Consider the following 56,796-nt stretch of genomic DNA (forward strand, 5'->3'; position numbering starts at 1 on the left):
GTTTCGCTTTCCAGGTTCTTCGCTTTCGCGCTTCTCCCTTTCCGGCGAGTCCGACTCTATCAGATCCTTTCGGGCCTGATTCCCAGTCAGCGGGGTTTGTCCTCCCGGCCGTTGGGCCGTTCCGACGAGTGAGACTTTAGCGGAGTCCTGGGCCCCGACGCTAATCGGGGGCGCTCTCTCGAACGCGGATTCCTCATTTCGCGCAGGCGCACGAAAAGGCATGCGACGTGATGTCGCGTGTCTTCTCGTGGTTACTGCGGAATGGCTGTCCGGGGACCGACCGGGGTCGGCGCTCACGTCGGACAACTCGGAGCACACTACGTACCCGCCGGAGGCGTGTCAACCCCCGGCGGGAGCGAGGGGTCAGCCGTTGCCGGTGGCCAGTTCGCGGCTGCGGTCGCGGGCCGCCTCCAGGGCGGCGATGAGGGCCGCCCGCACCCCGTGGTTCTCCAGCTCGCGGATCGCGCTGATCGTGGTGCCGGCCGGGCTGGTGACGGCCTCGCGGAGCTTGACCGGGTGTTCGCCGCTGTCCCGGAGCATGACGGCGGCGCCGATGGCGGCCTGGACGATGAGGTCGTGGGCCTGGGCTCGGGGCAGGCCGAGCAGGATGCCCGCGTCGGTCATGGCCTCGACCAGGAAGTAGAAGTAGGCGGGGCCGGAGCCGGAGAGGGCGGTGGCGGCGTCCTGCTGGGACTCCGGGACGCGCAGCGTCTTGCCGACGCCGCCGAAGATCTCCTCGGCGGTGGCGAGGTGCGCGCCGGTGGCGTGGCTGCCGGCCGAGATGACGGACATCCCCTCGTCGACGAGGACCGGGGTGTTGGGCATGACCCGGACGACCGGGGTGTCCGCGACGAGCCGGTCCTCGATGAACGTGGTGGTGATGCCGGCCGCCGCGCTGATGACCAGGCGGTCGGCGGTGACGTGCGGGGCGAGTTCGTCCAGGAGCTTGCCCATGTCCTGCGGCTTGACCGCGAGGATGAGGATGTCGGCGTTCTTGGCCGCCTCCGCGTTGGTGACGGACTCGACCCCGTACCGCGTGTGCAGTTCCTGGGCCCGGTCGCCGCGGCGGGTGGTCACCAGGATGTCGGCCGGTCGCCAGCCCGCCCGGATCATCCCGCTGAGCAGGGCCTCGCCGATCTTGCCGGTGCCGAGGACTGCGACTGTCTGGGTCATGTGTTCACCCTCCGGGCGGTGCTGGGCCGTACTGCGCTGTGGGCCGGGCTGTTGCTGCTGCCCGTCATCCTCGCATCGGGCTGTTCACGGCGTACGGCGGCGGAGGGTGATCGCGCCGAGGCAGAGGACCAGCAGGGCGCTTCCCGCGACCACGGCGATGTCGCGGACGAAGTCGCCGGTGATGTCGGGGTGCTGGAGGACCTGGTTCATGCCGTCGACGGCGTACGACATGGGCAGGACGTTCGAGATCGCCTCCAGGACGGGGTGCATCGCCTCGCGCGGGGTGAACAGGCCGCACAGCAGGAGCTGGGGGAAGATCACCGCCGGCATGAACTGGACCGCCTGGAACTCGGACGCGGCGAACGCGGAGACGAACAGGCCGAGCGCGGTGCCGAGCAGGGCGTCGAGCAGCGCGACCAGGAGCAGCAGCCAGGGGGAGCCGACGACGTCCAGGCCCAGCAGCCAGACGGAGACGGCCGTGGCGAGCGCCGACTGGACGACCGCGACCGCGCCGAACGCGAGGGCGTAGCCGCCGATCAGGCCGCCCTTGCCGAGCGGGAGGGAGAGGAGGCGTTCGAGGGTGCCCGTGGTGCGTTCGCGCAGGGTGGCGATCGAGGTCACCAGGAACATCGTGATGAGCGGGAAGATGCCGAGGAGGGAGGCTCCGGTCGCGTCGAAGGTGCCGGGTGCGCCGTCGAAGACGTAGCGGAGCAGGGTGATCAGCAGGACCGGGACGATCACCAGGAGCGCGATCGTGCGGGGGTCGTGGGTCAGCTGGCGCAGGACGCGGCCGGCGGTGGCGGTCATCGGGGGGCCTCCTCGGTGGTGAGGGGTGCGGCGGTCTCGTCGGCCGGATGCTCGTCGGTCGCGTGGTCCCCGGTCCGGTCCGCGTCGGCCCGGTCCGCGTCGACCAGGTGGAGGAACGCCTCCTCGACGGTGGCCGTGCCGGTGCGGTGGCGCAGGGCGTCGGGGGTGTCCTCGGCGAGGATCCGGCCGTCGCGCATCAGGAGCAGGCGGTGGCAGCGTTCGGCCTCGTCCATGACGTGGGACGAGACGAGGAGCGCGGTGCCGCGGTCGGCCAGGCGGTGGAAGAGGTTCCAGAGGTCCCGGCGGAGTACGGGATCGAGCCCGACGGTCGGTTCGTCCAGGACCAGCAGGTCCGGGGTGCCGAGGAGGGCGACTGCCAGCGAGACGCGGCTGCGCTGGCCGCCGGAGAGCGCACCGGCGAGGGCGTCGGCGCGGGTGGTCAGGTCGACGTCGTCGATGGCGCGGGCGACGGCTTCGCGGCGGGCGGCCCGGTGGGCGCGGCCCGGGTGCAGGACCGCGGCGAAGTAGTCGAGGTTCTGCCGGACGGTGAGGTCGGTGTAGACGGAGGGCGCCTGGGTGACGTAGCCGATGCGGGGGCGCAGGGCCGGGTCTCCGGCGGGGTGGCCCAGGACGTCGAGGACGCCGGTGACCTTGGCCTGGGTGCCGACCACCGCGCGCATGAGGGTGGTCTTGCCGCAGCCGGAGGGGCCGAGGAGGCCGGTGATGGAGCCGGAGGGGACGGTGAAGTCGAGGGCGCGCAGGACGGTGCGGGTGCCTCGTACGACGGTGAGGCCGCGGGCCGCGATCGCCGAGGTCGGTGGTGGGGGTGGGGGTGTGTCCGGGGCGCCGGGCTCATAATTCATCATGTGATGAATTCTTCGCCCGACGGTGCCGTCCGTCAAGAGGGGGAGGGCAGCGGAAACGCATCGGCCCGCCGACATGGTGTCGGCGGGCCGATGCGTGGGTGCGGTGTGCGGGGCTTCGGGAGCCTCAGCCGCGCTTCGGGCGCTTGCGGCCGGACGTCTTGCGGGCCGCCGGGTTGCCGGTGCGCGTCGAGCGGCGCTTCTCGAACTGGGCGCGGGCCTTCTCGTACTCGGCGCGGCGCAGCTTCTCGCCCGGGGCCTCGGTGAGCGAGCGGACGAAGTAGGCGAGGAGCGAGCCGATGAAGCCGATGGACTTCAGGCCGCGCAGGGCGTCCTCGCGGGACGGGTCCTTGGGGCGGGCGCCGAAGCCCTCCCAGGTCTTGCGGAACGCGATGGCGCTGCAGATCGAGAACATCGCGATGACCAGCACCCCGACGAAACCGCCGACCTCCGCGATCTCCAGCCCCTCGTAGGCGAAGCGCAGGACGAAGCAGGCGGCCACGGCGGCGGCCAGGGAGCCGACGGCGACGCCGGCGCGGCGGAGCCCGTAACCGCCGTCGTGGTCGACCCACGTCGTGCCGAAGAAGCGGATCGGCTCGGGCTGCGGCCCCGGGGCCGTGCCGGGCGGGGTGCCGGGGGCTGCGCTGTTCTCGCTCACGGGGCCGATTATCCCCCGCCGCCCCCGGTACCCCGGGTGGTGCCGTCAGTCGCAGCGCGGTGCGATGTAGCCGTCACGCCCCGTGTAGACGTAGGCGTCGGAGACGAACTGGCCGTTGGCGATGTTGTCCCAGAGGTTCGACGTGCCGTACGGGCCGGTGACCCGCTCCCCCGGCTTCTGGCAGTAGATCGGGATCTTCTGCCCGTACGGCAGGGTCCTGACGATGCGGTAGTCGGTGCCCGGTCCGGTGCGGACGTTGACCCGGTAGCCCGGGGCGATCGGGTAGCGGGTGCCGGACGCGGTCGTCTCGATCTCCCCCGCCGCCGACGCGTTCTCCGCGGCGGCCACTCCCTCGGCCGCCGCCCGGTCCTGCGTGTGCTCTTCAACGCCCATGCGGGCCTCCCCCGTTGAGATGTCCCGTACGCGCCTGTGCGTACGACGCGCAGGCTAGCAAGCACCGTGCCTCTCGCACGCACCATCGACTAGGCTCCGTGCGTCGCATGCGCACGAACACACGGGGGTGGGCGATGCCGCCGCTGCGAGAGCCCGGAGCGCATCCGGAAGCGGAGTTTCCGCAGTACGCCGGCGCCTACCGGCTCGAAGCCTGTCTCGGCTCGGGCGGCATGGGGGTCGTGCATCTGGCGCGCTCGGCCTCGGGGATGCAGCTCGCGGTGAAGGTCGTGCACGCGCCGTATGCGGCGGATCCCGAGTTCAGGGCGCGGTTCCGGCAGGAGGTGGCGGCCGCGCGGCGGGTGAGCGGGGCGTTCACCGCGCCCGTGGTCGACGCCGATCCGGAGGCCGACCGGCCCTGGATGGCGACCCTCTACGTGCCCGGGCCCACGCTCGCCGAGCAGGTGAAGCGGAACGGCCCGATGTCCCCCGCCGCGCTGCGCAGGCTGACCGCAGGTCTGGCCGAGGCGCTGCGGGACATCCACCGGGCGGGCGTGATCCACCGCGACCTCAAGCCGAGCAACGTGCTGCTGACCGACGGGGGCCCGAAGGTCATCGACTTCGGGATCTCGCGGCCGTACGACAGTGATCTGCGCACCGAGACCGGCAAGCTGATCGGGTCGCCGCCCTACATGGCTCCCGAGCAGTTCCAGCGGCCGCGCGAGGTGGGGCCGCCGGTCGACGTGTTCGCGCTGGGCGCCGTGATCGTCCACGCGGCGACGGGCCGGGGCCCGTTCGACTCGGACAGCCCGTACATCGTGGCGTACCAGGTGGTGCACGACCAGCCGGATCTGGGCGGGGTGCCCGAGGAGCTGGCTCCGCTGGTCGCCCGGTGCCTGGCGAAGGACCCGGCGGACCGGCCGACGCCGGACGAGGTGATGGCCGCGTTGGGGCCCCCGTCGTACGAGGCCGAGGCGTTCGTGCCGGCGCAGCGGCGGCGGGCGGTGGTCGCGGCGGCGGTGCCGGCCGTGCCGGACGGGGAGCGGGACGGTTCGGAGGAGGACACGCATGTGCGGGCCGCGCCGCCGGTCCGCCGCCGGTGGCTGCCCCGGGCCCGGCTGGTCGTGGCGGCGGCGGTGCTTCTGCTGGTGGCGGGGGCGGGGGCCGGGGCGTATGCGGTGTGGGGAGGCGGGGGTACGGGCGGTACGGAGGCGGGCCCTCCCGGGCCGGAAGCGGAGGCGGAGGCGGGCGGGCCGGAGGACCGGGGTGCCGTCGCTCCCTGGCGTACCGAGCTGCGGACCGCCGGGAACGCCACGCCCGTCTGTGCCGGGGCCGGGGCCGGGGGCGCGCTGTACTGCTCGGTGGCCGGGACCGGCACGGTCAGGATCGATCCGGCGAACGGGCGCGTGGTCTGGTCGGCCCGGTCCTCATCGGACGGGGGCGCCCATGCCCCGATCGTCTCGGGTGCGGTCGTGCTGGCCGGCGGCCCGGACGGGAAGCTGCGGGCGTTCGACCCGGTGAAGGGGAGCGCCGTCCGGGACACCTCGCTCTCCGCGGCCCCCGGGGCGGTGTTCCCGGCGGGCGACACCCTGCTGGCCGTCGCGGACGACGGGACGGTGACGGCGCTGGACGGGGCGAGCGGGGCGTCCCTGTGGAAGAAGCCGCTGGCGGGGCACGTACGGCCGGACTTCGCGCTGTACGACGGTGGGTCCGGGCTCGCCTACGCCTTCGAGCACGCGCCCTCGGGAGCGTCGACCCTCGTCACGGCGGTGGACGCGGGGAGCGGCCGGGCGTCCTGGCAGCGGCGGCTGGACGGGGTGCTGACCCCGGTCTCCACGGCCGGAGCCGGGGAGCTGGTGCTGACGGCGATGGACGAGAACTCGGACACCGCCGAGCTGGTCCGGTACGCGCCCGCGTCCGGTGTCGCCGCCCGGATCGCGCTGCCCTTCACCCTGGACGGGCCGCAGGTGGTCATGGCCGGGGATGTCGCGTACCTGCTGGGGCGGGGCGGATCGCTGCTGGCCGTCGACACTGCGGTGGCGGGCGGTGCGGAGGCGGAGCTGTGGCGGCTGGAGACCGGGGTGGGACGGGCGTCCGCTCCGGTGCTCGGGGAGGGCGGGCGTCTGTACTTCTCCGCGGCCGACGGGCGGCTGCTGGCCGTCGACACGGAGCGGGGGGCGTTGGTGGGGCAGACCCGGGCGCGGCTGAGCGGGGGGAAGCTGACGTACGCGTCGGATCTGCCTGCGCCGGTGGTGGCGGGGCGGGTGGTGGTCGGGGCGGCGCCGGACGGGTCGGTGTTCGCGGTGGACGGGGCGGCGCCGGGGGTCTGGTGAGGCCGCACCGGGGTTTCCGGGGCTCTGCCCCGGGCCCCGCTCCTCAATCGCCGGAGGGGCTTGAGTTGGTTGCCCGGAGACGCGGAAAGCGTCGGCCCCTCCGCCGGAAGTGCCGGTGGAGGGGCCGGAATGTGTCACCCGGGGGCGCCGACAAGCGGCAGGATCGTCAGCCGAGTTTCGAGATGTCCCGGACCGCGCCCCGGTCCGCGCTCGTCGCCATCGCCGCGTAGGCGCGCAGCGCGGCCGAGACCTTGCGGTCGCGGTTCTTCGGGGCGTACACCCCGTTCAGCGCCTCGCGGCGGGTGGCCAGTTCGGCGTCGTCGACGAGCAGCTCGATCGAGCGGTTCGGGATGTCGATGCGGATCCGGTCGCCGTCCTCGACCAGCGCGATCGTGCCGCCGGAGGCCGCCTCGGGCGAGGCGTGGCCGATGGAGAGGCCCGACGTACCGCCGGAGAAGCGGCCGTCGGTGACCAGCGCGCAGACCTTGCCCAGGCCCCGGCCCTTGAGGAAGGACGTGGGGTAGAGCATCTCCTGCATGCCGGGGCCGCCGCGCGGGCCCTCGTAGCGGATGACGACGACGTCGCCCGGCTGGATCTCCTTGCGGAGGATCTTGTCGACGGCCTCGTCCTGCGATTCGCAGACGACGGCGGGGCCCTCGAAGGTCCAGATCGACTCGTCGACTCCGGCGGTCTTCACGACGCAGCCGTCCACGGCGAGGTTGCCCTTGAGGACGGCGAGGCCGCCGTCCTTGGAGTAGGCGTGCTCGACGTCGCGGATGCAGCCGCCCGCCGCGTCCAGGTCGAGGGTGTCCCACCGCTCGGACTGCGAGAAGGCGGTCGCGGAGCGGACGCAGCCGGGGGCCGCGTGCCACAGCTCGACGGCCTCGGGGGACGGGGAGCCACCGCGGACGTCCCAGTCCTTCAGCCACTCGGCGAGGGTGTCGGAGTGCACCGAGTGCACGTCCTCGTTGAGCAGGCCGCCGCGGTGCAGTTCGCCGAGGAGGGCGGGGATGCCACCGGCGCGGTGGACGTCCTCCATGTAGTACGTGCCGCCGGGGGCGACGTTGGGGGCGACCTTGGCGAGGCACGGGACACGGCGCGAGACCGCGTCGATGTCGGCCAGGTCGTAGGCCAGCTCGGCCTCCTGGGCGGCGGCCAGCAGGTGCAGGATCGTGTTGGTCGAGCCGCCCATGGCGATGTCCAGCGCCATCGCGTTGTCGAACGCGGCGCGGGTGCCGATGGAGCGCGGCAGGACGGTGGCGTCGTCCTGCTCGTAGTAGCGCTTGGTGATCTCGACGATCGTGCGGCCGGCCTCCTCGTACAGCGCCTTGCGGGCGGTGTGGGTGGCCAGGACCGAGCCGTTGCCGGGGAGGGAGAGGCCGAGGGCCTCGGTCAGGCAGTTCATCGAGTTGGCGGTGAACATGCCGGAACAGCTGCCGCAGGTGGGGCAGGCGTTCTCCTCGATACGGAGGATGTCCTCGTCCGAGATGGACTCGTCGACCGCGTCGCTGATCGCGTTGACCAGGTCGAGTTTCCGCACGGTCCCGTCGACGAGGGTGGCCTTGCCGGCCTCCATCGGGCCGCCGGAGACGAAGACGGTCGGGATGTTGAGGCGCATCGCGGCGTTCAGCATGCCCGGGGTGATCTTGTCGCAGTTGGAGATGCAGATCAGGGCGTCCGCGCAGTGCGCCTCGACCATGTACTCCACGGAGTCGGCGATCAGGTCGCGGGAGGGCAGGCTGTAGAGCATGCCGCCGTGGCCCATCGCGATGCCGTCGTCCACGGCGATGGTGTTGAACTCGCGCGGGACCGCGCCCGCGGCCTGGATCGCCTCGGAGACGATCCGGCCGACCGGGGCGAGGTGGGTGTGGCCGGGGACGAACTCGGTGAACGAGTTGGCGACGGCGATGATCGGCTTGCCGATGTCCGCGCTCGCTACGCCCGACGCGCGCATAAGGGCGCGCGCGCCCGCCATGTTGCGTCCGTGGGTGACCGTGCGGGACCTCAGCTGGGGCATCGTCGCTCGCTCCTTCGGCAGGGGGTCTGCCTCCGACAGTTAAAGAAAAGGCTGTCTTCGAGCGTACGCCTCGGATCCAAGATCTGGACAGGCTGTCCGGAATACGGGATGTGACGGTCGGTGGGTGGTCGGTCTCCCCGATCCCCTCCTCAGCCCTCGCCCAAGTATCTCTGGAGCGTGGGCGCCACCATCGCGACGATCTCCTCCGGGTCCGCGGAGGCGAGCGGCTCGGCGCGGACCACGTACCGCAGCATCGCGATGCCGAGCATGTGCGAGGCGGCCAGTTCGGCGCGGAAGGTGGGGTCCGGTACGTCCAGCTCGGCCGCGATCCGCTCCAGCAGCCGGCGCAGCACGAAGTCGCGCAGGACGTTCGCGGCCGCCTCGTGGGTGACCGCCGAGCGCAGGATCGCCAGCAGGGGCGTACGGGTGCCGGGGTCCTCCCACACGGAGAGGAAGAAGCGCGCCAGCCGCTCCCCCAGGCCCTCCGGCGGGCCGCCGAGGACGGTGGGGATCACCAGGGCGGGCTCGAAGGTGACCTCGATGGCGGCGGCGAAGACCTCGTCCTTCGTACCGAAGTAGTGGTGGACGAGCGCCGCGTCGACCCCGGCGGCCTTGGCGATGCCCCGGATCGACGTCTTGTCGTAGCCGCGCTCGGCGAACTCCGTACGGGCCGCCTCCAGGATGCGCGTCCGGGCGTCGGGGCCTTCGGAGGCGGCCTTGCGGGAGGGGCGGCCCCGGCGGCGCGGGGCGGCGGGAGCGTCGTCGGTCGTGGAAGACGGTTCGGTCGTGGAAGACGGTTCGGGATGCTCGGTCACGGGCGGAGGTCCGGCTCCTCGGTCACGGGCGGTGGATCTTCGGGGACGGGCCGGGGGCGTCGGCGGAGGTGGCCAGGTGGAGACGGGTGAAGGCCAGCGCCTCCGCGAGATCGGCCTCGCGTTCGGCGGAGGACATCGCACGCCGGGTGTTGACCTCGATGACGACATGGCCGTCGAAGCCCGTACGGGCCAGGCGCTCCAGCAGCTCCGCGCACGGCTGGTCGCCCCGGCCGGGCACCAGGTGCTCGTCCTTGGCCGAGCCCTTGCCGTCGGCGAGGTGGACGTGGGCGAGCCGGTCGCCCATCCGGTCCACCATGGCGAGCGCCTCGGTGCGGGCGGTCGCGGTGTGCGAGAGGTCGACCGTGAAGTGCCGGTAGTCGTCGTTGGTGACGTCCCAGTCGGGGGCGTACGCGAGCATCTCGCGGTCCCGGTAGCGCCAGGGGTACATGTTCTCGACGGCGAACCGGACGTCGGTCTCGCCGGCCATCCGCCAGATCCCGGTCACGAAGTCGCGGGCGTAGTTGCGCTGCCACCGGAACGGCGGGTGCACCACGACGGTGGAGGCGCCGAGCTTCTCGGCGGCGGCCTTCGCCCGCTGGAGCTTGACCCAGGGGTCGGTGGACCAGACGCGCTGGGTGATCAGGAGGCAGGGGGCGTGCACCGCGAGGATCGGCACCCGGTGGTAGTCGGAGAGCCGGCGCAGGGCCTCGATGTCCTGGCTGACAGGGTCGGTCCAGACCATGACCTCGACGCCGTCGTACCCCAGGCGCGCGGCGATCTCGAAGGCCGTCGCCGTGGACTCGGGGTAGACCGAGGCCGTCGACAGGGCGACCTTCGCATCGGGGATGCGCACCACTGGTTCTGCCACCTGGACAGCGTACGGGCAGTGATGCGCCACTCCGAGTGGTGGTGGCCGAAAGTGATCAGGGCCATGAGCACGTGACCGTACGTCACCGAAGCAGCGCGTCCCGTCCCGTTCTGCCGTACGTCAGCCGGGCAGGGCGGCCCGTTCCACCGGGAGGTGGTCCAGGCGGCGCAGGATGACGCCCTCGCGCAGGGCCCAGGGGCAGATCTCCAGCTCCTCGACGCCGAAGAGGTCCATGGCTCCCTCGGCCACCAGCGCCCCGGCGAGCAGCTGGGCGGCCCGGCCCTCGGAGACTCCGGGGAGCCGGCCGCGCTCCTCGACGGTCATCGCCGCCAGCTTGGGCACCCAGTCCTCCAGGGCCTTGCGGCTCAGCGAGCGCTGGACGTACAGGCCCTCGGTGGAGCGGGCGGCTCCGGCGATCCGGGCGAGCTGCTTGAAGGTCTTGGAGGTGGCGACGACGTGGTCGGGGCGGCCGGCCCGGGCGAACTCGCCGACCGTCCGCGCGATGCTGGCCCGGACGTGCCGGCGCAGCGCCCTGACCTGCTCGGGGTCGGCCGGGTCGTCCGGCAGCCAGGCGCCGGTCAGGCGGCCCGCGCCGAGCGGCAGGGAGACGGCGGTGTCGGGCTCCTCGTCGATACCGAAGGCGATCTCCAGCGAGCCGCCGCCGATGTCCAGGACCAGCAGCTTCCCCGCGGACCAGCCGAACCAGCGGCGGGCGGCCAGGAAGGTCAGCCGGGCCTCCTCCTCGCCGCTGAGGACGGCGAGGTCGACGCCGGTCTCGACCCGTACCCGCTCCAGCACCAGGTCCGCGTTGGTGGCCTCGCGCACCGCGGAGGTGGCGAACGGCAGCACGTCCTCGCACCCCTTGTCCTCGGCGGCCTGGACGGCGCCGGCGATCGTCGACACGAGCCGGTCGATACCGAGGGGGCCGATCGCGCCGGTCTCGTCGAGGAGTTCGGCGAGCCGGAGCTCGGCCTTGTGCGAGTGCGCGGGCAGCGGGCGGGCGCCGGGATGGGCGTCGACCAACAGCAGATGAACCGTGTTCGATCCCACGTCGAGGACTCCGAGTCTCATACGGGAACGCTACTGCGCCATGGGACAAGTCCGACCGGCGCATGGGGGGTGGAAGAAGGAGCGGGGCTGGGTGCGTGCAGCTGCAAGGCGGAGGATTGAGTCAACGCGGAGCGTTGGTGATTGACGACAACGCCGCAGATGCGCGTGCCCAGCCCCGCGACGCCGCCCCCCATGCGCCGGTCGGACTTACTCTGGGCGCGTGCCAAAGACGAAAAAGGCTAAGCAGGACAAAGCCACGAAGAAGCCGAAGTCGAACAAGCAGGAAGCACGGCCGGAGGCGAACGGACCGGACCCGTCCGACGAGAAGGGCCTCGACTTCGCGCGGGCCTGGGTGGAGTTCCCCGACCCGGCCGACGACGAACAGGTCTTCCGCTGCGATCTGACCTGGCTGACGTCCCGGTGGACCTGCATCTTCGGCAGCGGCTGCCAGGGCATCCAGGCGGGCCGCGCCGACGACGGCTGCTGCACGCTGGGCGCGCACTTCTCCGACGAGGACGACGAGAAGCGGGTCGCCGAGAACGTGGCGCGGCTCACGCCGGAGCTGTGGCAGTTCCACGACGTCGGCACGGAGACCGGCTGGGTCGGCGTCGACGAGGACAGCGAGCGCCAGACGCGCCGCTGGGAGGGCTCCTGCATCTTCCAGAACCGGCCGGGCTTCCCCGCCGGGGCGGGCTGCTCGCTCCACATCCTGGCGCTGCGGGAGGGCAAGGAGCCCCTGGAGACCAAGCCGGACGTGTGCTGGCAGCTGCCGGTGCGGCGGACGTACGACTGGGTCGACCGGCCCGACGACACCCGGGTGCTCCAGGTGACGATCGGGGAGTACGACCGCCGGGGCTGGGGTCCGGGCGGCCACGATCTGCACTGGTGGTGCACGTCGGCCACCTCGGCGCACGGGGCCGGTGACCCGGTGTACGTGTCCTACCGCCCGGAGCTGATCGAGCTGATGGGCAAGGAGGGCTACGACCGGCTGGTCGAGCTCTGCGAGGAGCGGCTGTCCTCACTGCTGCCGATGGCCCCGCATCCGGCGGATCCGCCGCTGCCCACCGCGAAGAAGAAGCACTGAAGGAGCGCTGAGGTTCGGGGCCCGGGGACGCTGTGTTCCCGGGCCCCGTCGCCTGTCCTCAGCCGTCTTCCGTCAGCCCGTCGGGGCCGGGTCGGTCGGGTCCGGGTCCGTGGGGCTCGGGTCGGTCGGGTCCGGCGTCGGTTCGGGCGGGTCCGTGGGGTCGGGCGGATCGGTCGGGTCCGGCGGGTCCGTGGGGTCGGTCGGGCCCGGGCCGGGGTCGGTGGGACCGGGGTCGGTCGGGCCCGGATCGGTCGGCCCGGGATCGGTCGGGCCCGGATCGGTCGGCCCGGGGTCCGTGGGGCCCGGGTCCGTGGGGCGGGGCGATTCCGTTCCGGGGCGGGTGGGGCGCGGGCCGCCCGTGGTCGGGGCGGTGACGCCGTGACCGTCGATGAGTACGGCGGAGCCCGAGGGAGCCAGGGAGATCCGGGCCCGCCACGGCCCGGCCGGCTGCGCGTCCCGGATCACCGAGACCGCGATCGTGGTGGACTGCCCGGCCGCGAGCGTGCCCGACGTACGGCTGAGGCGCAGCCACGGGGCGTCCGTCGACGCGGACCAGCCGACCGGCCCCCGGCCGGACGCGGTCAGCGTGATCGTCGTGACGGCCCCGGATGTCCGGGCCGTCACGGCCAGCCGGGCGTCGCCGTGCTGCGCGCCGCCGGTGCTGACGACCTCGGCGGTGACGTCCGGGACGCGGGCGCCGAAACGGTCGCCGGGGCGGCCGTGGCCGGTGTTCTCGGGGTCGTACGGGTCGCCGCTCATACCGCCGGCACCGTCCACCTCCGTGGCGGTGACCGAAGTGCCGTCGTGGCCCTCGCCGGTCTGGGGAGCTCCCCGGTACGCGGCCCAGAGGGCGATCACGGGGGCGGCGACCACCGTCGCGACGACCGTGGTCGTCACGACGCGGGCGCGCAGCCGGTCCCGGCGGGCGGCCTGGTCCTTGGGGTCGAGCGGGTAGCCGCTCCGGTCGAAGCGCGGGCCCGCGGCGCGGGAGCGGTGGGCCTGGGCCATCGCGACGGACACGGAGGGGCGGGGCGCCTCCACGAGGGGCAGGGCGGCGACGGGCGCCAGGGCGGCTCCGGGCCAGGGTCCCGCCGCGTCGGCGCGTTCCGCGGCGCGGCGGCAGCGGGGGCAGTCGTCGACGTGCCGGACGAGCTCGCGGCGCAGGGCGGCCGAGAGCAGCACCTGGTGGTCGCCGGTGAGCCGGGCGACGGTGGGGCAGTCGCCGCCCTCGACGACGGCGAGGGCCGCGCGGGTGCGCTCCACCTCACAGGCCGCGGCGGCCAGCAACTCGCGGGCGGTGGCGGGCTCGAGCCCGAGCACGGCGGCGACGGCGCGCGGGGAGAGGCGGTGGCGCACGGCCAGTTCGAGGGCTTCGCGCTGTTCCGGGGTGGTGCCCGCGGCCTCGGGCCAGGCGAGCGTGGCGAGCTCCCGGCGGCGGGCCTCGGCGGCCGGCGACTCGGCGGGGGCGGGGGTGGTGGCGTCCTCGGGCGTGGTGGCGGGGACGGTGCGCGGGGAGACGGCAGGCGAGGTGTGCTCCGGCGTGCGCCGGGCGGTGCGCGCCCCTTTGCCGGTTCCGGTCCCGGTGGTGCCGGTGGTGCCGGTCTCGTTGCGGGTCCCGGAGGCCTTGGCCGTGCCGGTCTCGGAGGCCTTGGCCGTACGCGGCGGCTTGACCGTCCCCGAGGGGCGGCGGTGGGCCTGACGGCCGCGCCTGCGCTCGGTGAGCGCCCGAAGACAGGTCCACCGGGCCAGGGCGTACAGCCAGGATTTACGTTCCTCCTCGGCCGTGGGGCCCCGGGCGTCCTGCCGGTCCGCGATCGCCAGGACGGCGCCGAGCGCTTCGGTGGCCGCGTCGTGATCGCAGAGCACGGAGAGGCAGTACGTGAAGAGGCCGTCGAGATACGGCTCGTAACGTGCGGGCGGTCGCCGTGCCGGGGCGTCGGTTCCTCGGTGGTGCGCCCGGTGTGCGCCGGTGGTGTGTGTCGGGGTCTCCAGCCTGCTGCTCGTCACCCGGCGACCGTAGGCAACGGAGCGCATGCCTCAAGTGCCCCTTGAGTGCATTTAATCCTTACGGGTGAATGTATCCCTCGAAAGAGTTGTGAAAGCGGACAGAGATCACGGATTCCGCCCGTAGTGCTCCGGAGTGCTTCCGTGCGCCCTGCGCGCGGCGGGGCGGTGCGCGCAGGGCGCCGGGGCGGTGTTGTCGTACCCCACCGATACGGTGACGCCATGGCTGCCCGTACGAAATCCGCGAAGGACCGACCGTCCTACCGCTGCACCGAATGCGGTTGGACGACCGCCAAATGGCTCGGCCGTTGCCCCGAGTGCCAGGCGTGGGGGACGGTCGAGGAGTTCGGCGGCGCCCCCGCCGTGCGCACGACGGCGGCGGGCCGGGTCTCCACCGCCGCCCTGCCGATCGGCCAGGTCGACAGCCGGACGGCCACGGCCCGCTCCACCGGGGTCGGCGAGCTGGACCGGGTGCTGGGTGGCGGGCTCGTGCCGGGCGCGGTCGTGCTGCTGGCGGGCGAGCCGGGCGTCGGCAAGTCGACGCTGCTGCTGGACGTGGCGGCCAAGGCGGCGACCGACGACCACCGCACGCTCTATGTGACCGCCGAGGAGTCCGCGAGCCAGGTCCGGCTGCGGGCCGACCGGATCAAGGCGATCAACGACCACCTCTACCTCGCGGCGGAGACCGATCTGTCGGCGGTGCTCGCGCATCTGGACGAGGTCAAGCCGTCGCTGCTGATCCTGGACTCGGTGCAGACGGTCGCCTCGCCCGAGATCGACGGCGCGCCCGGCGGGATGGCCCAGGTCCGGGAGGTGGCCGGGGCGCTGATCCGGGCGTCCAAGGAGCGCGGGATGGCCACGCTGCTGGTCGGCCATGTGACGAAGGACGGCGCGATCGCCGGGCCCCGGCTGCTGGAGCACCTGGTGGACGTGGTGCTGTCCTTCGAGGGCGACCGGCACGCCCGGCTGCGGCTGGTGCGCGGCGTCAAGAACCGTTACGGGGCGACCGACGAGGTCGGCTGCTTCGAGCTGCACGACGAGGGCATCACGGGTCTCGCCGACCCCTCGGGCCTCTTCCTGACCCGCCGCGACGTCGCGGTGCCGGGCACCTGTCTCACCGTGACGCTGGAGGGCAAGCGGCCCCTGGTCGCCGAGGTGCAGGCGCTCACGGTCGACTCGCAGATCCCCTCGCCCCGGCGCACGACCTCGGGCCTGGAGACCTCCCGGGTCTCGATGATGCTCGCGGTGCTGGAGCAGCGGGGCCGGATCAGCGCGCTCGGCAAGCGGGACATCTACAGCGCGACGGTGGGCGGCGTGAAGCTCACCGAGCCCGCCGCCGACCTGGCGGTCGCGCTCGCCCTGGCCAGCGCGGCCAGCGACACCCCGCTCCCGAAGAACCTGGTCGCGATCGGCGAGGTGGGGCTCGCGGGCGAGGTCAGAAGGGTCACCGGAGTGCAGCGGAGGCTGGCCGAGGCACACCGTCTGGGCTTCACCCACGCCCTCGTGCCGACCGATCCGGGAAGGGTTCCGGCCGGTATGAAGGTCACGGAAGTCGCCGACATGGGCGACGCTCTGCGGGTCCTCCCGCGCCGCTCTCGCCAGGAGGCACCACAGGAGGACAACGCGCGCCGGTAGACTTTGCCCTGGTCTCGCCCGCCCGTGGACACGGCATGGGGGACGCAAGGGCACCGCAAACCTGTGACCGGAGGAGTGCAGTGGCAGCCAACGACCGGGCGACGACGCCCGGAAAGTCCGGCCAAGGCACCGGTAACGAGGCGCTGATGCGCGCCTCGCTGAGCGCGGTCGCGCCCGGTATGGCCCTGCGGGACGGCCTGGAGCGCATCCTCCGCGGCAATACCGGTGGCCTGATCGTGCTGGGCATGGACCGGACCGTCGAGTCGATGTGCACCGGCGGATTCGTGCTGGACGTGGAGTTCACGGCGACGCGTCTGCGCGAGCTGTGCAAGCTCGACGGGGCGCTGATCCTCGACAAGGACATGACCAAGATCCTGCGGGCCGGGGTGCAGCTGGTCCCGGACGCGTCGATCCCCACGGAGGAGACGGGCACCCGGCACCGTACGGCGGACCGGGTCTCCAAGGCGTGCGGCTTCCCCGTCGTCTCGGTCTCCCAGTCGATGCGGCTGATCGCGCTGTACGTGGACGGGGAGCGGCGGGTCCTGGAGGAGTCCTCCGCGATCCTGTCGCGGGCCAATCAGGCGCTCGCCACGCTGGAGCGGTACAAGCTCCGCCTCGACGAGGTCGCGGGCACGCTGTCCGCGCTGGAGATCGAGGACCTGGTCACCGTCCGGGACGTGACGGCGGTGGCGCAGCGGCTTGAGATGGTGCGGCGGATCGCGACGGAGATCGCGGAGTACGTGGTCGAGCTCGGCACCGACGGACGGCTGCTCTCCCTCCAGCTGGACGAGCTGATCGCCGGGGTGGAGCCGGAGCGGGAGCTGGTCGTGCGGGACTACGTCCCCGAGCCGACGGCGAAACGGTCGCGCACGGTGGCGGAGGCGCTGACCGAGCTGGACTCGCTGAGCCACACGGAGCTGCTGGAGCTGCCGGTGGTGGCGCGGGCGCTGGGCTACAGCGGCTCGCCGGAGACGCTGGACTCGGCGGTGTCCCCGCGGGGCTTCCGGCTGCTGGCGAAGGTGCCGAGGCTGCCGGGGGCGATCATCGAGCGGCTGGTGGAGCACTTCGGGGGGCTGCAGAAGCTTCTTGCCGCGAGTGTGGACGACCTCCAGACGGTGGACGGGGTGGGCGAAGCCCGGGCCCGGAGTGTCCGCGAGGGGCTGTCGCGGCTGGCGGAGTCGTCGATCCTGGAACGCTACGTCTGAGGTCGGCCCGAGCTGTCTGAGCCCGTCCGGCGACTCTCCCCCGCCTGTCCGGCGGCCCTTCCCGTCCGTCCGACGCTTGAGGGCTGAGCCCGGGCCATCCCCAGCCCGTCCGGCGTTTGAGGACGGAACCCTGTTGCCCGGTGGGCGGTGCCTTTACGGGCCGGCCCGGACCCATGAGTGCCTCGCTCGTCCGCCTGGACGGTTCCGTCCTCAAGCGCCGGACGGGCTGGTTTCTGTGCTCGCCCAGCCCCGTGAGCGCAGCGCACGACCGTGTGAACGGTTCCGTCCTCAAGCGCCGGACGGGCTTGAACTGCCGCCCGACCCCGTGGGTGCAGCGCCCGCCCACCTCGACAGTTCCGTTCTCAGGCGCCGGACCGGCTTGAGTGGTCGCCGGACGGGCTGAGCGCGGGTTCGTCAGTCCTTCGCCAGGACGAACGATGCTCGCTGGACCGGCTCGCCCGGGGCCTTCGCCTCCAGGAGGTACGTTCCCGGGCCCGCCTTGCCTGCCGGCGGCGTTGCGCAGCCCGGTGCGGACAGGGTGCGGTTCCAGTCCACCGTGTGGATCACCGTCGCCCCCGCCGGCACCTTCAGGAACAGCGGGCCCGCCGCCGCGGGGCAGTCCTTCGAGGACCAGATCGGGTCGTCGTCCTCGCCCCCCGCCTCCGTCACCGTGAGCACCGCGCTCTTCGGGCCGAAGTCCGCCTTGCACGTGGTCGACGACGTGTTCTTCGCGATCAGCTCGAACTTCGGCTTGTCGTCGGGGCCGTAACTGACCTTCGTCCGCAGGCTCAACTGCACGGCCGACGGCTTGCACTCGGGGAGCGGGGACCCGGCCGGGACCTGCTGGCCCGCGCTGCCGCCGCCCGAACCGGACGTGCCCGCAGCCGCGCCTGACGGATCACCAGTGTCCGTACCCGTACCGCCTGTTGACGATCCATCGCCCGAACCGCCCGAGGACTCACCCGAGCCGCCGTTACCGTCCTCGTCGTCCGACTCGTCGCGGCCGCCCGGCTGTTGGCTGATCGCGGGACCGGAGCTGCCCGGGCCGGGGGTGATCGACTCGACCGGGTCGGAGCCACCGGGCTTGGCGTCGTCCCGGCCGCCGCCACCGCCGCCGCCGGATGTCACCGCCCAGGCGATCAGCACGGCGAGCAGCGCAACCAGAAGTCCCGCTACCGCCCTTCGTCGCCAGTAGATGCTGGAGGGAAGCGGACCGACCGGATTGCGCATAGATCCCACAAGGCCGAACTCTACGAGAGATCCGGACCGAGTCCGGCCCCACCCGCCGCTCCGCTCACAAGTTTTGCCGATCATCATCACGGGAGGAGGGCCGCGCCCCGGTCACAGGGGACAGAACGGGTGGCGTTGTCACCCCCTGGACCCGCCGCGCGGGCCGACACCCCCGCGTCCGTGACGCCCGCCCCGTCTTCCGTGCCAGGATCGTCAGTGCCATGACTGCCATGACTTCCCCTTCACCCAAGACGCCCCCCGCCGCCGCCTCCCTCCACACCCCCGTCATCGGGTGGTTCGAGCAGCACGCCCGCGATCTGCCCTGGCGCCGCCCCGAAGCGGGCGCCTGGGGCGTGATGGTCAGCGAGTTCATGCTGCAGCAGACCCCGGTGAGCCGGGTCCTCCCGGTGTACGAACAGTGGCTCGCCCGCTGGCCCCGCCCCGCCGACCTGGCCGCCGAGGCGCCCGGTGAGGCGGTCCGCGCCTGGGGCCGGCTCGGCTACCCGCGCCGCGCGCTGCGGCTGCACGGGGCCGCGCAGGCGATAACGGAACGGCACGGCGGTGACGTACCGAGCGAGCACGCCCAGTTGCTGGCGCTGCCCGGGATCGGCGAGTACACGGCGGCGGCCGTGGCCTCGTTCGCGTACGGACAGCGGCACGCGGTGCTCGACACGAACGTCCGCCGGGTGTTCGCCCGCGCCGCGACCGGGGTCCAGTACCCGCCGAACGCGACGACGGCCGCCGAGCGCAAGCTCGCCCGGGCGCTGCTGCCCGAGGAGGACGAGCGGGCGGCGCGGTGGGCGGCGGCCACGATGGAGCTGGGCGCCCTCGTGTGCACCGCGCGCAACGAGGACTGCGACCGGTGCCCGATCGCCTCGCGGTGCGCCTGGCGGCTGGCCGGGAAGCCCGCGCACGAGGGTCCGCCGCGCAAGGGCCAGACGTACGCCGGTACCGACCGCCAGGTGCGCGGACGGCTGCTGGCGGTGTTGCGGGACGCGGTCAACCCCGTACCGCAGGCCGCGCTGGACGCCGTGTGGGAGGAGCCGGTGCAGCGGGCCCGCGCGCTGGACGGGCTGGTCGCCGACGGGCTGGTCGAGCCGCTGGCCGACGGGCGGTACCGGCTGCCGCTGACCTGATCCCGCCGCCGTTCCCCGGGCGCGGGCCCCGCGCTGTTACACAACCGATGGGCAGCCGTGCACCGGCCTACGGCTGCTCCGCACATCGCCGTGACAACGCCTCCGTAGCGTCTGCGACAGCAGTGACCACGGGGATTGATCGGGGACGGAGGCGGTTGTCATGGCGCAGGGCGAGGTGCTCGCGTTCGAGGACTACGTACGCACACGGCAGGACGCGCTGCTGCGCAGTGCGCGCCGGCTTGTCCCCGACCCCGTCGATGCCCAGGACCTGCTCCAGACCGCCCTGGTGCGCACGTACGGCCGCTGGGACGGCATCGCCGACAAGTCCCTGGCCGACGCCTATCTGCGCCGCGTCATGATCAACACCCGTACGGAGTGGTGGCGGGCGCGCAAGCTCGAAGAGGTTCCGACCGAGCAGCTGCCCGACGCGAGCGTCGACGACGGCAGCGAGCAGCGCGCCGACCGCGCCCTGCTGATGGACATCCTCGGGATTCTGGCTCCGAAGCAGCGCAGCGTCGTCGTGCTGCGACACTGGGAGCAGATGAGCACGGAGGAGACGGCCGCGGCGCTCGGCATGTCGGCCGGTACGGTCAAGAGCACGCTGCACCGGGCCCTGGCGCGACTGCGTCAGGAGCTGGAGAGCCGCGAGCTGGACAGTCGCGAGGCGGTCGCCCGGGAGCACCGGGGCCCGAGGGGCGTGACGCCGGCCGCCTCCGCCCGTGTCCCCGCCCAGCGGTCACCGCTCACGTCGGTGCCCGGGGCGAAGGCACACACACCGGCGCAGCGGAACGGGCGTCACGACGAGCGGGGGATGGAGCGGTGCGCGGCCTGAGTGGCAGCAGCAGCGGTGGGGGTGGCGGCCTCGGGGACGGCGACGGGCCGGGGAGACCGGTCCGGACCCGGAGATTCCGGGGCGGTACGGCGGCGAGTGGCACGGCCTTGGCCGGACTCGTCGCCTTCGGGCTGTTCGGCGTCGGCTGCTCCTCGGGCGGCACCGGCACCCGGGACGAGGGTCCCGCCGGCAGTCAGCCGGTCGCCCAGATCACCCCGCGGCCCAGCCCGTCCGGCACGACCCCGCCCGTGCGGCGGGTCGACGCCGTGCGGCTCCTCAAGAGCGACCCCAAGGTGGGCGAGCGGGTCCGGGAGGGGCTCAAGCCCTGCGCGGGCAAGGCCTACCCGATCGACACCTCCTACGGGTCGATGACCGGCGGCCGGACCGCCGACGTGGTGGTCAACGTGATGAGCTGCGCCGACTCGGTGAGCGTCGGGACGTATGTGTACCGGGCGGACGACGACGGCTCGTACAAGAACGTCTTCGCCGCCGAGGTCCCCGCCGTCTACGGGACGATCGACCGGGGCGATCTCGTGGTGACGACCCAGGTCTACGGTTCGAAGGACCCGCTGGCGTCCCCGTCCGGCTCGGAAGTGGTCACCTACCGTTGGGCGAGCGACCGCTTCACCGAGCACGACCGGGTGCACAACGACTTCAGCCGGGCCGTCGAGGGTACGGACGGCGACCTGCCCGTGCAGTCGGAACCGGTGGAGCCGGAGCCGGCGGACGAACCGGCGCAGCCGGGCAGAAACTGACACCGGGCAGGAACGGAAAGCGAGAAGCAGCCCCATGGCCGAGACCCACGTCCTCTTCGTCGAGGACGACGACGTCATCCGCGAGGCCACCCAGCTCGCTCTGGAGCGGGTCGGTTTCACGGTCACCGCGATGCCCGACGGGCTCTCCGGTCTGGAGGCGTTCCGCGCCGACCGGCCGGACATCGCCCTGCTCGACGTGATGGTGCCGGGCCTGGACGGGGTGAGCCTGTGCCGCCGTATCCGGGACGAGTCGACCGTACCGGTGATCATGCTCTCGGCGCGGGCCGACTCGATCGACGTGGTGCTCGGCCTGGAGGCCGGCGCCGACGACTACGTCACCAAGCCCTTCGACGGGGCGGTCCTGGTCGCCCGTATCCGGGCGGTGCTGCGCCGCTTCGGCCACGCGGCCGGACCGGACGGCGGAGGGCCGGGCGGTACGGAGGCGGAGGACGAGGCGCTCGGCGGGGTGCTGGTCTTCGGCGATCTGGAGGTCGACACGGACGGCATGGAGGTGCGGCGCGCCGGTGAGCAGGTGGCACTGACGCCCACCGAGATGCGGCTGCTGCTGGAGTTCTCGTCGGCGCCGGGCACGGTCCTGTCCCGCGACCGGCTGCTGGAGCGGGTCTGGGACTACGGCTGGGGCGGGGACACCCGGGTCGTGGACGTCCATGTCCAGCGGCTGCGCACCAAGATCGGCCAGGACCGGATCGACACGGTCCGCGGCTTCGGCTACAAGCTGCGCGGATGAGCGGGCCACAGGGGCGGCTCAGGCGGCCACCGACCGGGCGGCAGGGACGAGCACAGACGGAGCGGCGGGGACGGGCACGAACGGAGCGGCCGGGGCAGGCACAGATGGAGCGGCCGGTGGTGGGCCCATGAAGCGGCTGGCCCTGCGGACCGGTGTCCGCTGGAAGATCAGCATCGCCATCGCGGCGGTCGGCGCGCTCATCGCGGTGGCGCTGAGCCTCGTGGTGCACAACGCGGCCCGCGTCTCGATGATCGAGAACGCCCGCGAGGTGCAGCTGGAACGGCTGCTGGGCGCCCAGCGGTTCTACGAGGCGACGAACATGCAGAAGGGCGGCCCGAAGTTCGGGGCGAAGCTCAACGACCCGACGATGCCGCAGAGCCTGCGCGACGAGGTGCGCAAGAACCGCCGGGCCACCCATGTCGAGCAGGGGGCCGACGGGGTCCCCGAGGTCTGGGCGGCGGTGCCGCTGCCGGGCGGGAACGTCCTGTCGCTGCACACCCGGTTCGCGGACCGGTCCGCCACGATCATGGACGATCTGGACCGGGCCCTGATCATCGGCTCGGTCTCGGTGGTCTTCGGCGGCTGCGCGCTCGGGGTGCTCATCGGCGGCCAGCTCTCGCGCCGGCTGCGCAAGGCGGCGGCCGCGGCGGGCCGGGTCGCCCAGGGGCAGACGGACGTACGGGTCAGGGAGGCCGTCGGCGGGGTCGTCCGCGACGAGACGGACGAGCTGGCGCGGGCGGTCGACGCGCTGACCGACGCCCTCAACGAGCGGATCGAGGCGGAGCGCCGGGTCACCGCGGACATCGCCCATGAGCTGCGTACCCCGGTCACCGGGCTGCTCACGGCGGCCGAGCTGCTGCCGCCGGGCCGCCCCACCGAGCTGGTACGGGACCGGGCCCAGGCGATGCGGACGCTGGTCGAGGACGTCCTGGAGGTGGCCCGTCTGGACAGTGCCTCGGAGCGGGCGGAGCTCCAGGAACTGCCGCTCGGGGAGTTCGTCAGCCGGCGGATCGGGCTGCTGAACCCCGATGTGACCGTGCGGGTGATCCATGAGTCATGGGTCTCCACCGATCCGCGCCGGCTGGAGCGCATCCTCGGCAATCTGCTCGGGAACGCCGCCAAGCACGGCTCGGCCCCGGTGGAGGTCTCGGTCGAGGGCCGGGTGGTCCGGGTCCGCGACCACGGTCCGGGGTTCCCGGAGGAGCTGCTGCGGGACGGGCCGAGCCGGTTCCGTACCGGAAGCGTGGACCGGGCCGGGCACGGGCACGGGCTCGGGCTGACGATCGCGGCGGGCCAGGCACGGGTGCTCGGGGCCCGGCTGACCTTCCGGAACGCGGCGCCCTCGGGTGCGGCGGAGGGCACGGGCGGGGCGATCGCGGTGCTGTGGCTGCCGGAGCACGCGCCGACGGTGACGGGGAGCTTCCCGGTACTGCGGATGGCGGACCAGCGGCAGCCGTCGGACTGAGCGGCACCGCGTGACCGGACGGCGGAACGCCGACGGCGACCCCGAGGAGTGAGCCGTGAGGCTGTCCTCGACGTCGCCGTCGGTCGGGTGACCCGGGCGCACGCCCCGGGTACCGGGGTGTAACGGGTCCACTGAACGCTCTTCGGTTGTGCTGCGCGGCCGCCGGGTGCCGTGCGGCGCTGGGCGCGCCTGGTCTCCGGCCGATGGGCCGCGCGGTTACGCCGGCCGGATCAGATGGAGACGTGCACCGAGCGGAGGAACGCGGCCGGGTTCAGCGCCGAGCCGTAGTTCGGGGTGGTGCGGATCTCGAAGTGCAGGTGCGGGCCGCTGGAGTTGCCGGTGTTGCCGGACAGGGCGATCTTCTGGCCCGTCTTGACCTGCTGGCCGATCTTCACGTTGACCTTCGACAGGTGCGCGTACTGCGAGTACTTGCCGTTGGAGTGCTTGATCACGACGGCGTTGCCGTACGCGGGGCCGTCACCGGCGCCGTTCGGGCCGGCCTTCACGACGGTGCCCTTGTGGGCGGCCACGACGTCGGTGCCGATCGGCACGGCGAAGTCCTGGCCGGAGTGCTTGGCGGCCCAGCGGGCGCCGCCGGTGCCGTAGCTGGCGGTCAGCTTGTACTTCTTGACCGGGGCCTTCCAGGAGGCGGCGTTCTTCTTCGCGGCCTTCTTCTTGTCCTCGGCCTTCTTCTTGGCGTCGGAGGCCTTCTTCGCGGCCGTCTTCTTCGCCGCGTCCGCGGCCTTGGCCTGCGCGGCCGCCTGCTGGGCGACCGAGTCGGCGGTCGTGCTCGCGGCAAGGGGGGCAGCGGCGGCGGTGCCGCTGGAGGCGAACGCCGTTCCGGCACCCAGCACCACGGTCGCCCCCAGGCCGGCGGCCAGGACGGCGCCACGGACGCGGAAGGCGGACGGGCGGATGGTGTGCTGGTTCGTTGCGCGCTTCATACGAGGAAGTCCTCCGAAGGTGAGTGGACCCGGCGTGCTGTCCGGGCTTGCTCAACCTTGGTAACCCGCCCCCCGGCCGATGCTCAAACACCCCATCTACGAAGAAAAGCCGTAGAGAGGGTGGGGGGAATTGACCGAGGTTGTCCCTCCGCGAGGGGTCGGCGCGGGCCACGAAATCCTTCGCGCGAAAGACGTTTAACGCCTGTTCCATGGGGCTTTTTCCGGACATGGCACCGCGAAACGGCCGTATCGCCCAGAACCTAGGAAGGGCCTGGAGACGCCGGGCCGAAGGTCCCGCGGCCGATCACGGCCCCTTCTACGGGCCCGGATAGTAGGCCTGTTTCGGCCTGTGCGCCTTGTCACCGCCGGTGGGACCTAAGTCCTTCCGATTCGGGACCTTCGGCCCGCTACTTCACTACGCTGACGGGAAAGCGGCACCGCACCCCCGGGGGACCCCAATGACGGCCGAGAACACCCACGCGCTGGACGGCATCGAGCTCGCGGACGCCGTGGCGTCCATCCGCAACCAGCTCATCGACGCGGCGTCCCGGGCCACGGACCACCCCGTGTCCTTCGCGGTCGGCGACATCCAGATGGAGTTCACCCTCGAACTGCGCCGGGAGACGAAGGCGGGCGGCAAGGTGAAGGCCTGGGTGGTCGAGGCGGGCGCGGACGCCGCCCGGGCCACGGGCCGCACGCACAAGGTCGCCTTCACCCTGACCCCGCGCAACGCCGCGACGGGCGAGGCGTGGCAGATCGGTACCGAGGACGACGGGTCGACGGCGGGGTTCGGTGACGGGGCCCTCCGGCCGTGAGCGTCGTGCCCCTGGCCGACCGTACGGTCGTCGTCTCCGCGATCCAGCAGGGCAGCGGCGTCCTGATCGCCGACCGGCTGGTCCTCACCTGCGCCCACGTGGTCAAGTCCGGGTCCGTTCTCGTCGCCCACCCCGCGCTCACGGACCGGGTACGGGCCACCGTCGCCTGGATCGACTACGAACTGGACGTGGCCCTGCTGGAGACCGTCGAGCCGGTGCGCCCGGTCCCGCCCGTGCGGCTCGGGGTGGTCGACACGCGCCAGGCGATACCCGACTGCGAGATCACCGGTTTCCCCCGCGTCCAGCGGTACGGCCCCGACCGGCGGCTGGAGGCGGACCAGTACACGGCGACCGTCCTGCCCCTGGCGGGCCGGGTCCGCGACCTGCTGGTCTGCGACCTCGACGGCCCGCCCGCCGCCCGCCCGGACGACGAGCCGGCCGCCCTCTCCGGGCTCTCCGGCGGCCCGGTCTTCATGGGGGACGTGCTGCTGGGCGTGGCCCGCCAGGTCCCCCGGCAGCGCGACGGCCGCCGGGTCGAGTGCGTGCCGCTCGCGCCGGTCCTCGCCGCGAAACCCTTCCGGCTCGTCTGTGAACGGACCGGGGTCGGCCTGCGCCAGGAACGCGTCCACGGCAGCTTCCCGCGCGACCTGCGGTACGAGGCGGAGTACGCGCAGGCGCTCGGCGTCGCCTACCGCCGTACGAAGATCTTCGGCCTGGACGAGCTGAGCCGCCACGACCGGGAATGGGACCTGGACACCGCCTACCTCAGCCTGGAAGCCCAGGCCCAGGACCGGGCCGCCCCGGGCCCGCCCCTCCCCCGGCGCATCGACGACCTCCTCGCCGACCGCCCCCGGGTGCTGCTCCGGGGCGACGCGGGCGCGGGCAAGACGACGCTGCTGTGGTGGCTGGCCGCCCACGCCTCGGCCCGCACCCTGGGCGACGCGCTGGCCCCGCTGAACGGCCTGGTCCCGTTCGTGGTGCCGCTGCGCACCCTGCGGGCCCGTGGGATGACGTTCCCGGGCCCGGCGGAGCTGTCCACCGCGGCGGACCTGCCGATCGACACGGCCCCCGAGGGCTGGGCGGGCCGGGTCCTGGAGACCGGGCGGGCGCTCTTGCTGGTGGACGGCCTGGACGAGGTGCCGCCGGAGGAGCGCGAGCAGGCGCACACCTGGCTCTCGCGGCTGCTGGCCCGCTATCCGGAGACCCGGTGCGCCGTGACCGTACGGCCGCTCGCGGTCGAGCCGGACTGGCTGCGGTCGGAAGGCTTCACGGAGTTACGTCTGCTGCCGATGCGGAACGAGGACATCCAGGCGTTCGTGGCCTCCTGGCACCGGGCGGCCCGCCTCTCCGAGCACGATGACTCCGAGCGGCTGGACGAGCTGGAACGCGACCTCTCCCGCCAGTTCGACCAGAACCCCACGCTCCGTGACCTGGCGCGTACACCGCTGCTCTGCGCGGTGATCTGCGCCCTGCACCGCCTGCGCGACGGCCTCCTCCCGGAGACCCGCTGGAAGCTCTACCGCTCGGCCCTGGAGATGCTCCTCGGTCACCGCGACGACCGCCGCCGGCTCGGGCAGCCCGAGGGCGTCGGCCTGGAGGTCGAGGAGCACACGCAGCTCCTCCAGCGGATCGCGGTGTGGCTGGTCCGTGAGGGCCAGTCGGAGTTCACCCGGCCCCAGGCCCTGCGCCAGCTCCGGCGCGCCCTGGCCGGGATGGAGCGGGTCAGCGTCCAGGGCCCGCCGGAGAAGATCCTCACCCATCTGCTCAACCGCAGCGGCCTGCTCCAGGAGCACGGGGACGACACCTACCAGTTCATCCACCGGACCTTCCAGGACTACCTGGCCGCGAAGGAACTCGTCGAGGACGAGCACCTGGGCGAGCTGCTGCGCCACGCCGACGAGGAGTCCTGGCAGGACGTGGTCCTGCTGGCGGCGGGGCACTGCGGCCGGCGTGAACTGGCCGCGCTGGTGACAGGGCTGCTGGACGCGGGCCGGCAGCACGGAACGGGGACGAGCGGGCGCACCGATCTCCATGTCCTCGCCGCCCTGTGCGCCCAGCACGCGACCTGGCTGGACGGGACGGTACGGGACCAGGTCCGGCGGAGCACGGCGGCGCTGTTCCCGCCGGCCGACGAGGCCCACGTACGCTCGCTGGCCCGGCTGGGACCGGCGGCGCTGGAGTTCCTGCCGGAGCCGCAGGAGGTGACCGGGGAGTCCGACGCCGGGAACACGGCCCGGCTGATCGTACGGATCGGAGGAGCCCTTGCCGTCCCCCGCACTCAGGAGTGGGTACGGGCCCATCCTCAGCTCAGCCAGGTCTTCGTGCACGCGTGGGACCGCTTTCCGCCCGAGGAGTACGCCACCGAGGTCCTGGCCCACTGCGATCTTCAGAACTCCGTTCTCACGGTGAGCGACCTCGGCCGACTGAGGGCACTGCGGCGCCTCCCGGCCCTGTGGGCTCTGTCGCTGTACGGGGACCTGCCCGCGGCGGAGATCGGTGCGGCCATGCGGGGACGCCGGATCAAGGTCATCGGTATCGGGCCGAACGCCCTGCTCACCGAGCTCTCCTGCCTGAGCTCACTCAAGGGGGTCCTGGAGGTGCTGGTCATCACGCGGTGCCCCGCGATCCGGGACCTGACGCCGCTCACCGAACTGGACGAGCTTGGTTCCCTGGCACTGGACATGCAGACGATGCGGCTCGGGGATCTGGCCCCGCTGACCGGCGTTCGCCGTCTGGAGGTTCTCGGCCTGAAGCATCTCGCTGTCGACCGTTTCAGCGAGATCACCGCCCATCCCGGCATCACCCAACTGAACGTGACGAACCGGCATCCGTTCGTGCTGGACCGACTCGACGCCTGGGTAGCGCTCCGCAGCCTTCAGATCTCCGAGACCGTCGCCTTCGACGACACCCTCTCCGCACTGCGGGCCCATCCCCGGATCACCCGCCTCGGCCTCACCGCGTTCCCCTGGGCGCACCAGCCGGACCCGGAGCACTACGCCCCTGCCGTCGATCACCTGACCGTGCAGGCCCCTCACCACGGCAAGGACATGGGCATGTTGCGGAAGCTCTTCCCCGGAGTCACCAACCTCATCGTGGACGCTTCTGAACGGCGCGTACTGGATCTCACGTCCCTGCACACCTGGCCGAACCTTCGAGTGCAGGTGACCGGGCTGGGGGAATCCCGGCTCATCGGGGCGGAGGAACTGGGCGACCGGCTCACCGTCGGTCCCTACTGATCCGGGAACACGAAAAGGGGCTGCCCCGGACCGGTACGGATACCGATTCCGGGGCAGCCCCTCAAGCGCGCTCGGGCTGATGCCCTACCTGCGCGTCACGCGTCCTTCGTCAGGTTCGGGCCGGCGCCGCCTGCCGCCTGCTCGATCGGGGGGACGTCGGGCAGAGCCGACTTCTCCTCGCCGCGGAAGGTGAACGTCTTGTCGTCGCCCTCGCCCTCCGTGCCCACGACCACGATGTGACCGGGACGCAGCTCGCCGAAGAGGATCTTCTCGGAGAGGACGTCCTCGATCTGCCGCTGGATCGTCCGGCGCAGCGGCCGGGCGCCCATCACGGGGTCGTAGCCCTTCTTCGCGAGCAGCGTCTTGGCCTCGCCGCTGAGCTCGATGCCCATGTCGCGGTCCTTGAGACGCTCGTCGACCTTGGCGAGCATGAGGTCGACGATCTGGATGATGTCTTCCTCGGTCAGCTGGTGGAAGACCACCGTGTCGTCGACACGGTTGAGGAATTCCGGCCGGAAGTGCTGCTTGAGCTCTTCGTTGACCTTGACCTTCATGCGCTCGTAGTTGGTCTTGACGTCGCCCTGGGCGGCGAAGCCCAGGTTGAAGCCCTTGGAGATGTCCCGGGTCCCGAGGTTGGTCGTCATGATGATGACCGTGTTCTTGAAGTCCACGACCCGACCCTGGGAGTCGGTCAGGCGACCGTCCTCCAGAATCTGGAGCAGGGAATTGAAGATATCGGGGTGGGCCTTCTCGACCTCGTCGAAGAGGACGACGGAGAACGGCTTGCGGCGCACCTTCTCGGTGAGCTGGCCGCCCTCCTCGTAGCCCACGTAACCGGGGGGCGAACCGAAGAGGCGGGAAACCGTGTGCTTCTCGCTGAACTCCGACATGTCGAGGGAGATCAGCGCGTCCTCGTCGCCGAAGAGGAATTCGGCGAGCGTCTTGGACAGCTCCGTCTTACCGACACCGGACGGGCCGGCGAAGATGAACGAGCCACCGGGGCGCTTCGGGTCCTTCAGGCCGGCTCGCGTACGGCGGATCGCCTGCGAGAGGGCCTTGATGGCGTCCTTCTGGCCGATGACGCGCTTGTGGAGCTCGTCCTCCATGCGCAGCAGACGGGAGGACTCCTCCTCCGTCAGCTTGAAGACCGGGATGCCGGTGGCGGTGGCCAGGACCTCGGCGATCAGCTCGCCGTCGACCTCGGCGACGACGTCCATGTCGCCGGCCTTCCACTCCTTCTCCCGCTTGGCCTTCGCCGCCAGCAGCTGCTTCTCCTTGTCGCGGAGGGAAGCCGCCTTCTCGAAGTCCTGGGAGTCGATGGCCGACTCCTTGTCGCGGCGGACACCCGCGATCTTCTCGTCGAACTCGCGGAGGTCCGGCGGCGCGGTCATCCGGCGGATGCGCATCCGGGAGCCGGCCTCGTCGATCAGGTCGATCGCCTTGTCCGGCAGGAAGCGGTCCGAGATGTACCGGTCGGCCAGGGTCGCGGCCTGGACGAGGGCCTCGTCCGTGATGGAGACCCGGTGGTGGGCCTCGTAACGGTCGCGCAGACCCTTGAGGATCTCGATGGTGTGCGGCAGCGACGGCTCCGCGACCTGGATGGGCTGGAAGCGGCGCTCAAGAGCGGCGTCCTTCTCCAGGTGCTTGCGGTACTCGTCGAGCGTCGTGGCACCGATGGTCTGGAGCTCGCCTCGCGCCAGCATGGGCTTGAGGATGCTCGCCGCGTCGATCGCGCCCTCGGCGGCACCCGCACCGACCAGGGTGTGGAGCTCGTCGATGAACAGGATGATGTCGCCGCGGGTGCGGATCTCCTTGAGGACCTTCTTCAGGCGCTCCTCGAAGTCACCCCGGTATCGCGAACCGGCGACCAGGGCGCCGAGGTCCAGGGTGTAGAGGTGCTTGTCCTTGAGGGTCTCGGGCACCTCGCCCTTGACGATCGCCTGGGCCAGGCCCTCGACGACCGCCGTCTTGCCGACACCGGGCTCGCCGATCAGGACGGGGTTGTTCTTGGTACGGCGGGACAGCACCTGCATGACCCGCTCGATCTCCTTCTCGCGCCCGATGACCGGGTCGAGCTTGGACTCACGAGCGGCCTGGGTGAGATTCCGGCCGAACTGGTCGAGCACCAGGGACGTGGAGGGCGTGCCCTCGGCGGGGCCGCCCGCGGCCGCCGTCTCCTTGCCGCCCGAGTACCCGGAAAGCAGCTGGATGACCTGCTGCCGGACCCGGTTCAGGTCGGCGCCCAGCTTCACGAGGACCTGGGCGGCGACGCCCTCGCCCTCGCGGATCAGGCCGAGCAGGATGTGCTCGGTGCCGATGTAGTTGTGGCCCAGCTGAAGGGCCTCGCGGAGCGACAGCTCCAGGACCTTCTTGGCTCGCGGGGTGAAGGGGATGTGCCCGGAAGGAGCCTGCTGCCCCTGCCCGATGATCTCCTCCACCTGCTGGCGGACCGCCTCGAGCGAAATCCCGAGGCTCTCCAGGGCCTTAGCGGCGACACCCTCACCCTCGTGGATCAGGCCCAGGAGGATGTGCTCGGTGCCGATGTAGTTGTGGTTGAGCATCCGGGCTTCTTCCTGAGCCAGGACGACAACCCGCCGCGCGCGGTCGGTGAACCTCTCGAACATCGTTAATCGCTCCTCAGAGCGGTCGGTCAGTGAGGGGTCGGTCCCCTCCCAGTCCTTCCGCATGCTAGTCCCGCAGGACGGGACAGCTCATTCCAACTGCCGACATCCGTCCGGATCACCCCGCGCCGGGCGGGGATTCTTACTGCCGAACAGCTGACAACTGCTCCAACCCGATGGTGCGAGACGATGTTCCCGCAGGCCAGGCAGATACCCCTTTCGCCAGTACGCCGATGGCGAACGTGAGACGCCTCGGCCAGCGTGTCGCCCCTTCCCACTAGGAAAGTCTTACCCGCAATCACTGACAGTCCATGCGGCGCGCCCCGGTTCCCTCCGCTACGGGCGAACATCCTTGCGCCGCCCAACGCTCCCGAGCGCCCCCTCGGCGGGGACACGGAGTGATCGCACGCGGACTTTCCGTAACTCCGGGGGTGGTTCGGCGGTTCATCGGACATGACCCGCACCGTCCCGCAGCCACGGTCGTCGCCCGATGCCGCTCCTGGTTCCGCCGATGCCGCTCTCGCCCGGCGGTACGCGCGAGAGCTGGGCTGGACCACCGCGGGGCGGGATCCGCTGCACCTGCTCACCGGGGAGTCCTTCGATGTGCTGGAGCTGCCCGCCGAGGCAGGTCACGCCGTGCTGCGGCGCGGTGTGCGCACCGGTCCGGTGCTGCTGTCCGGTACGCGCATGGGGCTGCTGGTCGCCGCGGGCGGCGCCGATGAGCTGCCGGGGCTGCTCGACTGGCTGGAGTGGGGTCCGCTCACGCCGGACCTGACCGCCGTGGGCGCGGGAGGCCGGGTCACGGCCCCGCCTCTCCCGGGCTCCCCGGGGGACTCGACGGGGGCCGCCGTGTGGCTGCGGCCCCCAGAGCCGAGGCGTGCGCCCGGGCCGGCGCTGCCGGCCCTCGCAGGCTTCGGGAGCAGTGGTGGGGATGCCCCCGATCTCGTACGCCTGGTGGACGCGGCGGCCACGGAATGCCATCGGGTCCGGTTGTCACACGCCCGTTCCGGCGTGCCGACAGGGGTGCTGACAAGGGGTTCGGCGGATCAGCCGTTGGCCTTCTCGTAAGCCTCACGGATCTCGGCGGGAACGCGGCCGCGGTCATTCACATTGTGGCCGTTCTCCCGGGCCCACCGGCGGATTTCCGCGGTGTCCTTGTTACCGCCGGCGGCGGCGCGGCCCTTGCCGCGGCCCGTGGCGGCCCGGCCACCGGTGCGACGTCCACCCTTGGTGTAGGGCTCGAGAAGGCCGCGAAGCTTGTCCGCGTTGGCCGTGGTGAGGTCGATCTCGTACGTCTTGCCGTCGAGGGCGAACGTGACGGTCTCGTCAGCCTCGACACCGTCGAGGTCATCGACAAGAAGGACCTGAACCTTCTGTGCCACGGGATTTCCTTTCATCGAAAATGGAGTACGCGGAAAGGAAACCGCTTTTCCCCGGAAAACACAAACCCTCGGGAGAGGTTCAGGGGGCCGCGAAGACGGGAAACGTGCGCGATTCGGACATAGGGATGCAGGCCCTTCTGCCGATCACAGGTGCAGAAGCATCCGGCTGTTGCCCAAGGTGTTCGGCTTCACTCGTTCGAGACCGAGGAACTCCGCGACACCCTCGTCGTAGGAACGCAGCAGCTCACTGTAGACATCGGTGTCGACGGGCGTCTCTCCGATCTCGACGAAGCCGTGCTTGGCGAAGAAGTCCACTTCGAAGGTGAGACAGAAAACCCTGCGGACACCGAGCCATCGCGCGGTCTGCAAGAGCTTCTCCAGCACCTGGTGCCCGACTCCGGCGCCCTTCATGCGGGGATCGACGGCAAGGGTCCGCACCTCTGCCAGGTCTTCCCACATGACATGAAGTGCGCCGCAGCCGATGACGGTCGCGTCCTCGTCGCGTTCCGCGACCCAGAACTCCTGGATGTCCTCGTAAAGGGTGACGGTCGCTTTGTCGAGCAGGATGCCCCCGGACACGTACCCGTCGAGGAGTCGTCGTACCGACCCGACATCACTCGTCCTGGCCCGCCGGACGGTGATGGCGGGCTTATTTACCGACGGGTCGGTATGGAGTTCGGTTTCCGGATCGCTTTGCGGCTGCTCTGAGGACATGCCCCGACGCTATCGCCCGCTGTCCGGCGTCGCGTCATCGGTCGGGGAGCCATCTCCGGCGGCACCGGCGGCAGGTTCCGCGGGGTTGGCCGGGGCGGTTTCGGCAGTCGGGCCGGGGGTGGTTTCCGTGAGATTGGGGGAAACCATACGAACAGCGTCCTGCAGCGCTTCGCGCTGCTCGGCGGACATCATGCCGAAGAACGCGACAAGCGCTGCGGCGGGGTTGTCGCTCTGTGACCAGGCTTCGTTCATCAGTGCGGCCGAGTAGGCGGCCCGGGTGGAGACGGCCGTATATCGATAGGCGCGGCCGTCGACTTCCCTGCGGACCCAGCCCTTCTGATGGAGATTGTCCATTACCGTCATCACGGTCGTGTAGGCGATGGACCGTTCCTGCTGCAGGTCCTCAAGGACTTCCCGCACCGTGACCGGCCGGTTCCATTGCCAGACGCGCGTCATCACGGCGTCTTCGAGGTCTCCCAATCGACGGGGCACGCGATCACTTTAGTGCTAGATGTCCTGAATGTTCTGCTCTTTGGGCAGCAAAAAGCGCACGGCTCTCGCGAGTCGTGCGCTCAGGGGCGCGCGCCGGGAAGACGCGGGGCGAGTGGTTCCGCTCCCGCGGTCAGGCATTCTCCGGACGAGCGGTCTGCTTTGCGGATTCCGCGCGGGCGATCGCCGCGTCGACCGCGTCGTCCTCCTTGGTCTTGTTAGGACCACCCTGGCTCTTCACGATGGTCACGATCACGGTGACGAAGAAGACGGCCATCACCACGGGGGGCACGAGCGCGGATACGTAGTCCATGCCGTCCAGAGTAGCGAGCCGGAAACGGCCCGACGCGGCGACCTCCCGGTGGAGGGCGCCGCGTCGGGGAAACACGGGAGGGTCAGCCGGCCGCCCGCTCCTCGGACGGGGGCGGCGCGGGCCGCCGACGCGGCGGGAAGACCTCGGAGGGCTTGGGCATGGGGCGCTCGCCCGGCTTCTGCGGCTTGTCCGGTGCGGCCGGGGTCCTGGGCCGGTCCGGCTCCCGGGCCGCGGCGCGGCCGCCGGGCAGGGCGAGCAGCCGGCTGCGGGGGCCGGGTGCCGCGGCGCCGGCGGAGCGGCCGGCGAGCCTGGCCCGTACGGAGCGCTCGGCGAGCACCTGACAGCGCTCCAGGAGGGCCGCCGCGAGCGGTCCGCCGCGCAGGGCCCGCAGGGCGGCCAGATCGTCCGGGCGGGGGTCGTAGCCGGCCGCCAGGGCGTCCTGGAGCAGCTCCAGGTAACCGGTGGCGGAGCCGGGGAGGGCGTTGCGGTAGCGGGCGAGGTCGGCGAGGAGGAACGCTCGCAGCCGGCCGGCCTCGCCGACCGCCTCGTCCACGGAGCCCGCGAGCCGCAGGCAGTCCTGGACGTCCTCGTCGGACAGGGGCATGGGGTGGAGGGCGATGGCGAGGGCACGTCGGAGCACCCGCAGCTCGTCCGCGCTGAACGCCATGCCGCCTCGTGAACCGTAGGGCGTGGGCATAACGCGACAATACGTGCTAAATGGACAAAATCCGTTTAACTGGTCGTCGGTGGCGCGGCGCGGCGGAACGGTCCGACAGCCCCCGGCGCCGGGCGTTCCCGCAGGTACGCCGGGGTCCTCTGCGGCTGCCTCTAGGCGCGGGACACGTTCCGCTCGTACACCAGGCGCAGCCCGATGAGTGTCAGCCACGGTTCGTGCTCGTCGATGACGGAGGACTCCCCCAACACCATCGGAGCAAGGCCGCCCGTCGCGATGACGGTGACGTCGTCCGGGTCGGCGGCCAGTTCCTTCTTCATCCGGGCCACCACCCCGTCGACCTGGCCCGCGAAGCCGTAGACGATGCCGGACTGCATGGCCTCGACGGTGTTCTTGCCGATCACGCTGCGCGGCCTGGCCAGCTCGATCTTGCGGAGCTGGGCGCCCCGGACGCCGAGCGCCTCGACCGAGATATCGATGCCGGGGGCGATCACGCCGCCCGCGTACTCGCCGCGCGGGGAGACCGCGTCGAAGGTGGTGGCGGTACCGAAGTCGACGACGATCGCCGGGCCCCCGTACAGCTCGACGGCGGCGACCGCGTTGATGATGCGGTCCGCGCCGACCTCCTTGGGGTTGTCCATCAGGATCGGCACGCCCGTCTTGACCCCGGGCTCGACCAGTACGGCGGGGACGTCGCCGTAGTAGCGGCGGGTGACCTCGCGCAGCTCGTGCAGGACCGAGGGGACGGTGGCGCAGATCGCGATGCCCTCGATGCCGTCGCCCAGCTCCATGCCGAGCAGCGGGTGCATGCCCATCAGGCCCTGGAGCAGGACGGCCAGCTCGTCCGCGGTGCGGCGGGCGTCGGTGGAGATCCGCCAGTGCTCGACGATCTCCTCGCCGTCGAACAGGCCGAGGACGGTGTGCGTGTTGCCGACGTCGATGGTGAGCAGCATCAGGCGCCGGCCCCGTCCGCGTCGCGGAAGTCCAGGCCGATGTCGAGGATCGGCGAGGAGTGGGTGAGCGCGCCGACCGCGAGGTAGTCGACGCCCGCGTCCGCGTAGGCGCGCGCCGAGTCGAGGGTGAGGCGGCCCGAGGACTCCAGGATCGCCCGGCCGTCGACCAGGGCGACCGCCTCGGCGGTCTCGGCGGGGGTGAAGTTGTCCAGCAGGATCAGGTCGACGCCCGCGTCCAGTACCTCGCGGACCTGCTCCATCGTGTCGACCTCGACCTCGATGGGCAGCTCGGGGAACTCGGCGCGCACGCGCTTGAACGCCTCCGCGACGCCGCCCGCGGCGATCACGTGGTTGTCCTTGACCAGGGCCGCGTCCGAGAGCGACATCCGGTGGTTGACGCCGCCGCCGCAGCGCACCGCGTACTTCTCCAGGGCGCGCAGGCCCGCCGTCGTCTTGCGGGTGTCGCGGACCTTCGCCTTGGAGCCCTCCAGCACGTCCGCCCAGGCGCGGGTGGCGGTCGCGATGCCGGAGAGGCGGCAGAGCAGGTTCAGCGCGCTGCGCTCGCCGGTGAGCAGGTCGCGGGTGCGGGTGGTGACGGTCAGCAGCTTCTGGCCGGGGACGATCCGGTCGCCGTCCTCGACGTGCCGCTCGACCTCGAACTCCTCGGTGCAGACGATCGACAGGACGGCCTCGGCGACCCGCAGCCCGGCGACCACGCCGGCCTCGCGGGCGGTGAAGTCACCGGTGATCACGGCGTCCTCGGGGACGGTCGCCACGGTCGTGACGTCCACCCCGCCGTCGAGGTCCTCCTCGATCGCCACATGGGCGACGTCCTCGACCTGGACGGGGTCGAGCCCCGCCTCGGCCAGCAGCAGGGCGAGCGCGGGGTCGAGGCCGCACTCCAGGGCGTCGGGGTCGAATCCCTCGTCACCGCCACAGCCGCAGCCGTCGCCGCAGCCGCCTTCCGCGGAGGCGGACGATGCGGGCGCGCCGACGCTGATCAGCGGTACGTCCACGGGAGTGGGGCGCGGATTCTCTTCGGGCGTGCTCACGGTGTCGGCTCCTCGGGGCGTGGCGGGTGGTGCGGGTGCGGCCGGTGCTTCGGGTGGTGCGGGTGTTCTTACGGGTGCTGCCGGTGCTGCGTGTTGCTGGTGCTGCTCCGCGGGTGCGGCGGAGCGGGTGCTTCCAGCAGTCTGCTCAATCCGACGGGCGTACGGGCGGGAATGCGGCGGTCTCCGTGCGGTGGACGACCGGGGTGCGGTCGGGCGCGATGCGGACGACCAGGTGGTGGCGGCCGTGGGCGTCGTCGCGGTCGGGCCGGTCCTCGCGCCAGTGGCAGCCGCGGGTCTCCTCGCGGTCCCCGGCGGCGGCGACCAGGACCCGGGAGACCAGGAGCAGGTTGGTGACCTCCCAGGCGTCGACCCCGGGGACGACCGCCTTGGCTCCGTCCGTCTCCGCGTCGGCGGCGGCCTCCCGGTGGAGGGCCTCCAGCTCCTCGGCCGCGGTGGCCAGGGAGTCGGCGGAGCGCAGGACTCCGGCGCCCCGGGTCATCGTGCGCTGGATCGCCGTACGGGCCTCGGGGGCCAGCAGCGGGACGAGGTCGTCCGCGTCGCGGGAGGCCTCGGCCGGTTCGGTGCGGGGCGGGCGGACCTCGGCGATGTCGGCGGCGATGCGCTCGGCGAAGACCAGGCCCTCGAGGAGGGAGTTGGACGCGAGCCGGTTGGCCCCGTGCACTCCGGTGCAGGCGACCTCGCCGCAGGCGTACAGGCCGGGGACGGTCGTGCGGCCCCGCAGGTCGGTGCGGACGCCGCCGGAGGCGTAGTGCGCGGCCGGGGCGACCGGGATCGGCTCGGTCACCGGGTCGATGCCGTGCGACCGGCAGGCGGCCAGGATGGTGGGGAAGCGCTGCTCCCACATGGCCGCCCCGAAGTGCCGGGCGTCCAGATACATGTGCTCGGTGCCCTTTTCGTGCATCCGGCGCGTGATGCCCTTGGCGACGATGTCGCGCGGCGCCAGCTCGGCCAGTTCGTGCTGTCCGAGCATGAAGCGGACGCCGTCGGCGTCGACGAGATGCGCGCCCTCGCCCCGTACGGCTTCGGAGACCAGCGGCTGCTGGCCCTCGGAGTCCGCGCCGAGGAACAGGACCGTGGGGTGGAACTGGACGAACTCCAGGTCGGAGACCTCCGCCCCGGCGCGCAGGGCGAGCGCGACGCCGTCGCCGGTGGAGACCGACGGGTTGGTGGTGGCGGAGAAGACCTGGCCCATGCCGCCGGTGGCGAGAACCACCGAGGGGGCCCGGACCGCGCCGACGCCGTCGTGCTGCCCCTCGCCCATGACGTGCAGCGAGACACCCGCCGTACGGCCTTCGGCGTCCGTGAGCAGGTCCAGGACGAGGGCGTTCTCGATGGTGTGCAGGGCGGCTTCACGGACCGCCTCGACCAGGGCACGGGAGATCTCCGCTCCGGTGGCGTCGCCGCCCGCGTGGGCGATGCGGCGGCGGTGGTGGCCGCCCTCGCGGGTGAGCGCGATGTCGCCGCTGTCCGTGGTGTCGAAGTGGGCGCCGGTGGTGATCAGCCGGCGTACGGCGTCGGGGCCCTCGGTGACCAGGGTGCGCACGGCCTCCTCGTCGCAGAGGCCCGCGCCCGCGACGAGGGTGTCGTCGAGGTGCTGCTCGGGGGTGTCGCCCTCGCCGAGCGCCGCGGCGATGCCGCCCTGGGCCCAGCGGGTCGAGCCGGCCTCCAGCCGGGCCTTGGTGACGACGACGGTGTCCAGGCCGGCGGCCGCGCACCGCAGGGCGGCGGTGAGCCCGGCGACGCCGGAGCCGACCACCACGACGTCCGCGTCGATGGCCCAGCCGGGGGCGGGGGCGGTCAGCCGTATTCCGGTCACGTCAGGGCTCCGAAGGTGAGGGGGATGTTGTCGATGAGGCGGGTGTTCCCGACCCGGGCCGCGACGGCGAGGATCGCCTCACCGCTCTCGCGGTCGTCCGGGATCTCGGTGAAGTCCGCCGGGTCCACCAGGGCCAGATAGTCAAGGACGAGCGGAACCCGGTCGCGGGCGGCGGCGTCGTCCAGGATCGTCCGGGCGGCGGCGCGGACGGCGGCGGGCGCCCCGCCCGGCCGGACCAGCGCCACGGCCTGGGCGTCGGCGGCGGCCCGGGCCTCGCCGAGCTTGTTGAGCCCGGCGGCCCGGTCACCGCCGGGCGCGGTGGCCTTGGCCCGCTCGTGCAGGGCCTGCTGGGCGGCGAGCCGGTCCTGGGCGGCGAACAGCGCGCGGGGCAGGGCGAGGGCGGTGTGCCGCTCCTGCGGGGAGAGGAACCGGTTGCGGCTGGAGAGCGCGAGGCCGTCCTCGTCCCGCACGGTGGGGACGCCGGTGATCCGGACGCCGAAGTTCAGATCCCGGACCATGCGGCGGATCAGGGCGAGCTGCTGGGCGTCCTTCTGCCCGTAGAGCGCCTCGTCGGGGCGGGTGAGGTGGAGGAGCTTGGCGACGACGGTGAGCATCCCGTCGAAGTGGCCGGGGCGGGACGCGCCTTCGAGGCGCTCGCCCATGGGGCCCGCGGTGATCCGGACCTGGGGCTCGCCGCCCGGATAGACCTCGTCGACACCGGGGGCGAAGACCGCGTCGGCGCCCGCGGCGGCGGCGGTCTCCAGGTCGGCGTCCAGGGTGCGCGGATAGCGGTCCAGGTCGGCGGCCTCGCCGAACTGGAGCGGGTTCACGAAGACCGTGACCACGACCTGCCCGTCGGGGCCTGCCGCATCCCGGGCCGCGCGGATCAGGGTTGCGTGGCCGTCGTGCAGGGCGCCCATCGTCATGACGACGGCCCGCTCGGCCCCGGCGGGGCGGGGCAGCGCGTCCAGTTCGGCGGCGGTGCGCAGGAGGGTGGTCCGCAGCGTGCGCGTCATCGGGTCTCCCCCGGTCCGGGGCCGCCGGGGCGGCGCTCCTGGTCGGCCAGGACGACGAGGAGGTCCTCGGCCAGCTCGGCCTTGAGCAGGCCGTGGGCGAGCGCCCGGTCGGCCGTGGTGCGGGCCATCGCGACATATCCGGCCACGGCCTGCGGGGCGTGGGCGCGCAGCTCACCGATGTGGGCGGCGACCGTGCCCGCGTCCCCGCGGGCGACCGGGCCGGTCAGCGCGGCGTCGCCGGAACGCAGGGCGTTGTCCAGGGCGGCGCCGAGCAGCGGGCCGAGCATCCGGTCGGGGGCGGCGACCCCGGCCTTGGTCAGCAGCTCCATCGACTGGGCGACCAGGGTGACCAGGTGGTTCGCGCCCAGCGCGAGGGCCGCGTGGTAGAGCGGGCGTGCCTCCTCGGCGATCCACTCGGGCTCGCCGCCCATCTCGATGACGAGGGCCTCGGCCGCGAGCCGCAGCTCCTCGGGGGCGGTGACGCCGAAGGAGCAGCCCGCGAGCCGCTGGACGTCGACGGCGGTGCCGGTGAACGTCATCGCGGGGTGCAGCGCGAGCGGCAGCGCCCCGGCCCGCAGCGCGGGGTCCAGCACGCGTGCCCCGTACCGACCGGAGGTGTGGACGAGGAGCTGGCCCGGCCGTACGGCGCCGGTCTCGACGAGGCCCTCGACCAGCGTCGGCAGCACGTCGTCGGGGACGGTCAGGAGCACCAGCTCGGCGCGGGCCAGCACCTCGGCGGGCTCCACCAGGGGCACGTCGGGGAGCAGCGCCGCGGCGCGGCGGCGGGAGGCGTCGGAGACGCCGGACACGGCGACCGGGCGGTGCCCGGCGAGCTGGAGCGACGCGGCGAGGGCGGGTCCGACCCGGCCCGCGCCGACGACGCCGACCGTGAGACGGGCGGGGCGGTCCCTCGCGTCGAGGGGTTCCTTCGAAACTGATGCGTTCACGCGGCGATGGCCTTCCGTTCCAGTCCGCGGGGGGTACCGGACGACTTCTCTGCATGCTACGCCAGCGTTTCGGGGAAGCCCCGCCCCTACCCACAGCCTGTGGATAACTTTCCGGGCGGGATGGGACGCGGCACGGAATACCGCGAGCGCGCCGTCTGAGGTCCGGGTGATGATCGTCCCATGGCGACCATGGATGAGCAGGAGCAGCGGCGGCGCAGGCTGACCGCGTGGCGGGGTGCGCGACGGGTGCTGGCCCGGGTGGGCGCGGACGCCACGCTGGGCGAACGGCTGGCGGCACTGGCCGCCGACGCCCCGTCCGTACACGATCCGGACGACTGCACCGATGTGTACGGCGGCGGGGTCGTCGCCGATCTGGAGCGGCGGACGGCCCGTCTGCTGGGGATGGAGGCGGCGGCGTTCTTCCCGACCGGGACGATGGCCCAGCAGGTGGCGCTGCGGTGCTGGGCGGGCCGTACGGGCAACGCGACGGTGGCGCTGCATCCGCTGTCCCACCCGGAGGTGCACGAGGGCGGGGCGCTGGGCGCGGTGAGCGGGCTGCGCACGGTGCATCCGACGTCGGGGCCGAGGCTGCCGGACGCGGAGGAGATCCGGGAGTTCCCCGAGCCGTTCGGCACGCTGATGCTGGAGCTGCCGTTGCGGGACGCCGGGTTCGTCCTGCCGTCCTGGGAGGAGCTGACGGCGGTGGTGGACGCGGCCCGGGAACGGGACGCGGTGGTCCACTTCGACGGGGCGCGGCTGTGGGAGTGCGGTCCGCACTTCGGGCGCGCGCTGCCGGAGATCGCGGGTCTCGCGGACAGCGTGTACGTGTCCTTCTACAAGTCGCTGGACGGGCTGTCCGGGGCTGTGCTCGCGGGGCCTTCGACGCTGGTGGAGGAGGCGCGGGTGTGGCGTCACCGGTACGGGGGCCAGCTCTTCCAGCAGTTCCCGGCGGCGCTGTCCGCGCTGGTCGGCCTGGAGCGGGAGCTGCCGCGGCTGCCGTCGTACGTGGCCCACGCGAAGGTGGTGGCCGGGGCGCTGGCGGAGGGGTTCGCGGCGGCGGGGGTGCCGTGGTTCCGGGTCCATCCGGAGCCGCCGCACACGCATCAGTTCCAGGTGTGGCTGCCGTACGGGACGGAGGTGCTGGACGAGGCGTCGGTGCGGCAGGCGGAGCAGACGGGGGTGGCCCTGTTCCGGCGCTGGTTCGCGGGGACGGGCGGGGCGGGGCTGCCGCCGGGTGTGTCGTTCACCGAGGTGACGGTGGGGGGTGCGGGGCTGGAGTGGTCGGCGGGGGATGTGCGGGATGCGGTGGCGGGGTTCGTGGGGGTTGTGCGGGGGCTCTCCTAGAGCCGGGGGCTCGCGTAGAGCCGGGGGCTGCCCTGGGGCGGGGGCCTCTTCGGTGCCGGGTCCCCGGGCCTCTGGGTTCCGACCTCAAGCGCCGGACGGGCTGGAAATGTCCGGGCCCCCGTCCAGTGGCCCGGAACCCGGGCCCGGGGTTCCGTCCTCGAACGCCGGACGGGCTGGGTGGGGCGGGTGCGTCAGCCAGTGTCTGTACAGGTCGCGCAGGACCGCGCGGTCGTGGCGGCCCGGGGGTGGCGGCGCGGGCTCCGAGAGCTGGGCCGCGCGGTAGGTGTCGAACATGTGCTGCTGGATGGCGTCCATGCTTTTCAGCCTGCGCGGCTCGTGGCGGGCCCGCGCGTTGATTGACGGCCCCCGTCAATCGGAACGTCGGCCCGGGCCCGTACCCCCACTATGGAGGGGTGAGCGTGCACATAGACATCGCGGGACTCCCCGCCGACCGCGTCGTTTTCGCGACCTCGCCCCTGGCCGAGCTGGGCCTCGCCCTGCACGCCCTCTCCGAGCCCGGCCACCATCCGGGGCTGCACGGCTGGACCACCGCGACCGCGGCGGCCCTGGAGCCCGACCTCGCGGACCGGCTGCTGGAGGCGGAGTTCCTCTGGCGGAACACCTTCGCCGACATCTTCCTGCCGTTCTCCGGGATCCGCGGCGGCGACGGCAGGACCGGGGCGACGCTCGCGGAGGACCTGGACATCCTGGACCGGCTCGACGACGAGCGGTTCGTCGCCGCGGCCACGGAGTTCACCTGCTCCAGCCTGTACGGGAGCGACGCCCCGTCCCCGCTGACGGACCCGGCCATGCGGGCCCGGGCCCTGGACATGGCGACGGCACGCGGCCCGCGCCAGGTGGAGTTCACCAAGCGGCTGCTGGCCGACCCCGTCTCCGTACGCGGATGGATCAGGCGGCTCCTGGAGGACTGCGACCAGGCGTTCTTCGCCGACACCTGGCGGCGGGTCTCCGTCCAGCTGGTCGCCGACGCCCGGCACAAGACGGAGCTGCTGCGCCGCAAGGGGCTGGCCGAAGCGGTCGGGGCGGTCTCCTCGGCCCTGACCCTGGACGAGGAGAGGGAGCGGATCACCGTCGACAAGCTGACCGAGGGCCGGACCACCGCCGTCGCCCCGGAGGTCGGCCTCGGGATCACCCTCGTCCCCACCAGCTTCGGCTGGCCTCATCTGACCGTGCTGCACGCCCACCACTGGCGCCCGGTGATCCACTACCCGGTCCGGCTGCCCGACCTGCCGACGCCCGCCTCCGTGGAGCAGCTCCAGCGCCGGATGGAGGCCCTGGCCCACCCCATGCGGATGCGGCTGTGCCGCAACCTCGCCCGCTCCCCGTACACCACGGGGGAACTGGCCGAATCGCACAGCATCACCGCGCCCGAGGTCTCCCGCCATCTCTCGGTGCTCAAGAAGGCGGGCCTGGTCACCACGCGCCGCCGGGGCCGCTACGTCCTGCACCAGCTGGACCTGACGGTCGTCGCCCGGCTCGGCAGCGACTTCCTGGAGGGCGTCCTGCGCTGAGCCGTCGCCCGCGCCCCGGGCTTCTTCAGCCCGCGCCGCCGCCGGCCCTGACCAGGCCGGTCTCGTAGGCGAGGACGACGACCTGGACCCGGTCGCGGAGGTTCAGCTTGGTGAGGATGCGGCCGACGTGCGTCTTGACCGTGGCCTCGGAGAGTACGAGCCGGGCCGCGATCTCCCCGTTGGACAGGCCCTGGGCGACCAGGAGCATGACTTCCCGTTCGCGTTCGGTGAGCTTGCCGACGTGCTTGTTCTTCGGCTCCTTCTCACCGCTGGGCAGCATCGGCGAGAAGCGGTCGAGCAGCCGGCGGGTGGTGGACGGGGCGACGACCGCGTCGCCGCTGTGCACCGAACGGATCGCGGCGAGCAGCTCGGCGGGCGGCACGTCCTTGAGCATGAAGCCGCTGGCCCCCGCCTTCAGCCCGGAGAAGGCGTACTCGTCGAGGTCGAAGGTGGTCAGGATGAGCACCTTCGGCGGGTTCTGCTGCGCGCAGATCCGGCGGGTCGCCTCGACGCCGTCCAGCCGGGGCATGCGGACGTCCATCAGGACCACGTCGACGGCGGTGGACCGCAGCATCTCGATCGCCTCCGCCCCGTCCCCGGCCTCGGCGACGACCTCCATGTCGGGCTGGGCGGCGAGCACCATCCGGAAACCGGTCCGCAGCAGCACCTGGTCGTCGACGAGCATCACGCGGATGGCCATGGTCATGAGGATCGCGTCCTGTCCTGGGGGGGGGTCGGTTTCCTGGGAAACGGTCGTGGTCGGAGTGGCCGAGGAGGGCGTGGCCCGGTCAGCCCGGGGGTTTCAGCGGCAGCAGGGCGCTGATCCGGAATCCGCCGCCGGGGCGGGGCCCCGCGTCCAGGGTGCCTCCCACCATGCCGACCCGCTCCCGCATCCCGATCATCCCGTGCCCGGCGCCGTCCGCGCCGCCGTCCTCGTACAGCTCGTGCGCCGCGCCCCGGCCGTCGTCCTCGATCAGCAGCCCGAGGCCGTCGTCGAAGTAGACCAGCCGGACGCTGGCCCCGGCGTCGGGCCCGCCGTGCTTGCGGGTGTTGGTCAGGGCTTCCTGCACCACCCGGTACGCGGTCAGCTCCACGCCGCTGGGCAGCGGGCGCGGGGTGCCCTCGACCTTGAAGTCGACCTCCAGGCCGGTCTGCCGCACCTGCGCGACCAGGTCCTCGATCTGTTCGACGTCGGGCTGGGGAACGTACTCCCCGCTCTCCGGGGCGTCACCGGTCCGCAGCACGCCGAGCAGCCGCCGCATCTCCGCGAGCGCCTGGCGGCCGGTGCCGGAGATGGTCTCCAGGGCCTGCTTGGCCTGGTCGGGGGCCGCGTCCATGACATAGGCGGCACCGTCGGCCTGGACGACCATCACCGACACGTTGTGCGCGACGACGTCGTGCAGCTCGCGGGCGATCCGGGCCCGCTCGGCGGCGACGGCGACCTTGGACTGCGCCTCGCGTTCCCGCTCCAGGCGGGCGGCACGCTCCTCCAGCTGGTCGAAGTAGGCGCGCCGGGTCCGCAGCGAGTCCCCGAGCACCCAGGCCAGCACGAACGGCACGGTCATGATGACCGTCACGAAGATCACCTGGGCCCAGGATCCGCCGGGCTCGGCCTCCCACCGCAGCTGTGACAGGGCCGCCGCGCTCAGACTGCAGATCAGAGCGAGCCGGGAGGCCCAGCGCTCCCCGACCGTGGCCACCGTGTAGGTGATCACCAGCATCGCGAAGTTCCCGACGCCCGGCCGGACGTCGAACACCAGCTGGACGACGCCCACCAGGATGGCGAGCAGCAGCATCTTCTCGGGGGCCCTGCGGCGCAGCGCCACGACGGTGGAGAACCCCAGCGCGACCGGGACCGCGACGATCTCCTCGCGTCCGGCGTCGTACATGCCCGAGACCATCGACATGCCGGAGAGCCCGAGGAGGAAGACGGCCCAGAAGACGTCGACGCCCGTCGGGTGTCTGCGGATGAAGTCGTAGAGGCGCTGCACGTGACTAAGCGTAGGGACAGGCGATAGGTGCCCGGGTCAACCGGAGGGTCGATCCGGGTCCTGGGACCGTACTCCCCAAGGTGGAGACTTGCCTACGTGACGGACGAGTGGCGCGGTTGGCGGGAGGCGGCTCAGGCCGCTCTGTACGGGGATGAGGGCTTTTATCGCAGCCCGGTACGGAACCCGGAGGGGCCCGCGGGCCACTTCCGTACCTCGGTGCACGCCTCCCCCCTCTTCGCGACTGCGGTGGCCCGGCTGTTGACCGGAATCGCACGGGAGCTGGACACCGGGACAGTCGCGCTGGTCGACGTGGGAGCGGGGCGCGGTGAGCTGTTGACCGGAGTGCTGGACGCACTGGACGCGCGGCCGGACGGGCCGGACGTGACCCCGTACGCCGTCGAGGTCGCCGCCCGGCCACCGGGGCTGGATCCCCGGATCGAGTGGTGCGGCGAGCCGCCGGCCGGGGTCGCCGGGCTGCTGTTCGCCAACGAGTGGCTGGACAACGTTCCGGTGGAGGTCGCGGAGGCGGACGCGGAGGGTGTTCCCCGGTACGTCGAGGTGCGGACCTCGGACGGTGCGGAGCGCCCGGGCGCTGAGGTGGCCGGGGCGGACGCCGCGTGGCTGGAGCGCTGGTGGCCGCTGTCCGCGCCGGGCGAGCGTGCGGAGATCGGCCGCCCCCGGGACGCGGCCTGGGCCGGGGCGGTGGGTTCCCTGACCGCCGGTCTCGCAGTGGCCGTGGACTACGCGCACGGGCGGGGAACCCGCCCGCCCTTCGGGACGCTGACCGGCTTCCGGGGCGGGCGCGAGGTGCGCCCGGTGCCGGACGGCTCCCGCGACCTGACCGCGCATGTGGCGCTGGACGCCTGCGCGGCGGCGGTCGCGGAGGCGAGGGCGGACGTGCGCACCGAGCTGACCGACCAGCGGGCGGCGCTGCGCCGACTCGGCGTCGACGGCGACCGGCCGCCGCTGAGCCTGGCCACCACCGATCCGGCGGGGTACGTCACCGCGCTGGCGGCGGCGGGCGAGGCGGCGGAGCTGACCGCGCGCGGCGGCCTCGGCGACTTCGGCTGGCTGCTGCACCGGGTGGGGCTGCCGGAACCCGGGTGACCGCCCTCGTACCGCTGCCGCAGGGAATACTGTCCCGCATGACGGAGACGACGATCGGCATCGGCGGAGCGGCGGAGAGCACCGACATGGTGCTCAACATCGGTCCCCAGCACCCCTCGACGCACGGGGTCCTCCGGCTGCGGATCGTGCTGGACGGCGAGCGCGTCCAGCACGCGGAGCCGGTCATCGGCTATATGCACCGGGGCGCGGAGAAGCTCTTCGAGGCCCGCGACTACCGGCAGATCGTCATGCTCGCCAACCGTCACGACTGGCTGTCCGCGTTCTCGAACGAGCTGGGCGTCGTGATGGCCGTCGAGCGGATGCTCGGCATGGAGGTCCCCGAGCGGGCCGTGTGGACGCGGACGCTGCTCGCCGAGCTGAACCGGATCCTCAACCACCTGATGTTCCTCGGCTCCTACCCCCTCGAACTCGGCGGCATCACCCCGGTCTTCCACGCCTTCCGGGAGCGCGAGGAGCTCCAGGCGGTGATGGAGGAGGTCTCCGGCGGGCGGATGCACTACATGTTCAACCGGGTCGGGGGCCTGAAGGAGGACATCCCGGCGGGCTGGACCGGCCGGGTCCGGGACGCCGTCGCCTCCGTCCGCTCCCGCATGGACGTGTACGAGAACCTCGTCCTCGGCAACGAGATCTTCCGGGGCCGCACGCGCGACGTGGGCGTGCTGTCCGCCGGGGCGGTGCACGCGTACGGGGTGTCGGGGCCGATCGCCCGCGCCTCGGGCGTCGACTTCGATCTGCGGCGCGACGAGCCGTATCTGGCGTACGGGGAGCTGCGGGACACCCTGAAGGTCGTCACCCGGACCGAGGGCGACTGCCTGGCCCGCTTCGAGTGCCTGCTGGAGCAGACGCTCAACTCCCTGGACCTGGCGGACGCCTGCCTGGACCGGATGGCGGGCCTGGCGCCGGGGCCGATCAACCAGCGCCTGCCCAAGGTGCTCAAGGCCCCCGAGGGCCACACCTACGCCTGGACGGAGAACCCGCTCGGCGTCAACGGCTACTACCTGGTGTCCAAGGGCGAGAAGACGCCCTACCGGCTGAAGCTGCGCTCCGCCTCGTTCAACAACATCCAGGCGCTCACCGAGCTGCTGCCGGGCACCCTGGTCGCCGACATGGTGGCGATCCTGGGCTCGCTGTTCTTCGTCGTCGGCGACATCGACAAGTAGCGGGCGGGGCGGGGCGGTCCCGCGTCAGGAGACCGCGCCGCGCAGCTGTGCCACATCGATCTGCTCGGTCTCGTCGTGCGCGGTGAGGTCGATGACCTTGCCGACGGCCCGGTTGTCCGCGACGCCCGTGCGGTGGGCGGCGAGCGCCTCCTCGCCCACGACGTCCGCGAGGTCCTCGTTCTGCACGGCCTCGATCGCGGCCTTCGTCTTCTGGGCGTTCTGGGTGCCGAAGAAGTCGAAGTTCCCCTGGGGGACCAGCTGGCGGCGGGCGGCGTACGGGACGACGGCCGAGGCGGCCGCGATCGCTCGCGGCACCCGCACCGGCGCGATGGAGGCCGGGGTGGTGTTCTGCGCGTTCGTGTCCGGGGCGGTGTTCTCCGCCGTGTCCTGCGCGTTCGCGGCCGGGGCGGGCGGGGTGGTCGAGGGGCGGCCCTGCTGGTGGTCCCGGTGCTCGCCCGCCCCGGTGGCCGCCGCCTGCTTCCCCTTCGGGCTCTCCGCCTCCGCATCCCGGTGCCGGTCGGCGACGGCGAGCTGGCGCTGCCGGACCGCCTCCACCGTGCGGCGGGTCTCCTGGAGCGCCGCGTTCCGCGTGAGGTTCATCAGGGCCTCGTCCGCGCGCCGGTACGACTCGGGGGTCGGCGTGGACCGCGCGGGCAGCAGCTCCTTGGGGGCCGCGGCCTCGATGGCGAGCTGCCTGCGGCCCTCCAGCGCGCTGGCCCGCTCGGTCTCGGCGTTGGCGTACCGGCGCAGCAGCCCGGCGTGCTCACCGCGCAGCCCCGCGAGCTCGACCCGCTTGCGGCGGAGCTTGGTCTCCAGACGGGTGCGCAGCTCGCGCGACTCCTCCAGATCCTGCTCCAGCTCGGCTATCCGCTCCTCGGCCCGCCATTCGTCACTGGCCCGGGCCCGGGTCAGCTCGGCGACCCGCAGCCCTGCGGCCCGGTCCCAGCTGCGCATCAGATACGCACCGGTGACGGCGGCGGCCGCCACGGCGGCCACCAGGCCGCGCAGGACCAGGGGTTCGGCCAGCAGCCAGGCGCCGGCGGCGCCCACGACCGACACGCCCGCCACCACGGAGGGCGGCAGGATTCTGTGGAGAGGCGGCGAATGGCGGTGGCGTCCACGTGGCATGGCCTGAAATTTACCGTGTGTGCGGGCCACTTGGGGAGCCGCCCGGGAATCTGTTCCCCGCCGGTTACCTCGCGGCTCCCCCGAAGCCCTCTCCACGGCCCTTTGCCTATTGACCGAGCGCTACTTCTTGATCAGATTCTTCGACTCCAGATACTCCTTGGCGACATCCGCCGGCTTGGCGCGCTCGGCGTCGACCTTCCGGTTCAGCTCGGCGAGGTCTTCCGTGGTGAGCGCGGCGGTGATCTTGCCGAGGGCGTCGGCGATCTCCGGGTCGCCCGCGTCCTTGGTGTTCAGGACCGGAAGGACGTTGTCCGCGTTCTGGAGCTTCTTGTCGTCCTCCAGGAACACCAGACCGTCCAGCACCGCGTCCGTGGTGGTCGTCAGAACCAGCTCGACCTTGCCGTCCCGGACGGCCTGCTTGGACACCGGCGTGCCGACGCCCTTGGGGTCGATCCCGGTGACGTCGATGCCGTACGTCTTCTTCAGACCGGGTGCGCAGAACGGCCGCACCTCGCACTCGTCGCCCGCCGCGATCTTCACCTTCAGCTTCGACTTCCCGAGATCGGAAAGCGTCTTGAGGCTGTTCTTGTCGGCGAATTCCTTCGACACCGCGAAGGCGTTCTGGTCCACGGCCTTTCCGGGCGGGAGGACCGTGAGACCCAGCGGGGTGGCGAGCTCCTTCAGCGCGGCGACCGTGGCGTCCACGTCTCCGGAGGCCACCGGCTTCTCCTGAGCCTTGTCCGCCCCGTTGACCTTGGCGTTGAGGAACTCGGCGAGCGTGGCCGCGTACTCCGGTACGACGTCGATCTCGCCCTTCTCCACCGAGGGCTCGTACAGCTCACGGTTCTTCACCGTGGTGACCGAGGTGCTGTATCCGGCGTCGCCGAGGATCTGGGCGTACAGCTCGGCGAGCACCTTGGACTCGGTGAAGGAGGCCGACCCGACGACCAGGGTCCCCTTCTTGCCGTCGCCGCCGGCCGAGGAGCCGGAGCCGCTCTTCTCCTGCTCCAGGCTGTCGCCACCGCAGGCCGCGAGCGACCCGGCCAGCGCCACCATGCCGATGACCGCTCCGGCTATCCGCGAGGTCCTGCTCATGTGTTGTTCTCCGTCCGAACAGAAGAAAAGTGACCAGAAGAAAGGTGATCGAGAACGAGGCGCCGGGCGTTCACGCGGGCCTGCGGCGGCGCAGCGGGGACAGCAGCCGGTCGAGGCCCACCAGCACGCCCTCCACCACCAGGGCGAGTCCGGCGACCAGGACCGCGCCCGCGAAGACCTGGGCCGTGTCGTAGGTGTTGAACCCGGCGGTGATGATCCGGCCCAGACCGCCGAGGCCGACCATCGCGGCGATCGACGCGGTGGCCACGACCTGGACGGCGGCGGACCGCAGCCCGGTCATGATCATCGGGTAGGCGAGCGGCAGCTCGACCCGGACGAAGAGCTGAGCGCCCGACATCCCCATGCCGCGCGCGGCCTCCACCACGGCCCGGTCCACCTCGCGCATGCCGACATAGGCGTTGGTCAGCAGCGGTGGCACCGCGAACAGGACCAGCGCGATGATCGTGGGCCAGTACCCCGAGTTGCGCAGGGACGTGACCATGAACAGGGCCAGCACCGCGAAGACCGGGACGGCCCGCCCCACGTTGGAGAGGTTCACCGCGAGCGCACCGCCCTTGCCGATGTGCCCCAGATACAGGGCGATCGGCACGGCTATCGCGCAGGCCACCGCGAGGGAGACCCCGCTCACGTACAGATGCTCACCGAGCCGGTGCGCGGCTCCGCCGTCGCCCGACCAGTTGGCCCCGGTGGTGAGCCAGGTCCAGGCGTCGCCGATGACTCCCACGGGTCAGCCCACCTCCACGGTCGCCGGGGCGGACGGCCCCGCGTCGGTCTTCGCCGGGGCGGCCTCGAGGGCCCCGGATATCCGGGTCCAGGGCGTCAGCAGCCGCTGGAGGCCGAGCAGCAGCAGGTCAGCCACCACGGCGAGCAGCACGCACAGGACCGATGCGGCGAGCACCTGGGCCTTGAAGAAGCTGGGCAGGGCGTCCTCGATGAGATTGCCGAGGCCCCCCTTGCCGACGAGCGAGCCGACCGTGGTCAGCGCGACCGTCGACACGGTGGCTATCCGCAGCCCCGCCATCACCGCGGGCAACGCCAGCGGGAGCTCCACCTCCCACAGCAGCCGGGCCGGCCCGTACCCCATGCCGCGGGCGGCGTCCCTGGCCTCCTGCGGCACCGCCGCGAGCCCGGCCAGGATGTTGCGTACGAGGATGGTCAGCGAATAGAGCACCAGACCCGTCACCACGAGCGCGGCCGACAGCCCGAACAGGGGCAGCAGCAGCGAGAACATCGCCAGCGAGGGCACGGTGTAGAGCACGGTTGTCAGCCCGAGCACCGGTCCGGCGAAGCGCGGGCCCCGGCGGGCGAGCAGCGCCAGCGGAAAGGCCACGGCGAGCCCGATCAGCACCGAGACCACCGTGATCCCGATGTGCTGCACGGTCGCGTCGGTCAACTCCTGGCTGCGGGAACGCAGATACTCCCCGCAGATCCAGTCGTTCGTCACCAGGCAACTCTGCTCGGCCATCCGCCCCCCACCTCCTGCTTTCCCTCGTCTGCCCGGATCTCCCCGGATCGAACTGATGACTGATGAGCCTATCCTCGACCACTGACAATCGCGGAGGGCTGTCGCATTCCGGCAACATGTCCTTCACGAAACGCCCGCCACAATGGGGAACCATGATCCGTTTCGAGCACGTCACCAAGCGGTACGCCGATGGCACCACCGCCGTCGACGACCTTTCCTTCGAGGTCGCCGAGGGTGAACTGGTCACGCTCGTCGGACCTTCCGGATGCGGCAAGACGACCACCATGAAGATGGTGAACCGGCTGATCGAACCGACCGAGGGCGGGATATTCCTCGACGGGGACGACATATCCACCATCGACCCCGTCCAACTGCGCCGCCGCATCGGCTATGTGATCCAGCAGGTGGGCCTCTTCCCGCACAAGACGGTGCTGGAGAACACCGCGACCGTTCCCCATCTGCTGGGCTGGAAGCGCGGAAAGGGACGCGAACGCGCCGCCGAACTCCTCGACCTCGTCGGACTCGACCCGTCCGTTTATGGTGACCGCTATCCGGAACAGCTTTCCGGCGGCCAGCGCCAACGCGTCGGTGTGGCCCGCGCATTGGCCGCCGATCCGCCCGTTCTCCTGATGGACGAGCCTTTCGGGGCGGTCGACCCGGTCGTCCGCGAACACCTCCAGAACGAATTCCTGAAACTCCAGGCCCAGGTCCGCAAGACCGTGCTGTTCGTCACGCACGACATCGAGGAGGCCGTCCGCCTCGGCGACCGCATCGCCGTCTACGGACAGGGCCGCATCGAGCAGTTCGACTCCCCGGCCACCGTGCTCGGAGCGCCCGCGACCCCGTACGTGGCCGACTTCGTCGGCGCGGACCGCGGGCTGAAGCGGCTCTCCGTGACGCCCATCGAGGAGAGCGACCTCGACCAGCCGCCGGTCGTCCACCTCGACGACCCGCTGGCCACGGCCACCGAACGGCTCAGGTCCGAGGGCGCGCGCTGGGCGGTCGTCCTGGACGGCCGGGACAACCTCCACGGCTGGATCCCCGCCGACGCGACCGCCGACGCCACGGTCAAGGGCACCGTCCGCGAGCACGCCCGCCGCATGGAGGCCTGGCTGCCGCTCGGCGCGCCCCTCAAGCAGGCGTTCGCCACCATGCTCCAGCACGACGCGGGCTGGATCGCGGTCATCGACAAGGAGAGCGAGGGCCGCTTCCTCGGCGTGCTGACCCCCGCCCGGCTGCACGAGGCCCTGCGCCGCTCGATCGACGCCGACGCCCAGGACGTACCGCGCGCGGAGGTCGCGGTGGAGACGGTGGCGACCGCGTAGGACGGACCGAACCGGACCGCCCGGACCGGACGACCGCCCGAGCCGGATCGCCAGGACCGGACCGGATAGCCAGGACCGGACCGCCCGGACCGGACCGGACCGCCCGGGCAGTCCGGTTCGCCCGGGCCGTCCGGTTCGCGGGGTCCGGTTCGGCTTCGGCTCGGCTCCGGCCCGGTTCAGTCCTCGCCGAGCCGGGCGCTCAGCCACTGCAGGGCCGGCGGGATCTCCCGCCGCCAGGTCGTGAAGTTGTGCCCGCCGCTGTCGAGCACGATGGAGGACACCTTCGCGGGCGCCTTCACCTTCTCGATGAACTTCATCGTGCTCCCGAGGTTGTCCTCGCCCTGCCGGGACGTCGTCACCAGGAACGAACCGCCGGACGGCGGCCGGTTCTCCAGGGTCCACAGCAGGTCGGCACGGTCGCGCAGCTCCTGCTTCCCGTGGAACAGATCGCCCGTCGTCGGGTCCTCGGCGGCCTTGTAGTAGGCGGAGAGCCCGGCGCTCGCCGCGTACCGGTCCGGGTGGTGCAGCCCGATCTTCAACGCGCAGTAGCCGCCGGTGGAGTTGCCGATGATGCCCCAGTCGCGGGCCTCCTTCCCGGCCCGGTAGGACGCCGTGACCGCCTCCGGGAGGTCCTTCGCGAAGAACGTCTCGGTCTGCGGGCCGCCGGGGATGTCCACGCACTCGGTGTCCCGGGGCGGCGCGACCGTCGGCCGCAGCATCACCAGGATCATCGGCCGGGCCTTCCCCGCCTTCACCAGGTCATGCGCGGTCTGCGGGTAGCGCAGACCCTTCAGCAGGTTCTCCGCCGTGCCCGGGTAGCCGGTGAGGACCACGGCCGCCGGGAACGTCCGCCCGGCGTACGCCGCCCGGAAGTACTCCGGCGGCAGATAGACGTACGCCGGGGACTCGATGCCCGACGTGCGCCCCGAGACCACCACCTTGTCGATCCGCCCGCCGACGGAGGGCACCCGGCCGCCCGGCACGTCCGGGTGCTGGGTGCCGACGCGCGCCAGGTGCCGGGAGCCGGCCTCGCCCGCCTCCCCGTCCGCGTGGTCGGTGACGACGCCCAGCTCCTGTTGCCGCCCGAAGAGATCGGCCCAGGAGCCGTAGAAGAGGAAGGCGTTGTTGGCCGCCAGACCCACCGCGGCGAACAGCGTCAGCTGGGTCGCCAGCAGCAGTCCGATCCGGCCCGACACCGCGGCCGCACCGGGCCGGGCCAGCCGCGGCCAGAACCGGACCGTGGCGGCGAACAGCGCGACGGCCAGCGCGGCCACGACCGCCAGAACTGCGGTGCTGGTGAGACCCATGAGCGTGCTTTCTCCGTGATTCCTTGGCGGGGGAGGCCGGGCGCGGGATGCGGGAAATTTCCGGAATGTGGGTGAACCCGCGCTCCCCGGCCCACGTCCTAGAGGGCGCCCATCGTCCGCGGGCCCCGGCCGGCGGACGGACCCAAGAGAACCTCTCGCGAGCCACGGGAAACGATGGATGTCTGTCACGCTAGATGGGGATAAGTCAGTATCGGTTCCGGACCGGACGCGCCGTACGCACGCGATGCACGGCGTACGCCGGCTGCTGCGCGGGCCCCGGCCCGAATCCGTGCCGTCCCTCGTCGGTACCGCCTGCACCGTCGTCGGGCTGATCGACGTCGCCGCCGGCGTCTTCCCCCGCTTCCGGCACAGCCGGATGCACACCCTCGCCGAGGTGCTCCCCGGGGCGCTCGGGCCGTTCGCCGCCGCGCTCTCGCTCAGCGCGGGCATACTGCTGCTCCTGCTCGCCCACGGGCTGAAGCGGCACAAGCGGCGGGCCTGGCGGGCGGCGGTGGTCCTGCTCCCCGTGGGGGCCGTGGCGCAGTTCGCGTACCGCCACTCGATCGTCGGCGTGCTCGTCTCGCTGACGCTCTGCTGGCTGCTGGTCCGCCACCGCGACCAGTTCCGGGCGCTGCCCGACCCGCGCAGCCGCTGGCGCGCGCTCGCCAACTTCGTGCTGCTCGGGGCCGGTTCGCTGGGGCTCGGGCTGATCATCGTCAGCGTCCACCCCGGCCGGGTCGTCGGCGACCCGTCCATCGCCGACCGCCTCCAGCACGTGCTGTACGGCCTGTTCGGCGTCGAGGGCCCCGTGGACTACGCGGGCAGGACCAGCTGGACGGTGGCCTACTCGCTGGGCGCGCTCGGCCTGTTGACCGCCGTCACCACCATCTACCTCGCCTTCCGCCCCGAACACCCGGCGGCCCGCCTCACCGAGGACGACGAGAGCCGGCTGCGGGAACTGCTGGAGCGGCACGGCGGGCGGGACTCGCTCGGCCACTTCGCGCTCCGCCGCGACAAGGGCGTCGTCTTCTCCCCCAGCGGCAAGGCCGCCGTCTGCTACCGGGTCGTCTCCGGGGTGATGCTGGCCGGCGGCGACCCCATCGGCGACGTGGAGGCCTGGCCGGGCGCGATCGAGCGCTTCATGGACGAGGCGCAGGCGCACTCCTGGACCCCAGCCGTGATGGGCTGCAGCGAGACCGGCGGCCAGGTCTGGACCCGCGAGACCGGGCTCACCGCCCTGGAGCTGGGCGACGAGGCGGTGGTCGACGTGGCGGATTTCTCCCTCGCCGGACGGGCCATGCGGAACGTGCGGCAGATGGTCAAGCGCATCGAACGCGGCGGCTACGAGACCCGGGTCCGGCGGGCGCGTGACATCGGCGACGCCGAACTGGACCGGATCCGCCGCGCCGCCGCCGACTGGCGCGGCACCGACACCGAACGCGGCTTCTCCATGGCGCTCGGCCGGATCGGCGACCCGGCCGACGGCGACTGCGTGATCGCCACCGCCCACCTGCCCGGCTCCGGTACGGAGGACTCCCCTCACGGCGACCTGAAGGCCGTACTCCACTTCGTACCGTGGGGGCGCGACGGAATGTCCCTGGAGCTGATGCGCCGCGACCGCTCGGCCGACCCCGGCATGAACGAGCTCCTGATCGTCGCCTCCCTCCAGGCCGCCGGACGGCTCGGCGTCGCCCGGGTCTCGCTGAACTTCGCGATGTTCCGCTCGGCGCTGGCCCGCGGCGAGCGGCTCGGCGCGGGGCCGGTGCTGCGCTGCTGGCGCGGGCTGCTGATCTTCCTCTCGCGCTGGTTCCAGATCGAGTCGCTGTACAAGTTCAACGCCAAGTTCAAGCCCCGCTGGGAGCCCCGCTTCGTGGTCTTCCGCACCAGCCGGGACCTGCCCCGGATCGGGATCGCGGCGATGCGCGCGGAGGGCTTCGTGAACCTCTCGCCGCCCCGCCCGTTCCGGCCCCGCACACCCCGCCCGTGCGGTCACGCCGCGCGTACGCGCCCGGAGCACGAGGCGAGCACGGCGTGAGCCGTCGTACGGCGGTCACGGGAGATCCGACACGCCCTAGTCTGGTCGTATGAGTACGTCACGCACGCGGGGCACGGTCCGAGGGCTGCCGGAGTGGGACCGCTGTGCGGTCATGGGGGTCGTCAACGTGACGCCCGACTCCTTCTCCGACGGCGGCCGCTGGTTCGACACCACGGCCGCGGTCAAACACGGTCTGCATCTGGTCTCCGAGGGCGCGGACCTGGTCGACGTGGGCGGCGAGTCGACCCGCCCGGGCGCCAGCCGGGTGGACGAGGACGAGGAGCTGCGCCGGGTGATCCCGGTCGTACGGGGACTGGCCTCCGAGGGTGTCACCGTCTCCGTGGACACCATGCGCGCCCGCGTCGCCGAGCAGGCCGTCGCCGCCGGGGCCGCCCTGGTCAACGACGTCAGCGGCGGCCTCGCCGACCCGGACATGATCCCGGCCGTCGCCGCCGCCGAGGTCCCGTTCGTCGTGATGCACTGGCGCGGCTTCAGCGAGTCGATGAACAGCCGCGCCGTGTACGAGGACGTCGTCGCCGAGGTCCTCGACGAGCTGCGGCGGCGGATGGACGCGGTGATCGCGGGCGGGGTCGCCCCGGAACGCCTCGTCATCGACCCCGGCCTCGGCTTCGCAAAGGACGCCGCCCACGACCTGACGCTCGTCGCGCACCTGGCCGAGCTGCACGCCCTGGGCCGCCCGCTGCTGGTGGCCGCCTCCCGCAAACGTTTCCTCGGCCACGTCCTGGCCGGACCGGGCAGCTCCCCGCCGCCCGCCCGCGAACGCGACGCGGCCACCGCCGCCGTCTCCGCGCTCTCGGCGCAGGCCGGCGCCTGGGCGGTCCGGGTCCACGAGGTGCGGGCCACCGCCGACGCCGTCCGCGTCGCCCGCGCGGTCGAGGGAGCCGCGTGAACGAGGAACACGCACAGGCCGCCGCCGACATCGCGGAGGTCGAGGCGGCGAACACCGCCTTCTACGAGGCGCTGGAACGCGGCGACCACGAGGAGCTCTCCGACCGCTGGCTGCCCGGCGAGGACCTCACCGTCTCCTGCGTCCACCCCGGCTGGCCGGTGCTCACGGGCCGGGGCGAGGTGCTGCGCAGCTACGCCCTGATCATGGCGAACACCGAATACATCCAGTTCTTCCTGACCGACGTCAACATCGCGATGACCGGCGACACCGCCCTGGTCACCTGCACCGAGAACAT

At 72.4% G+C, this 56,796-nt stretch carries 51 protein-coding genes (1 of these 51 only partly in view); 20 read left to right on the forward strand and 31 right to left on the reverse strand.

What is annotated here, in order from left to right; translation table 11 throughout:
- Positions 1–363: 363 nt before the first annotated feature.
- From proC to IE140_RS33005, 5 genes are all read right to left on the reverse strand, one after another.
- A complete protein-coding gene (gene proC / locus IE140_RS32985; protein ID WP_150198385.1) occupies positions 364–1,173 on the reverse strand; it encodes a pyrroline-5-carboxylate reductase in 810 nt (269 codons plus the stop codon).
- An 84-nt stretch (positions 1,174–1,257) separates the two neighbouring features.
- A complete protein-coding gene (locus IE140_RS32990; RefSeq protein WP_032781137.1) occupies positions 1,258–1,980 on the reverse strand; it encodes an ABC transporter permease in 723 nt (240 codons plus the stop codon).
- Positions 1,977–2,846: an ABC transporter ATP-binding protein gene (locus IE140_RS32995; protein WP_150198383.1), complete on the reverse strand. Its 870-nt coding sequence runs from the start codon at positions 2,844–2,846 to the stop codon at positions 1,977–1,979. Before IE140_RS32995 ends, IE140_RS32990 begins: the two co-directional genes overlap by 4 nt.
- 124 nt (positions 2,847–2,970) lie before the next feature.
- The gene (locus IE140_RS33000) at positions 2,971–3,501 is read right to left on the reverse strand and encodes a hypothetical protein (protein ID WP_032766525.1); all 531 of its coding nucleotides are present in this window, start codon (positions 3,499–3,501) and stop codon (positions 2,971–2,973) included.
- Between the two features lie 45 nt (positions 3,502–3,546).
- The gene (locus tag IE140_RS33005) at positions 3,547–3,894 is read right to left on the reverse strand and encodes an SH3 domain-containing protein (RefSeq protein WP_150198381.1); all 348 of its coding nucleotides are present in this window, start codon (positions 3,892–3,894) and stop codon (positions 3,547–3,549) included.
- A gap of 134 nt (positions 3,895–4,028) precedes the next feature.
- Between IE140_RS33005 and IE140_RS33010 the strand changes: the two genes are divergently transcribed.
- A complete protein-coding gene (locus IE140_RS33010; RefSeq protein ID WP_189460976.1) occupies positions 4,029–6,224 on the forward strand; it encodes a serine/threonine-protein kinase in 2,196 nt (731 codons plus the stop codon).
- A gap of 166 nt (positions 6,225–6,390) precedes the next feature.
- On the opposite strand, the gene ilvD is transcribed toward IE140_RS33010, so the two are convergent.
- The 4 genes from ilvD to IE140_RS33030 form a co-directional block, all read right to left on the reverse strand.
- Entirely contained in the window at positions 6,391–8,241 is a 1,851-nt protein-coding gene (gene ilvD / locus IE140_RS33015; protein ID WP_010071166.1) for a dihydroxy-acid dehydratase, read from the reverse strand.
- Between the two features lie 149 nt (positions 8,242–8,390).
- Positions 8,391–9,056: a TetR/AcrR family transcriptional regulator gene (locus IE140_RS33020; protein WP_150198232.1), complete on the reverse strand. Its 666-nt coding sequence runs from the start codon at positions 9,054–9,056 to the stop codon at positions 8,391–8,393.
- Between the two features lie 22 nt (positions 9,057–9,078).
- On the reverse strand, positions 9,079–9,912 hold the full coding sequence (locus IE140_RS33025; protein ID WP_032766514.1) for a sugar phosphate isomerase/epimerase family protein: 834 nt from the start codon (positions 9,910–9,912) through the stop codon (positions 9,079–9,081).
- 132 nt (positions 9,913–10,044) lie between these two features.
- On the reverse strand, positions 10,045–10,995 hold the full coding sequence (locus IE140_RS33030; RefSeq protein ID WP_150198230.1) for a Ppx/GppA family phosphatase: 951 nt from the start codon (positions 10,993–10,995) through the stop codon (positions 10,045–10,047).
- Between the two features lie 199 nt (positions 10,996–11,194).
- Between IE140_RS33030 and IE140_RS33035 the strand changes: the two genes are divergently transcribed.
- Positions 11,195–12,058, forward strand: coding sequence for a DUF3109 family protein (locus tag IE140_RS33035; RefSeq protein ID WP_150198228.1), 864 nt, complete (start codon positions 11,195–11,197; stop codon positions 12,056–12,058).
- A 72-nt stretch (positions 12,059–12,130) separates the two neighbouring features.
- On the opposite strand, the gene IE140_RS33040 is transcribed toward IE140_RS33035, so the two are convergent.
- Positions 12,131–14,065, reverse strand: coding sequence for a BACON domain-containing protein (locus IE140_RS33040; protein WP_434100239.1), 1,935 nt, complete (start codon positions 14,063–14,065; stop codon positions 12,131–12,133).
- A gap of 219 nt (positions 14,066–14,284) precedes the next feature.
- On the opposite strand from IE140_RS33040, the gene radA reads away from it, so the two are divergent.
- Both radA and disA read left to right on the forward strand, forming a co-directional pair.
- Complete coding sequence (gene radA, locus IE140_RS33045; protein ID WP_032781150.1) at positions 14,285–15,697, forward strand: DNA repair protein RadA; 1,413 nt, start codon at positions 14,285–14,287, stop codon at positions 15,695–15,697.
- A gap of 80 nt (positions 15,698–15,777) precedes the next feature.
- Positions 15,778–16,902, forward strand: coding sequence for a DNA integrity scanning diadenylate cyclase DisA (gene disA / locus IE140_RS33050; protein WP_006125491.1), 1,125 nt, complete (start codon positions 15,778–15,780; stop codon positions 16,900–16,902).
- 414 nt (positions 16,903–17,316) lie between these two features.
- Here disA and IE140_RS33055 read toward each other — a convergent pair whose 3' ends face one another.
- Positions 17,317–18,048, reverse strand: coding sequence for a hypothetical protein (locus IE140_RS33055; protein ID WP_150194417.1), 732 nt, complete (start codon positions 18,046–18,048; stop codon positions 17,317–17,319).
- Between the two features lie 305 nt (positions 18,049–18,353).
- On the opposite strand from IE140_RS33055, the gene IE140_RS33060 reads away from it, so the two are divergent.
- From IE140_RS33060 to cseC, 5 genes are all read left to right on the forward strand, one after another.
- Positions 18,354–19,268, forward strand: coding sequence for an iron-sulfur binding domain-containing protein (locus tag IE140_RS33060; protein WP_150194393.1), 915 nt, complete (start codon positions 18,354–18,356; stop codon positions 19,266–19,268).
- A 160-nt stretch (positions 19,269–19,428) separates the two neighbouring features.
- Positions 19,429–20,100, forward strand: a complete 672-nt coding sequence (locus IE140_RS33065; RefSeq protein ID WP_032766500.1) for a SigE family RNA polymerase sigma factor — start codon at positions 19,429–19,431, stop codon at positions 20,098–20,100.
- Positions 20,101–20,207: 107 nt separating this feature from the next.
- Positions 20,208–20,855: a hypothetical protein gene (locus IE140_RS33070; RefSeq protein ID WP_093441359.1), complete on the forward strand. Its 648-nt coding sequence runs from the start codon at positions 20,208–20,210 to the stop codon at positions 20,853–20,855.
- A gap of 34 nt (positions 20,856–20,889) precedes the next feature.
- Positions 20,890–21,603 carry a two-component system response regulator CseB gene (gene cseB / locus IE140_RS33075; RefSeq protein WP_032766497.1) on the forward strand — a complete coding sequence of 238 codons (714 nt, stop codon included), beginning with the start codon at positions 20,890–20,892 and terminating at the stop codon, positions 21,601–21,603.
- Between the two features lie 127 nt (positions 21,604–21,730).
- Positions 21,731–23,068, forward strand: coding sequence for a two-component system sensor histidine kinase CseC (gene cseC / locus IE140_RS33080; protein WP_150194394.1), 1,338 nt, complete (start codon positions 21,731–21,733; stop codon positions 23,066–23,068).
- Positions 23,069–23,298: 230 nt separating this feature from the next.
- Here cseC and IE140_RS33085 read toward each other — a convergent pair whose 3' ends face one another.
- Entirely contained in the window at positions 23,299–24,012 is a 714-nt protein-coding gene (locus IE140_RS33085) for a M23 family metallopeptidase (RefSeq protein WP_032781157.1), read from the reverse strand.
- A 458-nt stretch (positions 24,013–24,470) separates the two neighbouring features.
- On the opposite strand from IE140_RS33085, the gene IE140_RS33090 reads away from it, so the two are divergent.
- Together IE140_RS33090 and IE140_RS33095 are read left to right on the forward strand one after the other, a co-directional pair.
- Positions 24,471–24,827, forward strand: coding sequence for a trypco2 family protein (locus IE140_RS33090; protein ID WP_150194395.1), 357 nt, complete (start codon positions 24,471–24,473; stop codon positions 24,825–24,827).
- Entirely contained in the window at positions 24,824–28,063 is a 3,240-nt protein-coding gene (locus tag IE140_RS33095) for a serine protease (RefSeq protein WP_189460966.1), read from the forward strand. Before IE140_RS33090 ends, IE140_RS33095 begins: the two co-directional genes overlap by 4 nt.
- A 95-nt stretch (positions 28,064–28,158) precedes the next feature.
- Here IE140_RS33095 and IE140_RS33100 read toward each other — a convergent pair whose 3' ends face one another.
- A complete protein-coding gene (locus IE140_RS33100) occupies positions 28,159–30,687 on the reverse strand; it encodes an ATP-dependent Clp protease ATP-binding subunit (RefSeq protein WP_006125502.1) in 2,529 nt (842 codons plus the stop codon).
- A 450-nt stretch (positions 30,688–31,137) separates the two neighbouring features.
- On the opposite strand from IE140_RS33100, the gene IE140_RS33105 reads away from it, so the two are divergent.
- Entirely contained in the window at positions 31,138–31,752 is a 615-nt protein-coding gene (locus tag IE140_RS33105) for an SCO3374 family protein (protein ID WP_150197184.1), read from the forward strand.
- On the opposite strand, the gene IE140_RS33110 is transcribed toward IE140_RS33105, so the two are convergent.
- The 10 genes from IE140_RS33110 to IE140_RS33155 form a co-directional block, all read right to left on the reverse strand.
- A complete protein-coding gene (locus IE140_RS33110) occupies positions 31,731–32,066 on the reverse strand; it encodes a histone-like nucleoid-structuring protein Lsr2 (RefSeq protein ID WP_006125504.1) in 336 nt (111 codons plus the stop codon). The two genes, IE140_RS33105 and IE140_RS33110, sit on opposite strands and share 22 nt — an antisense overlap.
- Before the next feature lie 144 nt (positions 32,067–32,210).
- Positions 32,211–32,780 carry an amino-acid N-acetyltransferase gene (locus IE140_RS33115; protein WP_006125505.1) on the reverse strand — a complete coding sequence of 190 codons (570 nt, stop codon included), beginning with the start codon at positions 32,778–32,780 and terminating at the stop codon, positions 32,211–32,213.
- A gap of 9 nt (positions 32,781–32,789) precedes the next feature.
- The gene (locus IE140_RS33120) at positions 32,790–33,236 is read right to left on the reverse strand and encodes a BlaI/MecI/CopY family transcriptional regulator (protein ID WP_032766588.1); all 447 of its coding nucleotides are present in this window, start codon (positions 33,234–33,236) and stop codon (positions 32,790–32,792) included.
- Positions 33,237–33,402: 166 nt separating this feature from the next.
- Positions 33,403–33,582 carry a hypothetical protein gene (locus IE140_RS33125; protein WP_032766489.1) on the reverse strand — a complete coding sequence of 60 codons (180 nt, stop codon included), beginning with the start codon at positions 33,580–33,582 and terminating at the stop codon, positions 33,403–33,405.
- A gap of 82 nt (positions 33,583–33,664) precedes the next feature.
- Entirely contained in the window at positions 33,665–34,249 is a 585-nt protein-coding gene (locus tag IE140_RS33130; protein WP_100564760.1) for a hypothetical protein, read from the reverse strand.
- Positions 34,250–34,410: 161 nt separating this feature from the next.
- Positions 34,411–35,208, reverse strand: coding sequence for a type III pantothenate kinase (locus tag IE140_RS33135; protein ID WP_150197189.1), 798 nt, complete (start codon positions 35,206–35,208; stop codon positions 34,411–34,413).
- Complete coding sequence (gene nadC, locus IE140_RS33140) at positions 35,208–36,224, reverse strand: carboxylating nicotinate-nucleotide diphosphorylase (protein ID WP_189460978.1); 1,017 nt, start codon at positions 36,222–36,224, stop codon at positions 35,208–35,210. The genes IE140_RS33135 and nadC overlap by 1 nt, the downstream gene beginning before the upstream one ends.
- 181 nt (positions 36,225–36,405) lie before the next feature.
- Positions 36,406–38,097, reverse strand: coding sequence for an L-aspartate oxidase (locus IE140_RS33145; protein ID WP_150197192.1), 1,692 nt, complete (start codon positions 38,095–38,097; stop codon positions 36,406–36,408).
- Complete coding sequence (gene panC, locus IE140_RS33150; protein ID WP_150197195.1) at positions 38,094–39,113, reverse strand: pantoate--beta-alanine ligase; 1,020 nt, start codon at positions 39,111–39,113, stop codon at positions 38,094–38,096. Before panC ends, IE140_RS33145 begins: the two co-directional genes overlap by 4 nt.
- Entirely contained in the window at positions 39,110–40,060 is a 951-nt protein-coding gene (locus IE140_RS33155; protein ID WP_088575927.1) for a Rossmann-like and DUF2520 domain-containing protein, read from the reverse strand. The genes panC and IE140_RS33155 overlap by 4 nt, the downstream gene beginning before the upstream one ends.
- Positions 40,061–40,240: 180 nt before the next feature.
- On the opposite strand from IE140_RS33155, the gene IE140_RS33160 reads away from it, so the two are divergent.
- Positions 40,241–41,404, forward strand: coding sequence for a threonine aldolase family protein (locus IE140_RS33160; RefSeq protein ID WP_189460968.1), 1,164 nt, complete (start codon positions 40,241–40,243; stop codon positions 41,402–41,404).
- A gap of 84 nt (positions 41,405–41,488) precedes the next feature.
- Here IE140_RS33160 and IE140_RS33165 read toward each other — a convergent pair whose 3' ends face one another.
- On the reverse strand, positions 41,489–41,719 hold the full coding sequence (locus tag IE140_RS33165; protein ID WP_093445366.1) for a hypothetical protein: 231 nt from the start codon (positions 41,717–41,719) through the stop codon (positions 41,489–41,491).
- Positions 41,720–41,823: 104 nt separating this feature from the next.
- Here IE140_RS33165 and IE140_RS33170 point away from each other — a divergent pair, with 104 nt between their 5' ends.
- Positions 41,824–42,936 (forward strand): DUF5937 family protein, encoded by a 1,113-nt coding sequence (locus IE140_RS33170; protein WP_032766472.1) that lies wholly within the window; start codon positions 41,824–41,826, stop codon positions 42,934–42,936.
- Positions 42,937–42,961: 25 nt separating this feature from the next.
- Here IE140_RS33170 and IE140_RS33175 read toward each other — a convergent pair whose 3' ends face one another.
- Together IE140_RS33175 and IE140_RS33180 are read right to left on the reverse strand one after the other, a co-directional pair.
- Positions 42,962–43,636, reverse strand: a complete 675-nt coding sequence (locus IE140_RS33175; protein WP_093445390.1) for a response regulator transcription factor — start codon at positions 43,634–43,636, stop codon at positions 42,962–42,964.
- 88 nt (positions 43,637–43,724) lie between these two features.
- Positions 43,725–44,927, reverse strand: coding sequence for a sensor histidine kinase (locus IE140_RS33180; RefSeq protein WP_093445364.1), 1,203 nt, complete (start codon positions 44,925–44,927; stop codon positions 43,725–43,727).
- Between the two features lie 96 nt (positions 44,928–45,023).
- Here IE140_RS33180 and IE140_RS33185 point away from each other — a divergent pair, with 96 nt between their 5' ends.
- Entirely contained in the window at positions 45,024–46,034 is a 1,011-nt protein-coding gene (locus IE140_RS33185) for an SAM-dependent methyltransferase (protein ID WP_150196295.1), read from the forward strand.
- A gap of 38 nt (positions 46,035–46,072) precedes the next feature.
- On the forward strand, positions 46,073–47,215 hold the full coding sequence (locus IE140_RS33190) for an NADH-quinone oxidoreductase subunit D (protein WP_093445389.1): 1,143 nt from the start codon (positions 46,073–46,075) through the stop codon (positions 47,213–47,215).
- 24 nt (positions 47,216–47,239) lie between these two features.
- On the opposite strand, the gene IE140_RS33195 is transcribed toward IE140_RS33190, so the two are convergent.
- The 4 genes from IE140_RS33195 to IE140_RS33210 form a co-directional block, all read right to left on the reverse strand.
- A complete protein-coding gene (locus tag IE140_RS33195) occupies positions 47,240–48,343 on the reverse strand; it encodes a hypothetical protein (RefSeq protein ID WP_167533521.1) in 1,104 nt (367 codons plus the stop codon).
- Positions 48,344–48,463: 120 nt separating this feature from the next.
- On the reverse strand, positions 48,464–49,438 hold the full coding sequence (locus tag IE140_RS33200) for an ABC transporter substrate-binding protein (RefSeq protein ID WP_109179090.1): 975 nt from the start codon (positions 49,436–49,438) through the stop codon (positions 48,464–48,466).
- A 70-nt stretch (positions 49,439–49,508) separates the two neighbouring features.
- Positions 49,509–50,183 (reverse strand): ABC transporter permease, encoded by a 675-nt coding sequence (locus tag IE140_RS33205; RefSeq protein ID WP_150196296.1) that lies wholly within the window; start codon positions 50,181–50,183, stop codon positions 49,509–49,511.
- 3 nt (positions 50,184–50,186) lie between these two features.
- Complete coding sequence (locus IE140_RS33210; protein WP_100564769.1) at positions 50,187–50,924, reverse strand: ABC transporter permease; 738 nt, start codon at positions 50,922–50,924, stop codon at positions 50,187–50,189.
- Between the two features lie 152 nt (positions 50,925–51,076).
- Here IE140_RS33210 and IE140_RS33215 point away from each other — a divergent pair, with 152 nt between their 5' ends.
- The gene (locus IE140_RS33215) at positions 51,077–52,249 is read left to right on the forward strand and encodes a betaine/proline/choline family ABC transporter ATP-binding protein (protein WP_093445359.1); all 1,173 of its coding nucleotides are present in this window, start codon (positions 51,077–51,079) and stop codon (positions 52,247–52,249) included.
- Between the two features lie 176 nt (positions 52,250–52,425).
- Here IE140_RS33215 and IE140_RS33220 read toward each other — a convergent pair whose 3' ends face one another.
- Complete coding sequence (locus IE140_RS33220) at positions 52,426–53,556, reverse strand: alpha/beta hydrolase (RefSeq protein WP_150196297.1); 1,131 nt, start codon at positions 53,554–53,556, stop codon at positions 52,426–52,428.
- A gap of 244 nt (positions 53,557–53,800) precedes the next feature.
- Here IE140_RS33220 and IE140_RS33225 point away from each other — a divergent pair, with 244 nt between their 5' ends.
- The 3 genes in view from IE140_RS33225 to IE140_RS33235 are tightly spaced (at most 49 nt apart) and all read left to right on the forward strand, a layout consistent with a single transcriptional unit that may run on beyond the window.
- The gene (locus tag IE140_RS33225; protein ID WP_150196298.1) at positions 53,801–55,591 is read left to right on the forward strand and encodes a phosphatidylglycerol lysyltransferase domain-containing protein; all 1,791 of its coding nucleotides are present in this window, start codon (positions 53,801–53,803) and stop codon (positions 55,589–55,591) included.
- Between the two features lie 49 nt (positions 55,592–55,640).
- Entirely contained in the window at positions 55,641–56,501 is an 861-nt protein-coding gene (gene folP / locus IE140_RS33230) for a dihydropteroate synthase (RefSeq protein ID WP_435799480.1), read from the forward strand.
- Positions 56,498–56,796: the 5' portion of a nuclear transport factor 2 family protein gene (locus tag IE140_RS33235; RefSeq protein WP_032766455.1), read on the forward strand. Its footprint extends 175 nt past the window's final position; 299 of the gene's 474 nt are visible here — the first part of the coding sequence; the start codon lies at positions 56,498–56,500; the stop codon falls past the right edge of the window. Before folP ends, IE140_RS33235 begins: the two co-directional genes overlap by 4 nt.

The organism is Streptomyces parvus, assembly GCF_014648875.1.
Taxonomy (GTDB): Bacteria; Actinomycetota; Actinomycetes; order Streptomycetales; family Streptomycetaceae; genus Streptomyces; species Streptomyces parvus.

Excerpts from the sequence above, each read along its gene's own strand:
- proC (WP_150198385.1), bottom strand. The coding sequence starts at position 1,173 with ATGACCCAGACAGTCGCAGTCCTCGGCACCGGCAAGATCGGCGAGGCC.
- IE140_RS32990 (WP_032781137.1), bottom strand. The coding sequence starts at position 1,980 with ATGACCGCCACCGCCGGCCGCGTCCTGCGCCAGCTGACCCACGACCCC.
- IE140_RS32995 (WP_150198383.1), bottom strand. The coding sequence starts at position 2,846 with ATGATGAATTATGAGCCCGGCGCCCCGGACACACCCCCACCCCCACCA.
- IE140_RS33005 (WP_150198381.1), bottom strand. The coding sequence starts at position 3,894 with ATGGGCGTTGAAGAGCACACGCAGGACCGGGCGGCGGCCGAGGGAGTG.
- IE140_RS33010 (WP_189460976.1), top strand. The coding sequence starts at position 4,029 with ATGCCGCCGCTGCGAGAGCCCGGAGCGCATCCGGAAGCGGAGTTTCCG.
- ilvD (WP_010071166.1), bottom strand. The coding sequence starts at position 8,241 with ATGCCCCAGCTGAGGTCCCGCACGGTCACCCACGGACGCAACATGGCG.
- IE140_RS33030 (WP_150198230.1), bottom strand. The coding sequence starts at position 10,995 with ATGAGACTCGGAGTCCTCGACGTGGGATCGAACACGGTTCATCTGCTG.
- radA (WP_032781150.1), top strand. The coding sequence starts at position 14,285 with ATGGCTGCCCGTACGAAATCCGCGAAGGACCGACCGTCCTACCGCTGC.
- IE140_RS33060 (WP_150194393.1), top strand. The coding sequence starts at position 18,354 with ATGACTGCCATGACTTCCCCTTCACCCAAGACGCCCCCCGCCGCCGCC.
- IE140_RS33065 (WP_032766500.1), top strand. The coding sequence starts at position 19,429 with ATGGCGCAGGGCGAGGTGCTCGCGTTCGAGGACTACGTACGCACACGG.
- cseB (WP_032766497.1), top strand. The coding sequence starts at position 20,890 with ATGGCCGAGACCCACGTCCTCTTCGTCGAGGACGACGACGTCATCCGC.
- cseC (WP_150194394.1), top strand. The coding sequence starts at position 21,731 with ATGAAGCGGCTGGCCCTGCGGACCGGTGTCCGCTGGAAGATCAGCATC.
- IE140_RS33085 (WP_032781157.1), bottom strand. The coding sequence starts at position 24,012 with ATGAAGCGCGCAACGAACCAGCACACCATCCGCCCGTCCGCCTTCCGC.
- IE140_RS33090 (WP_150194395.1), top strand. The coding sequence starts at position 24,471 with ATGACGGCCGAGAACACCCACGCGCTGGACGGCATCGAGCTCGCGGAC.
- IE140_RS33100 (WP_006125502.1), bottom strand. The coding sequence starts at position 30,687 with ATGTTCGAGAGGTTCACCGACCGCGCGCGGCGGGTTGTCGTCCTGGCT.
- IE140_RS33105 (WP_150197184.1), top strand. The coding sequence starts at position 31,138 with ATGACCCGCACCGTCCCGCAGCCACGGTCGTCGCCCGATGCCGCTCCT.
- IE140_RS33115 (WP_006125505.1), bottom strand. The coding sequence starts at position 32,780 with ATGTCCTCAGAGCAGCCGCAAAGCGATCCGGAAACCGAACTCCATACC.
- IE140_RS33120 (WP_032766588.1), bottom strand. The coding sequence starts at position 33,236 with ATGACGCGCGTCTGGCAATGGAACCGGCCGGTCACGGTGCGGGAAGTC.
- IE140_RS33125 (WP_032766489.1), bottom strand. The coding sequence starts at position 33,582 with ATGGACTACGTATCCGCGCTCGTGCCCCCCGTGGTGATGGCCGTCTTC.
- IE140_RS33130 (WP_100564760.1), bottom strand. The coding sequence starts at position 34,249 with ATGGCGTTCAGCGCGGACGAGCTGCGGGTGCTCCGACGTGCCCTCGCC.
- IE140_RS33135 (WP_150197189.1), bottom strand. The coding sequence starts at position 35,208 with ATGCTGCTCACCATCGACGTCGGCAACACGCACACCGTCCTCGGCCTG.
- panC (WP_150197195.1), bottom strand. The coding sequence starts at position 39,113 with ATGACGCGCACGCTGCGGACCACCCTCCTGCGCACCGCCGCCGAACTG.
- IE140_RS33160 (WP_189460968.1), top strand. The coding sequence starts at position 40,241 with ATGGCGACCATGGATGAGCAGGAGCAGCGGCGGCGCAGGCTGACCGCG.
- IE140_RS33165 (WP_093445366.1), bottom strand. The coding sequence starts at position 41,719 with ATGGACGCCATCCAGCAGCACATGTTCGACACCTACCGCGCGGCCCAG.
- IE140_RS33175 (WP_093445390.1), bottom strand. The coding sequence starts at position 43,636 with ATGGCCATCCGCGTGATGCTCGTCGACGACCAGGTGCTGCTGCGGACC.
- IE140_RS33190 (WP_093445389.1), top strand. The coding sequence starts at position 46,073 with ATGACGGAGACGACGATCGGCATCGGCGGAGCGGCGGAGAGCACCGAC.
- IE140_RS33195 (WP_167533521.1), bottom strand. The coding sequence starts at position 48,343 with ATGCCACGTGGACGCCACCGCCATTCGCCGCCTCTCCACAGAATCCTG.
- IE140_RS33200 (WP_109179090.1), bottom strand. The coding sequence starts at position 49,438 with ATGAGCAGGACCTCGCGGATAGCCGGAGCGGTCATCGGCATGGTGGCG.
- IE140_RS33210 (WP_100564769.1), bottom strand. The coding sequence starts at position 50,924 with ATGGCCGAGCAGAGTTGCCTGGTGACGAACGACTGGATCTGCGGGGAG.
- IE140_RS33215 (WP_093445359.1), top strand. The coding sequence starts at position 51,077 with ATGATCCGTTTCGAGCACGTCACCAAGCGGTACGCCGATGGCACCACC.
- IE140_RS33220 (WP_150196297.1), bottom strand. The coding sequence starts at position 53,556 with ATGGGTCTCACCAGCACCGCAGTTCTGGCGGTCGTGGCCGCGCTGGCC.
- IE140_RS33225 (WP_150196298.1), top strand. The coding sequence starts at position 53,801 with ATGCACGGCGTACGCCGGCTGCTGCGCGGGCCCCGGCCCGAATCCGTG.
- folP (WP_435799480.1), top strand. The coding sequence starts at position 55,641 with ATGAGTACGTCACGCACGCGGGGCACGGTCCGAGGGCTGCCGGAGTGG.